This is a genomic window from Candidatus Amarobacter glycogenicus (assembly GCF_016704105.1).
GTDB classification, from domain to species: Bacteria; Chloroflexota; Dehalococcoidia; order Tepidiformales; family Tepidiformaceae; genus Amarobacter; species Amarobacter glycogenicus.
In genome coordinates this window covers 56,871-114,541 of sequence record NZ_JADJAT010000020.1, presented here as the reverse complement: position 1 = coordinate 114,541, position 57,671 = coordinate 56,871, and the positions used below count along the sequence as shown (strand labels likewise).

49 protein-coding genes (2 of these 49 cut by a window edge) are annotated in these 57,671 nt (G+C 65.2%); 39 read left to right on the top strand and 10 right to left on the bottom strand.

Going from position 1 to position 57,671, the window contains the following annotated elements; translation table 11 throughout:
- Positions 1 to 545, bottom strand: the start of a protein-coding gene (locus tag IPG14_RS14890) for an NAD(P)/FAD-dependent oxidoreductase (protein ID WP_343392337.1). It extends 958 nt beyond the left edge of the window; only the first 545 of its 1,503 coding nucleotides appear in the window; its start codon is at positions 543 to 545; its stop codon lies beyond the left edge, outside the window.
- Positions 546 to 897: 352 nt separating this feature from the next.
- Between IPG14_RS14890 and purM the strand changes: the two genes are divergently transcribed.
- Positions 898 to 1,944, top strand: coding sequence for a phosphoribosylformylglycinamidine cyclo-ligase (gene purM / locus IPG14_RS14885; RefSeq protein ID WP_343392336.1), 1,047 nt, complete (start codon positions 898 to 900; stop codon positions 1,942 to 1,944).
- 50 nt (positions 1,945 to 1,994) lie between these two features.
- Here purM and IPG14_RS14880 read toward each other — a convergent pair whose 3' ends face one another.
- Positions 1,995 to 2,816 (bottom strand): phosphatase PAP2 family protein, encoded by an 822-nt coding sequence (locus IPG14_RS14880; RefSeq protein ID WP_343392335.1) that lies wholly within the window; start codon positions 2,814 to 2,816, stop codon positions 1,995 to 1,997.
- Between the two features lie 214 nt (positions 2,817 to 3,030).
- On the opposite strand from IPG14_RS14880, the gene IPG14_RS14875 reads away from it, so the two are divergent.
- Complete coding sequence (locus tag IPG14_RS14875) at positions 3,031 to 3,498, top strand: SufE family protein (RefSeq protein ID WP_343387258.1); 468 nt, start codon at positions 3,031 to 3,033, stop codon at positions 3,496 to 3,498.
- A 261-nt stretch (positions 3,499 to 3,759) separates the two neighbouring features.
- Here IPG14_RS14875 and arr read toward each other — a convergent pair whose 3' ends face one another.
- The gene (gene arr / locus IPG14_RS14870; RefSeq protein WP_343392587.1) at positions 3,760 to 4,206 is read right to left on the bottom strand and encodes an NAD(+)--rifampin ADP-ribosyltransferase; all 447 of its coding nucleotides are present in this window, start codon (positions 4,204 to 4,206) and stop codon (positions 3,760 to 3,762) included.
- A gap of 258 nt (positions 4,207 to 4,464) precedes the next feature.
- Between arr and IPG14_RS14865 the strand changes: the two genes are divergently transcribed.
- The 18 genes from IPG14_RS14865 (at position 4,465) to IPG14_RS14780 (ending at position 22,265) form a co-directional block, all read left to right on the top strand.
- A complete protein-coding gene (locus IPG14_RS14865) occupies positions 4,465 to 6,102 on the top strand; it encodes a CTP synthase (protein ID WP_343387259.1) in 1,638 nt (545 codons plus the stop codon).
- A 110-nt stretch (positions 6,103 to 6,212) separates the two neighbouring features.
- Complete coding sequence (locus IPG14_RS14860) at positions 6,213 to 6,686, top strand: hypothetical protein (protein ID WP_343386319.1); 474 nt, start codon at positions 6,213 to 6,215, stop codon at positions 6,684 to 6,686.
- A 14-nt stretch (positions 6,687 to 6,700) separates the two neighbouring features.
- Positions 6,701 to 7,357 carry a cytidylate kinase-like family protein gene (locus tag IPG14_RS14855; protein WP_343386318.1) on the top strand — a complete coding sequence of 219 codons (657 nt, stop codon included), beginning with the start codon at positions 6,701 to 6,703 and terminating at the stop codon, positions 7,355 to 7,357.
- A gap of 37 nt (positions 7,358 to 7,394) precedes the next feature.
- On the top strand, positions 7,395 to 7,862 hold the full coding sequence (locus tag IPG14_RS14850; protein WP_343386317.1) for a DUF2269 family protein: 468 nt from the start codon (positions 7,395 to 7,397) through the stop codon (positions 7,860 to 7,862).
- Positions 7,863 to 8,181: 319 nt separating this feature from the next.
- Positions 8,182 to 9,201 (top strand): hypothetical protein, encoded by a 1,020-nt coding sequence (locus IPG14_RS14845; RefSeq protein WP_343386316.1) that lies wholly within the window; start codon positions 8,182 to 8,184, stop codon positions 9,199 to 9,201.
- Positions 9,179 to 9,532, top strand: a complete 354-nt coding sequence (locus IPG14_RS14840) for a hypothetical protein (protein ID WP_343386315.1) — start codon at positions 9,179 to 9,181, stop codon at positions 9,530 to 9,532. Before IPG14_RS14845 ends, IPG14_RS14840 begins: the two co-directional genes overlap by 23 nt.
- Before the next feature lie 648 nt (positions 9,533 to 10,180).
- Complete coding sequence (locus IPG14_RS14835; RefSeq protein ID WP_343386314.1) at positions 10,181 to 10,543, top strand: NADH-quinone oxidoreductase subunit A; 363 nt, start codon at positions 10,181 to 10,183, stop codon at positions 10,541 to 10,543.
- Positions 10,540 to 11,100 (top strand): NADH-quinone oxidoreductase subunit B family protein, encoded by a 561-nt coding sequence (locus IPG14_RS14830; protein WP_343386313.1) that lies wholly within the window; start codon positions 10,540 to 10,542, stop codon positions 11,098 to 11,100. Before IPG14_RS14835 ends, IPG14_RS14830 begins: the two co-directional genes overlap by 4 nt.
- Positions 11,097 to 11,612, top strand: a complete 516-nt coding sequence (locus IPG14_RS14825; protein WP_343386312.1) for an NADH-quinone oxidoreductase subunit C — start codon at positions 11,097 to 11,099, stop codon at positions 11,610 to 11,612. The genes IPG14_RS14830 and IPG14_RS14825 overlap by 4 nt, the downstream gene beginning before the upstream one ends.
- Positions 11,612 to 12,757 carry an NADH-quinone oxidoreductase subunit D gene (locus IPG14_RS14820; protein WP_343386311.1) on the top strand — a complete coding sequence of 382 codons (1,146 nt, stop codon included), beginning with the start codon at positions 11,612 to 11,614 and terminating at the stop codon, positions 12,755 to 12,757. The genes IPG14_RS14825 and IPG14_RS14820 overlap by 1 nt, the downstream gene beginning before the upstream one ends.
- Complete coding sequence (gene nuoH, locus IPG14_RS14815) at positions 12,757 to 13,911, top strand: NADH-quinone oxidoreductase subunit NuoH (RefSeq protein ID WP_343392334.1); 1,155 nt, start codon at positions 12,757 to 12,759, stop codon at positions 13,909 to 13,911. Before IPG14_RS14820 ends, nuoH begins: the two co-directional genes overlap by 1 nt.
- Positions 13,908 to 15,518 (top strand): NADH-quinone oxidoreductase subunit I, encoded by a 1,611-nt coding sequence (locus IPG14_RS14810; RefSeq protein ID WP_343392333.1) that lies wholly within the window; start codon positions 13,908 to 13,910, stop codon positions 15,516 to 15,518. Before nuoH ends, IPG14_RS14810 begins: the two co-directional genes overlap by 4 nt.
- Positions 15,518 to 16,021 (top strand): NADH-quinone oxidoreductase subunit J, encoded by a 504-nt coding sequence (locus IPG14_RS14805; RefSeq protein ID WP_343386308.1) that lies wholly within the window; start codon positions 15,518 to 15,520, stop codon positions 16,019 to 16,021. Before IPG14_RS14810 ends, IPG14_RS14805 begins: the two co-directional genes overlap by 1 nt.
- Before the next feature lie 2 nt (positions 16,022 to 16,023).
- Positions 16,024 to 16,332, top strand: coding sequence for an NADH-quinone oxidoreductase subunit NuoK (gene nuoK, locus IPG14_RS14800; RefSeq protein ID WP_343386307.1), 309 nt, complete (start codon positions 16,024 to 16,026; stop codon positions 16,330 to 16,332).
- An 18-nt stretch (positions 16,333 to 16,350) separates the two neighbouring features.
- Positions 16,351 to 18,252, top strand: a complete 1,902-nt coding sequence (gene nuoL, locus IPG14_RS14795) for an NADH-quinone oxidoreductase subunit L (protein ID WP_343392332.1) — start codon at positions 16,351 to 16,353, stop codon at positions 18,250 to 18,252.
- A 3-nt stretch (positions 18,253 to 18,255) separates the two neighbouring features.
- Positions 18,256 to 19,761, top strand: a complete 1,506-nt coding sequence (locus IPG14_RS14790) for an NADH-quinone oxidoreductase subunit M (protein ID WP_343387267.1) — start codon at positions 18,256 to 18,258, stop codon at positions 19,759 to 19,761.
- The gene (locus IPG14_RS14785) at positions 19,761 to 21,251 is read left to right on the top strand and encodes an NADH-quinone oxidoreductase subunit N (RefSeq protein WP_343386304.1); all 1,491 of its coding nucleotides are present in this window, start codon (positions 19,761 to 19,763) and stop codon (positions 21,249 to 21,251) included. The genes IPG14_RS14790 and IPG14_RS14785 overlap by 1 nt, the downstream gene beginning before the upstream one ends.
- Before the next feature lie 84 nt (positions 21,252 to 21,335).
- Positions 21,336 to 22,265 carry a glycine/sarcosine/betaine reductase selenoprotein B family protein gene (locus IPG14_RS14780; protein ID WP_343392331.1) on the top strand — a complete coding sequence of 310 codons (930 nt, stop codon included), beginning with the start codon at positions 21,336 to 21,338 and terminating at the stop codon, positions 22,263 to 22,265.
- A gap of 7 nt (positions 22,266 to 22,272) precedes the next feature.
- On the opposite strand, the gene IPG14_RS14775 is transcribed toward IPG14_RS14780, so the two are convergent.
- Entirely contained in the window at positions 22,273 to 23,109 is an 837-nt protein-coding gene (locus tag IPG14_RS14775) for an MBL fold metallo-hydrolase (protein ID WP_343387269.1), read from the bottom strand.
- A 51-nt stretch (positions 23,110 to 23,160) separates the two neighbouring features.
- Complete coding sequence (gene purF, locus IPG14_RS14770; RefSeq protein ID WP_343392586.1) at positions 23,161 to 24,624, bottom strand: amidophosphoribosyltransferase; 1,464 nt, start codon at positions 24,622 to 24,624, stop codon at positions 23,161 to 23,163.
- A gap of 1,783 nt (positions 24,625 to 26,407) precedes the next feature.
- Between purF and IPG14_RS14765 the strand changes: the two genes are divergently transcribed.
- From IPG14_RS14765 to IPG14_RS14740, 6 genes are all read left to right on the top strand, one after another.
- Positions 26,408 to 26,779: a (2Fe-2S) ferredoxin domain-containing protein gene (locus IPG14_RS14765; protein ID WP_343386300.1), complete on the top strand. Its 372-nt coding sequence runs from the start codon at positions 26,408 to 26,410 to the stop codon at positions 26,777 to 26,779.
- Positions 26,780 to 26,927: 148 nt separating this feature from the next.
- Entirely contained in the window at positions 26,928 to 28,853 is a 1,926-nt protein-coding gene (locus tag IPG14_RS14760) for an ATP-binding protein (RefSeq protein ID WP_343392330.1), read from the top strand.
- Positions 28,854 to 28,901: 48 nt separating this feature from the next.
- Positions 28,902 to 29,687, top strand: a complete 786-nt coding sequence (locus IPG14_RS14755; RefSeq protein ID WP_343392329.1) for an ABC transporter permease — start codon at positions 28,902 to 28,904, stop codon at positions 29,685 to 29,687.
- The gene (locus IPG14_RS14750) at positions 29,677 to 30,609 is read left to right on the top strand and encodes an ABC transporter ATP-binding protein (protein WP_343387272.1); all 933 of its coding nucleotides are present in this window, start codon (positions 29,677 to 29,679) and stop codon (positions 30,607 to 30,609) included. Before IPG14_RS14755 ends, IPG14_RS14750 begins: the two co-directional genes overlap by 11 nt.
- Before the next feature lie 37 nt (positions 30,610 to 30,646).
- Positions 30,647 to 31,273, top strand: coding sequence for a serine O-acetyltransferase (locus tag IPG14_RS14745; RefSeq protein ID WP_343392328.1), 627 nt, complete (start codon positions 30,647 to 30,649; stop codon positions 31,271 to 31,273).
- Positions 31,274 to 31,306: 33 nt separating this feature from the next.
- Entirely contained in the window at positions 31,307 to 32,791 is a 1,485-nt protein-coding gene (locus IPG14_RS14740; protein WP_343392327.1) for a hypothetical protein, read from the top strand.
- Here the strand turns inward: IPG14_RS14740 and IPG14_RS14735 are convergent.
- Positions 32,772 to 34,202: a glycosyltransferase family 39 protein gene (locus tag IPG14_RS14735; protein ID WP_343392326.1), complete on the bottom strand. Its 1,431-nt coding sequence runs from the start codon at positions 34,200 to 34,202 to the stop codon at positions 32,772 to 32,774. The two genes, IPG14_RS14740 and IPG14_RS14735, sit on opposite strands and share 20 nt — an antisense overlap.
- Positions 34,203 to 34,348: 146 nt before the next feature.
- Here IPG14_RS14735 and IPG14_RS14730 point away from each other — a divergent pair, with 146 nt between their 5' ends.
- The 7 genes from IPG14_RS14730 to IPG14_RS14700 all read left to right on the top strand — a co-directional run bounded on the left by IPG14_RS14730 (position 34,349) and on the right by IPG14_RS14700 (position 41,210).
- Entirely contained in the window at positions 34,349 to 35,245 is an 897-nt protein-coding gene (locus tag IPG14_RS14730) for a glycosyltransferase family 2 protein (RefSeq protein ID WP_343392325.1), read from the top strand.
- 67 nt (positions 35,246 to 35,312) lie between these two features.
- On the top strand, positions 35,313 to 35,600 hold the full coding sequence (locus IPG14_RS14725) for a DUF503 domain-containing protein (RefSeq protein WP_343387276.1): 288 nt from the start codon (positions 35,313 to 35,315) through the stop codon (positions 35,598 to 35,600).
- A 192-nt stretch (positions 35,601 to 35,792) separates the two neighbouring features.
- On the top strand, positions 35,793 to 36,323 hold the full coding sequence (locus tag IPG14_RS14720; protein ID WP_343386287.1) for a hypothetical protein: 531 nt from the start codon (positions 35,793 to 35,795) through the stop codon (positions 36,321 to 36,323).
- Positions 36,324 to 36,453: 130 nt separating this feature from the next.
- On the top strand, positions 36,454 to 38,028 hold the full coding sequence (locus tag IPG14_RS14715) for a long-chain-fatty-acid--CoA ligase (RefSeq protein WP_343387278.1): 1,575 nt from the start codon (positions 36,454 to 36,456) through the stop codon (positions 38,026 to 38,028).
- A 97-nt stretch (positions 38,029 to 38,125) separates the two neighbouring features.
- Positions 38,126 to 38,407 carry an AbrB/MazE/SpoVT family DNA-binding domain-containing protein gene (locus IPG14_RS14710; protein WP_343392324.1) on the top strand — a complete coding sequence of 94 codons (282 nt, stop codon included), beginning with the start codon at positions 38,126 to 38,128 and terminating at the stop codon, positions 38,405 to 38,407.
- Entirely contained in the window at positions 38,404 to 38,841 is a 438-nt protein-coding gene (locus IPG14_RS14705) for a PIN domain-containing protein (RefSeq protein WP_343386463.1), read from the top strand. Before IPG14_RS14710 ends, IPG14_RS14705 begins: the two co-directional genes overlap by 4 nt.
- A 119-nt stretch (positions 38,842 to 38,960) precedes the next feature.
- Positions 38,961 to 41,210 carry a (Fe-S)-binding protein gene (locus IPG14_RS14700; RefSeq protein WP_343392323.1) on the top strand — a complete coding sequence of 750 codons (2,250 nt, stop codon included), beginning with the start codon at positions 38,961 to 38,963 and terminating at the stop codon, positions 41,208 to 41,210.
- A 167-nt stretch (positions 41,211 to 41,377) separates the two neighbouring features.
- Here the strand turns inward: IPG14_RS14700 and IPG14_RS14695 are convergent, their stop codons facing one another.
- Positions 41,378 to 41,866, bottom strand: a complete 489-nt coding sequence (locus IPG14_RS14695) for a DinB family protein (RefSeq protein WP_343392322.1) — start codon at positions 41,864 to 41,866, stop codon at positions 41,378 to 41,380.
- A gap of 59 nt (positions 41,867 to 41,925) precedes the next feature.
- On the opposite strand from IPG14_RS14695, the gene IPG14_RS14690 reads away from it, so the two are divergent.
- Positions 41,926 to 42,792, top strand: a complete 867-nt coding sequence (locus IPG14_RS14690; protein ID WP_343392321.1) for an alpha/beta hydrolase — start codon at positions 41,926 to 41,928, stop codon at positions 42,790 to 42,792.
- A gap of 22 nt (positions 42,793 to 42,814) precedes the next feature.
- On the opposite strand, the gene IPG14_RS14685 is transcribed toward IPG14_RS14690, so the two are convergent.
- From IPG14_RS14685 to IPG14_RS14675, 3 genes are all read right to left on the bottom strand, one after another.
- Positions 42,815 to 44,812, bottom strand: a complete 1,998-nt coding sequence (locus tag IPG14_RS14685) for a diguanylate cyclase (RefSeq protein ID WP_343386280.1) — start codon at positions 44,810 to 44,812, stop codon at positions 42,815 to 42,817.
- A 109-nt stretch (positions 44,813 to 44,921) separates the two neighbouring features.
- A complete protein-coding gene (locus IPG14_RS14680; RefSeq protein WP_343386279.1) occupies positions 44,922 to 46,889 on the bottom strand; it encodes an ABC transporter ATP-binding protein in 1,968 nt (655 codons plus the stop codon).
- Positions 46,889 to 48,823: an ABC transporter ATP-binding protein gene (locus tag IPG14_RS14675; RefSeq protein WP_343392320.1), complete on the bottom strand. Its 1,935-nt coding sequence runs from the start codon at positions 48,821 to 48,823 to the stop codon at positions 46,889 to 46,891. The genes IPG14_RS14680 and IPG14_RS14675 overlap by 1 nt, the downstream gene beginning before the upstream one ends.
- A gap of 237 nt (positions 48,824 to 49,060) precedes the next feature.
- Here IPG14_RS14675 and IPG14_RS14670 point away from each other — a divergent pair, with 237 nt between their 5' ends.
- The 5 genes from IPG14_RS14670 to IPG14_RS14650 all read left to right on the top strand — a co-directional run.
- On the top strand, positions 49,061 to 50,176 hold the full coding sequence (locus IPG14_RS14670) for a DnaJ domain-containing protein (RefSeq protein WP_343392319.1): 1,116 nt from the start codon (positions 49,061 to 49,063) through the stop codon (positions 50,174 to 50,176).
- 178 nt (positions 50,177 to 50,354) lie between these two features.
- Entirely contained in the window at positions 50,355 to 50,681 is a 327-nt protein-coding gene (gene groES / locus IPG14_RS14665) for a co-chaperone GroES (protein ID WP_343386276.1), read from the top strand.
- A 90-nt stretch (positions 50,682 to 50,771) separates the two neighbouring features.
- A complete protein-coding gene (gene groL / locus IPG14_RS14660; protein WP_343386275.1) occupies positions 50,772 to 52,394 on the top strand; it encodes a chaperonin GroEL in 1,623 nt (540 codons plus the stop codon).
- Between the two features lie 293 nt (positions 52,395 to 52,687).
- Positions 52,688 to 55,213, top strand: a complete 2,526-nt coding sequence (locus IPG14_RS14655) for a LuxR C-terminal-related transcriptional regulator (RefSeq protein WP_343392318.1) — start codon at positions 52,688 to 52,690, stop codon at positions 55,211 to 55,213.
- Positions 55,214 to 55,347: 134 nt separating this feature from the next.
- Positions 55,348 to 57,671 carry the 5' end (the start) of an RHS repeat-associated core domain-containing protein gene (locus IPG14_RS14650; protein WP_343392317.1) on the top strand. It continues 3,829 nt past the right edge of the window, so only the first 2,324 of its 6,153 coding nucleotides appear in the window; the start codon lies at positions 55,348 to 55,350; its stop codon lies off the right edge, out of view.

Here is a 57,671-nt window from a genome sequence, read left to right as displayed (position 1 = left end):
GGCCACGACTGGGGGTGCACGATGAGGCCCTCGTACTGGTCCATGCCCGGCCATTCCGGCGTGTATCCCTCGGAGTGGCGGTAGTAGCCCTGGCACATCCAGAGGAAGTTCGCCGTGAACGTCCGCTTCTCGCCCGTGTCCGTCCGCTGCGCTTCGATCGTCCACTGCTTGTCCGCCGTGGACCACTTCGCCGAGAGGATCTTGTGCTGGTAGCGGATGTGCTTGCCAAGGTCGTTCTCATCGATGACCTCGCCCATGTACTTCAGGATTTCCTCTGCCGTCGCGATCGGTGCGCTCGTCCAGGGCTTGAACCGGTACCCGAACGTGTACAGGTCGCTGTCCGAGCGGATGCCCGGGTACTTGTGCGTCCACCATGTCCCGCCGAAATTGTCCAGCGCTTCCAGTACGACGAAGGTGGTGCCCGGCCGCTGGTGCGTCAGGTGATATGCAGCCCCCACGCCGGAAATACCGGCCCCAACGATGAGGACATCGAAATGTTCGGTTTGCGCTGCCGTCGGTTTGGCGAGTGCCTGGGATGTGGTCATGCAATTTCCCCCTGTGGTGTGGCGGCCCATAGCATCGGCACCCGGGCCACAATGTGCATCCAGATTCACGATACGCCGCCCCGACGTCGCCGGCCCGTTATTCTCCCGGCGAACCGGCACGGCAATGGCCAGAAGGTCCACTTTCGCCTGCCCGAAAGGACACCGTGCCGGACGCGAGAACCGCGCCTGCGCACCGACGGGACGGCGATCCCTTCCGCGGCCCAGCCCGGGCGGCAGAGAATGCCGCTTCCTGGGGTAGGCACGTGTAAACGTGAGCGCGGGCGGAGAGCCGTGTCCTTCGGAAACGCCCGCTCCCTTCGCCCTTCATCCTTCTCCCTCGTACACTCACAGCGTGACCCAACCCCGCCAGTACGCCGCCGCCGGAGTCGACCTCGCGACCCGTAGTAAGTTCGCGAAGACGCTACCGGGTATCCTCGCCCAGGCCCGCCGTCCCGAAGTCCTCAGCGACGCCGGTCCCTTCTCCGGGCTGTTCCGCCTCGGTGAGAAGTACCGCGACCCGGTGCTCTCGGCCAGTGCCGACGGTATCGGCACCAAGGTGAAGCTCCAGCTCGCCGCAAACCGCCTCGATCTTTGCGGGTTCGATATCATCGGCCACAGCGTCAACGACATCATGGCCTGTGGCGCCGAGCCGCTCTTCTTCCTCGACTACATCGCAGGGAACGGGCTCACGAACGAACAGAAGCACAGCCTCGTCGAAGGCGTTGCCCGCGCCTGCGCCGAAGCGAACTGCGCGCTCCTCGGCGGTGAAACCGCCGACATGCCCGATGTGTACCCGCCTGGCGAATTCGACCTTGCAGGCTTCATCGTCGGGGTCGTCGAGCGCGACCGGATTATCGATGGTTCGAAAGTCGCCGTGGGCGATGTCCTTCTCGGTATCCCCAGCTCCGGGCTCCACACGAACGGCTTCTCGCTCGCCCGCCCCGCGCTCAACATCTGCAACGGCGAGGCGGTCGAAGAGACCCGCGAACGCATCGCAGAACGTCCCGCTCTCCTCGCCGGGCGGAGCATCGAAGAAGCCCTCCTCGAAACGCACCGTCCCTACTACAAGCTGGTCGGCCCCGTCCTCGGCAAGGTCCACGGCATGGCTCACATCACCGGCGGCGGCTACACGGAGAACGTCCCGCGCATCCTCCCCGAAGGTGTCACCGCCGCATTCGACACGGCTGCCTGGCCCGTACTCCCGGTCTTCCAGCTCATTCAGCAGCGCGGCGAAATCTCCAGCGAGGAGATGTACGAGGTCTTCAACATGGGTATCGGACTCGTCCTCATGGTTTCGCCCGAAGACGCCGAGGAAGTCCGAGCCGCCATTCCCGAAGCGCTCACCATCGGCGCTATCCGCGAATGGTCCGGCCGCCCCGTCGAACTCAAAGGCATCTGAACCGCGGGCCACGCCGCGCTGATTCGGTTCTCCACCGACTGATCCCGGCGCTAAGCAGCTGCTCGCACCTCGTCCGGTGTCCCAAACATGCGCGGCTCGCGCAGCGCGTCCCCCCGGCGTTCGATCTTTCGCGCCAGCCGCCAGCTCACGAGGATGACCAGCCCGCCGAGGGCCATGTCGATGAACAGGTGGTTCGCGCTTGCGACAATCGCCCAGGTCATCACGACCGTCAGCCCGAGGGCGAGCGTTCGCAAAGTCAGGTTGCGCGTGTTCGCCCAGATGGCCGCCGACGCCATTGCGATCCAGCCGAAGTGGAAGCTTGGAATGGCGGCGTACTCGTTCAGAATGAGAGAGGGCTGCGCATAGCTCACCGATGTATCGCCCCCGAACACGGTGTCAACGAAACCCAGGTCGTATCCATTCGCCGCCAGCAGCCGCGGCGGCGCGGCAGGTACCGCCCAGTAAAACACCAGGCCGAAAAGCATCGAGATGAACATCACGTTCCGCATGAACCGGAATGCCTGCCGGTCCCGTGTCCAGAGCCATCCCCCCACAACCGCGAGCACGGGGAAGTGCAGGTAGGCGTAAACGAAGTTCGCGAACTCCTTCACCGCGTGCGACCTGATCGACCATTCCTGGATGGCCGGCTCCCAGAAAACCCCGAGCCCCCGTTCGCTCGCCACCAGTACCCGGGTGACCTGGACCGAGAAGTCCAGGCGGTCCGGTGCGGCGCCGCGCAACAAGAAGTACAGGCCGAAGACGCTGAGGACGACACCGAAGTCCCGCGAAAATGCCCACGCCCAGGCCACGCCGCCGCGCGGCAGGCCTCCACCGGGGGAAAACAGCGCGGGCTGGGATCGCCGCACGGACATCGTGGTCCTCCCTCACCTGTAATCGGCGCGTATCACCGAATCCTCATCCTGCCGGGGAAGAATCCGCCAGGATTCCGTCATTCGGTTGATCCGCCCATCCCACCTTCGCCCCGAAAGGAAGAGGCTTCCCTGACCGCCGTGCCCAGGATCGAGGGTCGGTCGCCGCTACCGAACCCGATCGACAAGCCCGTCCGAGGGTCTCCACAATGGAACGATGACCGCCATGCCGCCTGACCTCGAACGCCTCCTCGAAGACTTCAAGCTCGCCGAACGATCCGAGCGTATCGACATGCTGATCGAGTACGCCGATCGCTTCGAAGAGGTCCCCGGTCACATCGCCTCCCGCCCGTTCCCCGAGGACCACCACGTCCAGAAGTGCGAATCCGAAGCCTACGTCTGGGCCGAGGACCAGCCCGATGGCACCCTCAAGTACTACTTCGCCGTCGAGAATCCCCAGGGGATCTCCGCCAAGGCATGGTCCGTCATCATGGACGAGACGCTCTCCGGCCAGCCCCTCGAGGTCGTCGCCGCCACGCCTTCCGATATCGTGTTCACGGTCTTTGGCAAGGAGGTTTCCATGGGCAAGGGGATGGGCCTCATGGGCATCACCGATTTGACGACCGCCTTCGCGCGGCAACGCCTCCGGGCACGCGGGGTGCCCATCCCCACCGAAGAGCGCTAGGACGCCGACGCACAGGCGAACCTTCCTCGCTTCGCTCCGCGATTTTCCCCCTGTGGGCTGCAGCGATAGCGACTCTCCAACGGCGCCTTCGGCAACGCAGCCTCCTGTGCCTTCCGTAGCAAAGAGTCCGACTGCCTCGCCTTCGCTCGCACCGAACCCTTCGCCACCGCGCCACCCTGTGAGGCGAGGCAGTCATACTTCGCGCGGATGACGCCGCCGGAAACCGAGGGCGGAGAATTCAGCTGGCCGCGCTGGCCACGGTCAGTCCTCGATCGTTGCGAGCCCCTGGCGCTGCATCTCTGCCAGGCTGTCCAGCATGCCCCGGAGCACCTCCGGCGGATGACCTTCCCATGCCTCCACCTCAGCAACGATCCTGAGCGCGTCCCGGGTTCGGTACGACCTGGTCGGGTTACCCCGGAAGCGCTTGTTCGTCAGATTCGGATCGTCCTCGAACGGACCGGTCGGCTCGACGACGTAGATTCGGCCCTCTCCGCTTCCCCGCGCGAGTTCCGCGCCCCAGACCGCGGCGTCCAGCGTGGCAGAGAAGTAGATGTTGTTCGAGATACGTTCATCCTCGAAGTTCGAGCCGTAGCCGGGCAGCAGCAGGTCGCCAACCTTCAGGGCGGCCTTCGTCCCGTGGTAAAACGGCCCTTCGACGTGGTCGTAGTGTTCGTAAGTCACCGGAATGTGGTTGTCGTCGTGGTCCACGGGGAACTCCTGCTTCACGCTGCGGAGACTCTAACCGGCCGTTCCCGCCGGGTTGAGGATGCAGCCGGTCGCATCCTTCCTTTTACCGTACTGGTGTTTCCTGAGACCGAGCGATCACCTCGGCGTCGAATTGCTCTTCCCTTTCGCCTTTTCCCGTTCCACTCGCCGGGCAGCCGCCCTTCGTAACACAAATGTTCGTTGACCCACTCACCCCTCTGCTCGTAGCATCAATCAAGCAACGACGGAACGCGGGAGGCCATGCCAAAGTTCATCTTCGTAACCGGTGGCGTGGTCAGCTCGGTTGGCAAGGGAATCACCACCGCCAGCCTCGGAAGAATCCTCAAATCGCGCGGCATCTCCGTCTCCATTCAGAAACTCGATCCCTACCTCAACGTCGACCCGGGCACGATGTCGCCCTACCAGCACGGCGAGGTCTTCGTTACGGTTGATGGCGCTGAGACCGACCTCGACCTTGGCCACTACGAGCGCTTCATCGACCAGGACCTGACCCAGGCCTCATCGATTACCTCCGGCCAGGTCTACCGCAACGTCCTCGAACGCGAACGCAAAGGCGACTACCTCGGCGGTACCATCCAGCAGGTCCCCCACCTCACTAACGAGATCAAGTCACGCATCTACAACGTCGCCGAAGTCACGCAGTGCGAGGTTCTCATCTGCGAGGTCGGCGGTACCGTCGGCGACATCGAAGGCGAGACCTTCATCGAGGCCATCCGCCAGATCCGCCACGAGCAGCCGCGCGATACCGTCCTCAGTGTCCATGTCTGCTTCCTGCCGATGATCGGCGCGACCGGCGAACTGAAGACCAAGCCCACTCAGCATTCCGTCCGCGAACTCCGCTCAAAGGGCATCCAGCCCGACGTGATCCTCCTCCGGAGCGACCACACCGTCTCGCGTGATATCTCTGAGAAGGTCGCCCTCTTCTGCGATGTCGACCCGCGCGCCGTCATCCCGATGGAGACCGTTGCATCCATCTACGAAGTCCCTCTCCTCCTCGAAGAACGCGGCCTTGGCGACTACGTCATCGAGCGCCTGGGCCTCCACGGTGGGCGCGACCTCGCCGAATGGCGCGAGATGGTGCAGAAGTTGAAGCACCCCGCGGGCGCTGTCGAGATCGCCGTCGTCGGCAAGTACGTCGAACTCCACGATGCCTACATGTCGGTGAAGGAATCGCTTGCCCATGCCGGCATCGCCAACTCCGTCGATGTCGACATCCGCTGGATCCACGCCGAAACCCTCGAAGCCCGTCCAGCCGCTGATGTCCTCACCGGCGTCCAGGGAGTCATCGTCCCGGGCGGCTTCGGCGAGCGCGGCTGGGAAGGCAAGGTGGCGGCCGCCAGGTGGGCGCGCGAGAACCGTGTCCCCTACCTCGGCCTCTGCCTTGGCATGCAGGTGATGGTCACTGAGTTCGCCCGCAACGTTTGCGGCATGAAGGGCGCCAACACCACCGAGATCGACCCCGAGTCGCCCTACCCGGTAATCAGCCTCCTCGATGAACAGCAGGGCATCACCAACAAGGGCGGCACCATGCGCCTCGGCGCATATCCCTGCAAGCTCATCCCCGGCTCGCTCGCCGCTCGTGCCTATGCGACCGACGTCATCAGCGAACGCCACCGCCATCGCTGGGAGTTCAACAACGCCTACCGCGAGGTGCTGGCAGCCGCCGGGTTGAACGCCAGTGGCACCTCCCCCGATGGCTCACTCGTCGAGATATCCGAAGTCGCCGGGCACCCGTTCATGCTTGGCACCCAGTTCCACCCCGAACTCCAGAGCCGCCCGAACCGGCCGCACCCGTTGTTCCGCGATTTCGTAGCCGCCGCCTGTTTGCAGGGCGAAAGCGCCGCCCCGCGTGATGAACCGGCCGTTGCGACCGCATAAACGGCCCTCTCGGGCCTTCTTCCGCTAGCCCCTCCGCCGAACACTCCGTTGCACACCGCACGCCGCGTGGTACCGTTGCCGCGCCATCTCCAGGTGTCCGGAGGCTCGCAATGCGATACGCCGTTTCGTCCTCCTCACTCCCCTCCGTCCGCACCATCTCCCGCAGGGCCGAACTCACGCCCGCGGGCATCGCCGAGGCGGCCACCCGCCTGCGGTCGTGGGCGCTCTGTTCGGGCGAGCAGATGGCGGGCCCAGCCTTTCTGCGCATTGCCGGAGACCTCCACTGCGAAGTCCACCTCCCGGTCGCCGGGCGTGCCCGCCCTCGCGGCGAAACCGGCATTTCGGCCGAGCTTTCGGAGGGTGGCCAGGCCCTCGCCCTTGGCGACGTCCCGTTCGCCTCTGTCCGGGAAGTCATCCGCGAACTTGGCGGCGAGATTGCCCTCGATTACGGGATGGCCGGCGCCGTTGAGTTCCATCCCGATTCGCCCGAGTTCCGCCGGGGCACCTTGCTCTGGCCGGTGCACCGGATGCCGCGTAAGCTCTCCCACTCCGAGGGCCCGCAGCTCGCGGAAGCTGGTGGCTAGCCGGGAGGTCGTTCATGGAAACACGCGTCATTGCCATTTCTCGCCAGGTAGGCACCCTCGGAGAGGACGTTGCGCGCCTCGTCTCCGAAGAACTCAACTTCCGGTTGCTTGATTACCGCGTCGTCCAGGCGGCCGCCGAAGAGGCGGGCGTCTCCACCGAGACCATCGCCGAGTCGGAGCACAAGCCTTCGTTTTTCACTCGCATCCTCGAATCGCTCGCCCGCAACCCTGCGGGCCCCGCCAGCGGCCAGTGGATGGAGCCGATCGACATGTCCGGGACGCCCCTCCTCACCTCCTCGGACTACCGCGAACTCGTCCGCCAGGTCGTTGAGGACTTCGCCCGACAGGGCGAGGTCGTCTTCCTCGGCCACGGCGCCCAGTTCATCCTGCGCGACCAGCCGAACGTCGTCCGCGTGCTGGTCACCGGCACGAAGAAGGCGCGCGCCCGGCGCGTCATGGCCGGTATGGCCTGCAACGAAGAGAAGGCCACCGAAGTCATCACGCGTACCGATGGCGAACGCTCCCGCTACTTCAAGGACTACTTCGGCGCCGATTGGCTTTCGCCTTCGGTGTACGACCTCTGCCTCAACACCGACCACCTGAACCCAACCCAGGCTACCCGCATCATCCTCGCCGCCGTCCACGCCCGCGAGGGGACCGCGGCCACCTAGCTTCTCCCTTCTCGCTTCTCCCTCCACACTCTCCACCATGGACTGGTGGCGAATCGTTCACGTGCTCGCGATGATCTGGCTGGGCGCCGGGTTGGGCGCGACATACCCCCTCATCCTCAAGGCCTGGGCCTCGAAGGACCTGAAGTACCAGATGTACTGCCTCACCGAGGCGGCCAACAACGAGACTCGCGTCCTCCTTCCCGGCGCGATGGGGACCGGGATAACCGGCTTCTTCTGGGCCACTTCCCAGGACCTCAACTTCGTGACCACGGGCTGGCTGGCGGCGCTCTCCGCCGTCTACATCGTCGTCTACTTCGTTTGCCTGCCGCTCATGGGTTTTGGCCTCCGGCGCGCCCGCCTGGCCTCCCTCATCGCCGCCAAGAAGGGCGAAGAGACCGAAGAACTCCGCACCATCCTCGACGACCGCGTCCCGCTTGTTTTCGGCACAGTCCTCGTCCTCAGTGTCCCGGTCATCAGCTGGCTCGCCATCTTCCAGCCGTTCTGAGGGGTGCGGCAGCAGGAGGAGTGCTGACGCAGGGTGACCGTGGCTGGCCGACGGTGCGAAGATTTTTTCGTTACTTCAAGTAACCACAAGTAACCTTCGCAGATTCGGATGATCAGGTTAGTTCCGGGCTTCTTGCAGCCCCGTAAGTAACCCGTATGCGGGTGCCCCACCACGCGGACCGCGGTCGGAGCGAGCGAAGCAATGAGGAAGGCCATCACCCGGCGAGCGTGGCGGATCGGCGCGGCTAGGTGGAATGGGATGGTGGCGCCCGGGAGGGCGAGTGGATGAGTCCGCCGGTGGTTGCACTAGAATGTGCCGATTGGCGTACTTCGCAGATGTGTTCACGCCCGCGACCTGGTCGGCCTTCATGGCGGACGGCGGCCGATTGACTGCGTTCAGCCGCGGCTCGATGAGTCGGGGCGCCGGGAAGGTTCGGAGCGGCGACCGGTTTGTTTGCTACTTGAAGGGGAAGTTCTCGTTCGTTGGCGCTCTTGAAGCGCGGTCGGAGGCCTATGTTTCGGACGACCCCATCTGGGGCACGGGTGACTTCCCGGTACGCGTGCGAGTTGAGCCCCTAGCACTGTTCATGCCGGAGGTAGCTCTTCCCATAGCCGCCCTCGACGGCAAGCTGTCGTTCTTCGCGTCAGGAACGCCGCAGTCGATGGTTCCCGCGTACTTCCAGGGCTCGCCGCGCGCGTTGACCGAGCCTGATGGGCAGGCAGTCTGGCGTGCCATTCTCGCCCACGAAGACGGTGTGAGGTCAATGCAGCGACCAGCAGCGATTCAAGAAGCGACCGACGCCATCGAGGTTGCCGTCGTGGGGCCCCGCCACGCGGAGACCCAAGCGCTGCTCGCCGAGATGGGACTTGCCACCGGTTGTTCCGTTTGGTTGCCACGCCCAGATCGACAGGCGGTGGGTCGTGTGAATGCGGATCTCCCCGCGAAGCTCCTCGCCGAGTTGCCCTTCCTGTTTCCCGGGAAGGCTCAGCAAGTCGTTCAGAACATCGACGCGATCTGGCTGCAGGGCTCTACGGTCGTAGCAGCCTTCGAGGTGGAGAACACCACTTCGATCTACTCGGGGCTGCTACGCATGTCGGACCTCGTCTCACTCATGCCCAACATCAGCTTTCCAATGTTTATTGTGGCGCCAGAGGCTCGGCGGACTGCTGTTCGCGATGAGGTCACGCGCCCAACGTTCGCAGCACTCGAGCCACCCCTGCAACGAAAGTGTGGATACATCGCTTCAGAGGAACTCCAACGGAAGCGCGCGACGTTAGGTGACGACATGCTTCGACACACTCGGCCCGGATTCATCAATGACCTCGCCGAGCACTTCTGAGACCTCACGCCAGACTCGCGCCTCCAACCGAACGGCGATCGAAGATGCCCACCCCGTCGTCCTCGTTATCCGCGACCCAGACGCGAGCGACCAGATCGACCTTTTCGGGCTTCCGGTTCACGTTCGAGTGTTCTATCTGGACCTCGGGTCGTCGTTCGACGTTCGCTACCCCAGGAACGGAGATCAGCCGGAAGTCTCGGGGTGGGCGGAGGGGCATCTGCGCGAAGCAGCGGGATTGCCGCCCGGTCATCGGGCGCGCGAGATCATCGAGAGCACGGTTCGCGCCGTTGCTGAGAGGTTCGGGTTGGACGCGAATGGCGGCGTTCCGTGAGGGCCTCCCGCGTTGGCCCTCAACCCCCGGCCCCTTCTCCCAAGCTTGGGAGAAGGAGAGTCGCGGTGCACGTACGTAGGAGGTCGTTTGTGGACTTCGAACTCCCGCCAACTTCGGCCGAACGAGCCCGCGCCCTGCTAAGGTCTCGGTCGACATGTCAGTTCTGCGGCCGTTCGGTCGGACGCAATCGGATCCGCGTCTTTGTCGTTCGACCCCATGCCACCAGAACCGAGTTCAACGAACCCTGGATGGTTGTGTGCGTTCGCTGCCACGCCCGAGTCTCGGAATCTGGGCCCCCAAACTAAACCGCAACGTCGAACGCGACACCAAGTCATTGTCCGCACTTACGGCTGTTGGGTGGCAAACCCTCGTCCTCTGGGAGTGCGAATGCCGTTCGCCAGATTCGATCCGCGCCCAGCTCGAGGCATTTCTCATCTCCGGGGGCTGAGGCCGCCCCCTTCACCCGCCCTTGCCCCACCCTTTCCCCAGAGTTATCGTTTGTGTCGTTCGTCACAACTGCAGGGGAAGCCCCTCCGGGCTCCCTCTCACCATCCGGGGAGTGCGCCCGTACATGACTGGCAGAGCCCGCTCGCTACTTCGCGAACCGTGGCTCTGCTTTTTCTTGGCTGGCGATAGAAGGTCCGCCCAATGAGCTTCTACGACCTCTGGTCCGCCGTCATGATCTCGGCCATCGCCGGGTTCGTCCTCGTCTTTTCCGCCCTCATCGGCAGCCGCCTCCTCGCACCCTTCGCGCGGGAACGCGGCAAGGGCATCTCCTACGAGTGCGGCATGCTCCCCATCGGCCGCAACTGGGCACAGGTCCACGTCCGCTATTACCTGATTGCCATCCTCTTCCTCATCTTCGATGTCGAGACCGTCTTCATCTTCCCCTGGGCAATCACCTTCCTCAGCCTGCCCATGTTCGTTTTCTACGAAATGCTCGTCTTCATCGCCGTCCTCGCCCTTGGCCTGGCCTACGCCTGGAAGCGCGGCGTGCTGGAGTGGAAATGACCGAGACCACGATCAAGCCCTATGTCCCGGACTTTGGCGCCGAAGCCGAACGCCTCAAGCCGGTCGAGCTCCCGGATACGCACGCCGCCTACCGCATCGTGCTCCCGGGCGTGCTCCAGATAGGCGCCGATACCGTCATCGCGATGAGCCGCAAGAGCTCGCTCTGGCCGATGACCTTCGGCCTGGCCTGCTGCGCCATCGAAATGATCGGCACCTTCATGTCGAACCACGACCTGGACCGCTTCGGCATCGTGCCCTGGCCATCTCCCCGCCAGAGCGACGTCATGATCGTCTCCGGTACCGTGACCAAGAAAATGGCCCCGGCCATCAAGCTCCTCTACGAGCAGATGCCGAACCCCAAGTACGTCATCTCCATGGGCGCGTGTGCCACCAACGGCGGCCCCTACACCGAATACGACCGGGTCCTCCAGGGCGTCGACAAGATCATCCCGGTGGACGTCTATGTCCCCGGCTGTCCGCCGCGCCCGGAGTCTCTTCTCGATGGGCTTCTCCGTCTCCAGGAGAAGATCATGGAAGAAAAGCGGATGGTCGGATGAGCAACGAAACCGCCACCGCCTATCCGGGAGTCGCCGCCCTCGTGCACAAGCACCTGGGGAAGGTCCCGTTCACGGCCAGCAAGCACTCCACCGATGTGGTCCTCCACGTCGCCCCGGATCACTTCCTCGAACTCGTCCGCGGACTGAAGGAGCGCCGGGAACTGGCCTTCGATTTCCTCCGTAACGTCACCGCCATCGACATGACGGAAGAAGGCCTCCGCGCCGTCTACCACTTCTACTCGTTCAAACACCACCATTCGCTCCAGGTCGATGTGAACACGCCTCCCGGCAACCCCCACATCCCCTCGCTCACCGCGCTCTATTCGGCTGCTAACTGGCACGAGCGCGAAGCCGCTGAGATGGTCGGCCTCGTCTTCGATGGCCACCCCAACCCCAAGAACCTGCTGCTCGATGAGGATGTGCGCATCCACCCGCTGCTGAAGGCGCATCCGCTCCAAAAGGGCGAGTTCTTCCAGGGCATCGAAGATACTTCCGCGGGGTTCAAGTTCTAATGACGGTTTGGCCTGAAGAACGCACCGCGACCATCGACTCCTTCAACACCGTTGATATGACGATCAACGTAGGTCCGCAACACCCCGCGACCCACGGCGTGTTCCGCATGGTCCTCACCGTCGATGGCGAGGTCGTCGTCGATTGCGAACCGTATATCGGCTACCTCCACCGCGGCCTCGAGAAGCTCACGGAGAACCACGACTACCGCCAGTCGATGGGCTGGTGGGACCGCACCGACTACCTGGCCGGCATCTGCTGCGAGCAGGCCTACTGCATGGCCGTCGAAAAGCTCGGAAACATCGAAGTCCCCGAGCGGGCCGAGTACATCCGCGTGATGATGGCCGAACTCTCGCGCATCCTCTCGCACTTCATGTTCTTCGGGGCGTTCGGCGCCGATGTCGGCTCGTTCGGCACCTCATTCATCTACGCCTGGCGCGAACGCGAACGCATTTACGACTTCTTCGAGGAAGTCTCGGGCGACCGCATGTTCCCCACCTACCTCCGCCCCGGCGGCGTCCAGATGGACCTCCCGGATGGCTGGGAGAAGCGGGTCAACGAGATCCTCGGACACATCGAACAGGGCCTCGAAGACTTCGACGGACTCCTCACCGGCAACGAGATCTTCGTCGAGCGCTGCCGCGGCCTCTCGCCGGTTTCGAAAGAACAGGCCATCGATTGGGGGCTCAGCGGCCCGATGATCCGCGCCACTGGCCTTGCCCACGACATTCGCCGAGCCGAGCCTTACTCCGTCTACGACCGCCTCCAGTTCAACATCCCCACGGGGAAGAACGGCGACGTCTTCGACCGGTACATGGTCCGCATGGCCGAGGCCTACCAGAGCACGAAGATCGTCCGCCAGTGCATGGAGCAGATGCCGAATAGCGGCCTCGTCCTCAACCCGGACCTCCCCAAGACGCTGCGCATCGACGAGGGCGAATGCTACGTCCGTACCGAAGGCACCAAGGGTGAGTACGGCGTCTATGGTCTCGCCAGGGGCGGCAACAAGCCCTACCGAATGAAGCTTCGGTCGCCATCCTTCTGCAACCTCTCGGCACTGAAGCAGATGGTCGTCGGCCACTACGTCGCCGATGCCGTCATCATTCTCGGTTCGCTCGATATCGTCCTGGGCGAGGTGGACAAATGATGCTCTTCGCCGACCCGCTGTTCGGCTTGCCCTCGTGGACCGACGCCATCATCCGGGTGGTCCTCGTCGTGCTCGCGATGACGATCGTGGTCATGTACCTCACCTACGGCGAGCGCAAGGTCGTTGCGCGCTTCCAGCAGCGCCTCGGCCCGACAGAGACCGGCCCCGGCGGCCTCATCCAGGCCTTCGCCGACGCCTTCAAGCTCGTCCTCAAGGAAGACATCCGGCCAACCAACGCGGACCGCTGGGTGTTCGAACTCGCCCCCTACGCGACGTTCGTCCCCGTGTTCATGGTCCTCCTCGCGCTGCCCTTCGCCCACGACTGGGGCGTGCGCGACCTCGGCCTCGGCCTCTTCTACGTGTTCGCCATCCTCGGCCTGAACATCGTCGGCATCATGATGGCCGGCCTCGGCTCCGGGAATAAGTACGCACTGCTCGGGGGCATCCGTGCCGCCGCCCAGATGATCAGCTACGAGATCCCGCTCGTCATCAGCCTCCTCTGCGTCGCCATGATTACGAGCGCGGACACGGGCAACGAGATCGGCACGCTCAACCTGAACGTCATCGCCGCACTCCAGGAAGACCGGCCCTACGTCCTCCTCCAGCCGCTGGCTTTCCTCATCTTCTTCACGGCCATGCTCTCGGAGCTGCACCGCGCGCCGTTCGACATCCCCGTCGCCGAGTCCGAGATCGTCGGCGGCTATTTCGTCGAGTACTCCGGCATCCGCTGGTCCATGTTCCAGCTTTCCGAATACGCCTCGATGTGGGGCTTCAGCGTCTTCGGGTCAGTCGTCTTCCTTGGCGGCTGGGCCTTCCCCTTCGGCGCCGATGCCCACTGGTCCGTCCAGCTCGCGACCACGATGGTGAAGAGCCTCTCGTTCATCGTCCTCATCTTCTGGGTGCGCACCACGGTGCCCCGCCTCCGCATCGACCAGCTCATGAGCTTCTGCTGGAAGGTCCTCCTCCCGATGTCGATCGTCCAGATGCTCATGAACGGCGTCATCCTCGCCTATGACTGGCCCCAGGAGCTGCTCACGCTCACGAGTGGCGCCGGCGCCGCCCTCCTCGTCGCGATCATCATCAAGCGAGCCGTCCGGCGCCCCAGCAAGGACCTCGTCGGCACCTACAAAACGCTCGGAGCGCCAGCGCAATGAAAGGCATCCTGAAAGGCCTCGGCGTCACCTTCTCCACGTTCACCCGTAAGCCGGTGACGGTGGAGTACCCGGAAGTGAAACACCCGCTGCCGGCCCGCCAGCGCAGCTTCCCCGTCCTCACCTGGGACTTCGACCACGACGAGCCGTTCTGCACCGGCTGCAACGTCTGCGTCCGCAACTGCCCCGTCGATTGCATGTCCGCGGTGATGGTCGACAACCCGAACTACGCCGCCGGCACCAGCAACCGCCGCAAGATCGTCGAAAAGTTCTGGATCGATTACGCGCGCTGCATGCGCTGCAACATCTGCGTTGAGGTCTGCCCGTTCGAGGCCATCGTGATGGACAACACCTGGTCCGGCCACGAACACGCCGTCTATGACCGGCGCGACCTCCATATGGACATCGATGAGCTGACAAGCGCTGCCCGCTCGGGCCGTCTGCGTGAGCTCTTCCGCCCGCAGGACCGGATCGAACTCATCGAACGCCAGGTGAAGGGCGAGGACGCCCCGGAGCCGACCTTCGTGGGTGGGCACCCGGAAGACCGCCAGCGCCAGATCGACCGCATCTCCCAGGGTCTCCCCGCCGCCATCCAGGAACGCGAGCCGGAGAAGCCAAAGGCTGGCGCCGCTCGTCCCGGAGCTGCCGCCGGCGCCGGTGCCGAAGAGGTCGAAATCCTCTCGGAATCCAAGATCCGTGCCAAGCGCATGCGTGCCGAACGCGAAGCGAAGGAATACGCCGACCGGGGCGAAGCCGTTCCCCAGGAAATCCAGGAACGCGTCACCCTCTACACGAACATGAAGCCCGGCCAGGCTGCCACAGGCGCCGGCGGGTTCGCGGCAGGCGGCGGCACCGGAGAGGTCCTCACTGGTCTGCTCCCGGACGGTTCGATGCGCTTCCCGCCGGGCGTAGGCGATGGCCCCAAGGGCGACCCGAACAGCGCCGAGAAGGTGAAGGCCCGCCGCATGCGCGCCGAGCGCCAGTTCAAGGAGCTCACCGCGGCCGGTGAGCCGATCCCGGAAGAGATGGCGAAGACGCTTTACGACCTCGGCAGCGACCTCGCGCCCGGTGGTCCCATCTGGGTGGCCCTTGCGGGCGCTGCGGGTGGTGGTGGCGGTGGCGGCGCGCCGCTCACGGGCCTCATGCCGGATGGTTCGATGCGCTTCCCGCCCGGCGTGGGCGATGGTCCCAAGGGCGACCCGAACAGCGCCGAAAAGGTGAAAGCCCGCCGCATGCGCGCCGAACGCAAGTTCAACGAACTCACGGCCGCCGGCGAAGCTATCCCCGAGGATGTGGCCGCTACCCTGTACGAATTGGGCAGCGACCTCGCGCCCGGCGGCTCCATCTGGGCCTCGCTTGCCGGTTCCGCTGGTGGCGCCGCCGCCCCGGTTGCCGGCGGTATCGCCGCCGATGCAGATGGCTGGGTGCCCCCGCCCGGGTACGGGACAGGCCCCAAGGGCGACCCGAACTCCTACGAGAAGGTCCGCGCTCGCCGCATGCGCGCCGAAAAGAAGGCTGCCGAAGCCGCCGCGAAAGGCGAGGCCATCCCGGACGATATCCTCGCGACCATCAAGGAATTGAATGGCAAGCTGCCCGAGGGAGTGTCCTAGTGGCGACTGAAGTCCTCTGGTGGATCTTCGCCGCGGCGATCGTCGTGCTTTCTGCTGGCGTGGTGTTCTCGCGTTCCATCATCCACTCGGCCATCTTCCTCATCGGGAGCCTCGCGGGAGTCGGTGCGATGTATATCTTCCTGCAGATGGAGTTCCTCGCCCTGGTGCAGTTCCTCATCTACGGAGGCGCCGTTACCGTCCTCATCCTGCTCGCGCTGATGCTCACGAGACCGGATGCCCCCGGCCACCGACAGAGCCTGAACGGCACCCAGCAGCCGTTCGCACTGCTCGTTGGCGCCGGTCTCATGGTCATCCTGTTCGCCGTCATCACCGGGACCACCTGGCCCGGGTCGGACATTGAGTCGCTCACCGAAGTCCCGCTCACGCTGGTCTCCCAGCGGCTCTTCGAAGACTTCGGTGCACCGTTCGTGATCGCTTCGGCGCTCTTGCTGGTAGCCCTCGTCGGGGCCATCATCCTGGCGCGGCAAGAGGAGGGCGAGTAGCCATGGTCCCCCTCGAAAACTACCTCGTCCTCAGTGCAATCATCTTCAGTCTCGGAGTTTACGGCGTGCTCGCTCGTCGCAACGCCGTCCTGGTTCTCATGTCGATCGAGCTCATGTTGAACGCGGTAAGCCTCAACTTCATCGCGTTTGCCGCATACCTCGATCCTGGAAAGATCACCGGCGCAATCTTCGCCGTGTTCGTCATCACTGTCGCCGCGGCGGAAGTCGGTTTGGCTCTTGCCATCGTCATCCGCCTGTTCCGCAATCGCGCCACGTCCAACGTGGACGAAGCGGCCATCATGAAGTGGTAGAAGGGGCCGGAACGAAGAATGGGTGCTGAACAGGCCTGGCTGCTCGCCGCTATCCCGGCGGGTGTCTTCTTTGTGCTCGCAATCTTCGGGCGCGCGCTCCCCCGCGGCGGCGACTACCTCGGCGTAGCCGCCATCGGCACGTCTTTCCTCCTCTCTTTCTTCGTACTCGGCGATCTCCTCAGCACCGAAGACAAGCTCGGCCCCATCACGGCGAGCATCGAGTGGTCCACCATCGGGAAGTTCGAACTCCGCCAGGGAATCTGGATCGATCCCATTACCGTGACGATGTTCGGCGTCATCACCACGGTCGCCCTGATGGTGAATGTCTTCTCCATCGGCTACATGAAGGGCGAGCCGCGCTACTACTGGTTCTTCGCCGTCCTCCAGCTCTTCGTCGCTTCCATGCTGATGCTGGTGATGGCCGACAACCTCCTCCTCGTCTACATCTCATGGGAACTTGTCGGCGTCTGTTCCTTCCTCCTCATCGGGTTCTACTGGGAGAAGCGCTCCGCCACCGAAGCCGCGAAAAAGGCATTCATCACGACTCGTGTCGGCGATGTTGGTCTCCTCATCGGCATCATCCTGCTCTGGAAGGCGACCGGCACGTTCGATATTCACGGCATCATCCACGCCGCCGAAGCGGGCCAAATCGGCCAAACGTACCTGTTCGTCTCGATCATGTTCGTCTTCCTCGGGTGCATGGGTAAGAGCGCCCAGGTCCCGTTCCACGTCTGGCTCCCGGACGCCATGGAAGGCCCGACTCCCGTCTCCGCACTCATCCACGCGGCCACCATGGTCGTCGCCGGCGTCTACCTCACCGCCCGCCTCCTGCCGATCTTCGAGGTGGCAGACGGGGCGCTCCTGGTTGTGACGATCGTCGGACTTACAACCGCGCTCCTCACCGGGTTCATCGCTCTCGCACAGACCGACATCAAGAAGGTCTTGGCCTACTCGACGGTCGGCCAGCTGGGGTTCATGTTCGTCGCTCTTGGCACCGGGCATCCGGCCATCGGCATGTTCCACCTGGCCACCCACGCCTTCTTCAAGGCGCTTCTCTTCCTCGGCAGCGGTTCCGTAATTCACGCCACCCACCACAACCAGGAGATGGAGAAGCTCGGCGGGCTCTGGAAGAAAATGCCGATAACGGGCACGACATTCTTCATCGGCTCACTCGCCCTCGCCGGCGTCCCGCCTCTCGCCGGGTTCTGGTCGAAGGACGAGATCTTTGTCGCCTTGAACGACAAGTGGGGCCTCTGGGCGGTCCTCATCCTCGCCCTGGCCGCGACGATGACGGCGTTCTATACCACCCGCCTGTTCATCCGCACCTTCATGGGCAAGCCGATGGACAAACACGTCCATGACCACACCCACGAATCCGGCTACGTAATGACCGGGCCGCTGATGTTCCTTGCCTTCCTGGCCGTTACGGCAGGTTTCGTAGTGTTCCACAGCGTTGGCAAGGGCCTCGGGCTCCCCGGGGGCATCACCGAGTTCATCTTCGCCGAACACCATGGCCCCCACGAATACGAGATCGATTGGGGCTTCGCGGCCGCCTCGGTGGTCATGGCCACGATCGGCATCTTCGCGGCAGGTTGGATGTACTGGGGCAACAGCATCGAACGCTCGACTGCCCTCGCAGAGCGGAACCCCGGCATCTACCAGATGTTCAAGCGCAAGTTCTACTTCGATGAGCTGTACCAGGCCGTGATCGACCGCGGTGTGCTCGGGTTCAGCTACGTCGTTTCCTGGTTCGACCGCTACGTCGTGAACGACACCGGCGTCGATGGTTCGGCACAGGTCACCGGTTTCTCCGGTGGTGTTCTCAAATATTTGCAGACCGGCCGCGTGCCCAATTACGCCATGGCTATCGCTCTTGGCGTGGTTGGTCTCACCGTGGCCGGCCTGGTGGTGAGGGGCTAACGCGTGAGTCTTGAAGAGGCCCAGGGATACGTCGTCCTCGCCACGCTGGCGGTGCCGCTGCTCGCGGCGTTCGCGCTCGTGCTCACGCCCGGCCGCGAGAAGATGCTCGTCCGTTACATCTCGGCCGTTACCGGCGCCATCGTCTGCGGCCTGAGCATTTACATCTTCGCCGCCTACCAGGTCGGCGGAGATCAGGTGCAGATGACACTCCGCTGGGCGTGGGTGGAGAACACCGCCTTCCTCGGCGAAAACGGCATTACCCTCTACCTCGCCGTCGATGGCATCTCCGCGACCATGGCACTGCTCACCGGCGTCGTTGCTTTCGCCGGCGCGCTGGCCGCGTGGAAGCTCGACTTCCGCAACAAGGACTTCTACATCCTCTACTGGACGCTCCTCGCAGGCGTCTTCGGGACGTTCTTCTCCTACGACCTCTTCTTCTTCTTCTTCTTCTACGAACTCGCCGTCATGCCGCTCTACCTCCTCATCGGTGTCTGGGGTTCCACGCGCAAGGAGTACGGCGCCGCCAAGCTGACGCTGATGCTGGTCGGCGGCTCGGTGCTCATCTGGATCGGCATCTTCGCCGTCTTCCACGAAGCCAACCTGGGGACCTTTGACATGGAGAAGCTCTGGGCGGCCGGTAGCGACGGCACGCTCAGCCCGACATTCCAGAAGACTTTCTTCCCATTCATGGTCATCGGGTGTGGCGTCCTCGCCGCCCTCTGGCCGTTCCATACCTGGTCGCCGGATGGTCACATGTCGGCGCCGACCGCCGTCTCCATGGTCCATGCCGGCGTCCTGATGAAGCTCGGCGCCTTCGGGATCATCCGCCTCGGTATCCAGCTCATGCCCGAGGGCGCGGAGTTCTGGATGCCCGGGCTCATGGTCCTCGGCGTCATCGGGGCCGTTTATGGCGCCACCGCCGCCCTGACTCAGCGCGACTTCAAGCTGATCTCCGGCTATAGCTCCGTCAGCCACATGGGCTATGTCCTCATGGGCCTCGCCACCATGAACGAGATCGGGATCACCGGCGCGGTCCTCCAGATGTTCTCCCACGGCGTCATGACGGCCCTCGTCTTCCTCATGATTGGCGCCCTCTACGACCAGGCCCACACGCGCGACCTCAAGGATTTCGGTGGCATCGCCAAGGTCATGCCGCTCTGGGTCATCTTCTACGCCATCGCCGGACTCGCGAACGTTGGGCTCCCGGGTTTCTCCGGATTCACCGCGGAATTCCACATCTTCGTCGGCACTTTCCAGACGTATCCCGTCTTCGGGGCCCTGGCCATTTTCGCGGCCGCCCTCGCCGCCGCCTACATGCTCCGCATGTTCGGCACCGTTTTCTTCGGGCCATTCAACCCGCGTTGGTCTGATCTGAAAGACCTCACGCCGTTGGAGCGCTTATCCGGCGGCATGCTCATCGCCTCCATTGTCGTCATGGGCGTCTGGTGGGCTCCCTTCACCGACCGTGTCGGCGCTACCGTGATGCTCCTCCCAGGGGTGGCCAGCTAATGCGCGACTACACCATTTTCATCCCGGAATACATCGCCGCCGGAGCCGCCATCGGCATCATCGGCGTCGAACTCTTCTGGCCCAACTTCCGGAAGGATGCACTCGCCTACCTCACAGCCCTTGCGGCGGTTGTCTGGTTCGTCGCCGGGCTCTTCTTCATCGGCAAGGACGCGCAGAGCTTCCAGGGACTCATTGCCAGCGACGACTTCACGACCTACTTCCGCCTGCTCGCCGCGGGTATCGTGTTCGTTGTCTCCATCATCTCAGCGAACTACATGAGCGAGCGGACAAAGACCGCTGCCGAGTTCTACGGGCTGATGCTGATCGGCGGTTGCGCCATGGTCTATATGGCCGCCGCCACAGAATTGATCACCGCCTATATCTCGCTCGAACTCCTGAGCTTCTCGCTCTACATCCTCGTCGGCTACCTCAAGCGCGATAACCTGAGCAGCGAAGCAAGCCTGAAGTACATCCTCCTGGGCGCCTTTTCCAGCGCGATGTTCCTCTACGGCATGAGTCTCGTGTACGGCGTCACCGGCACGACCACCTACGAAGGCATCGGCGCCGCCCTCGCCGATCGCAGCGCCGACACCGACACCGCCGTCATCACGGGCTTCATGCTGATCATCGCCGGGGTCGGATTCAAGGTCTCTGCGGCGCCATTCCACATGTGGGCGCCCGATGCCTACGAAGGCGCGCCCCTTCCGATCACCGCGTTCCTTTCCACGCTCTCGAAAGCAGCCGGCTTTGCGATGATCCTTCGGCTCTTCGGCACCGCCATCGTGGTCGATGCCGTCGAGTGGCGCTGGGCCATCATGGTCCTCGCTGCAGCGACGATGACCCTCGGCAACCTCGTTGCCATCCAGCAAAAGAACCTGAAGCGCCTTGTCGCCTACAGCTCGATTGGCCAGGTGGGCTACATGCTCATCAGCATTGCTGCCATCGGCTACGGAGACGGCGCCGGCGGAGTCAATGCCACCTCCGGGCTGCTCATCCACATCATCGGCTATGTCTGTTCGACCCTTCTCCTGTTCGTCGCGCTCACGGCGTTCTACAACCGCACGCGCAAGGACAACATCGAGGACTTGAAGGGCCTCGCGGAGACTCAGCCGTTCCTGGCCCTGGTGATCACCTGTGCGCTCTTCTCCTTCGCCGGCCTGCCGTTCTTCGCCGGGTTCGCCACCAAGCTCTTCATGTTCCAGGGCGCTACCACCGACGAAACCCTCTGGGTCGTTGGTCTCGCCGTCGTCAACAGCTTCATCAGCCTCTACTACTACCTCATGGTCATTCGCCAGATGTACCTCTTCGACCCGGTCGGCGACCAGAAGCGTTGGAAAGTGGACCCGGTCCTCGGCGGACTCGGCATCGCCCTTGTCCTCGGCGTGCTCTTCATCGGCATGTACCCCGGCCCGGCCTTCTCCTTCAGCGAGGATGCGGCCAACGCGCTCTTCGAATCGGCCCCGGCCAGCGGCGTCGCGCGCGTCCCCTGAGGCTGGCCATGACCGGCCCAGGGTCTGCAACTTCCCCGCGGCTCTCCTGCGTCCGCTACAATCGCGCCTACCGGAGGCGCATCCATGACGACGACCGAAGCCCCGACGGAGTTCATCGAGGCGATCCTCGATCTGCCCGTCCGTTACATCGACCGCTCGCGCAACTACTACCTGAAGCTGGGGTATGACAACCCCTACCGCTGGGCGCACAACACAGAAGTGCCATTCACACCGATGACGAGGCCGGTCCGCGAAGCCCGTATCGCGATTGTCACCACCGCCGCGCCCTACAACCCGGCCGCCGGCGACCAGGGGCCATGGGCGTCCTACAACGCGAATGCGAAGTTCACACGCGTCTACTCCACGCCGATCGATCCGGCGCCGGATCTCCGGATTTCGCATGTTGGATACGACCGCAAGCACACGTCTGCCGAGGACGTGAACGCCTATCTCCCGCTGCAGCGGGCGAAGGAAGCCGCCGCCGCAGGTCGCGTCGGCCACCTGAACGAGCGCCTCTACGCCGTACCGACCCTCCGCAGCCAGCGCCTCACCACGGAGCGCGACGCCCCCGAGATCCTCCAGCTCTGCCGCGAGGACCGTATCGACGGGGCAATCCTCGTCGCTACCTGACCGGTCTGCCACCAGACCGTGAGTCTGACCGCCCGGCACCTCGAAGCCAACGGAATACCAACAGTGATGCTCGGCTGTGCCCGGGACATCGTTGAATCCGCCGGTGTGCCACGCTTCGTCTTCAGCGACTTCCCGCTCGGCAACTCCGCCGGCAAACCGTTCGACCTCGTTTCGCAGCAGGGGATCCTTGCGCTCGCACTCGACCTCCTCGACTCGGCGCGTGCCCCCCGGACAACTGTCCAGACCCCTTACCGCTGGTCCGAAGACGCCGCCTGGAAGCGCGACTTTTACAAGCTCGACATGACCCCCGAACAACTCGCGAAGGCGCGCGAGGAGATGGACGGGCAGAAGGCCGTCCTTGCTGCGAAGCTCGCCGGGGACTGAGCGGAGCCTAACCCGCGCCCAGCCACCGCCATCGGCGCTTCCCCTCGACACGCACGAGCGTGCCGACGTGTGGCGCGGGGAAGTGCCCTCCCGCCACAAGAAGGCCTTCTGCTTCGACCCGCTCCGCCAATCCGAGCCGGGTCTCCCTCGCCATCGCCGGGTCCGAATCGTAAGGCGGCTGGAGGGTGGGGTCCTCGAACTCCGCCGGGTGGTGGGCGGCGTCTCCCACGATCACGCATCCGCTCCCGTCCGCGGTTACAAGGATCGATGCATGCCCCGGAGTGTGCCCTGGCGTCGCGATCATTTGCACCCCGGGGGCCGGCTCGAAGCCGTCCTCGACCGACCGGAGTTGCCCGCGTTCCTCGATGGAGCGGACACAGCGCGCGATGTCGCGGCTCTGCGTCGCCGACCAGAAAGCCCATTCACTCTTCGAGACGATGTACTCGGCGTTCGGGAACGTCGGGACGAGTTCGCCATTTCGGTCGGTGACGTTCCAGCCGATGTGGTCGGCGTGGAGATGGGTAAAGACGACGGCGTCGACCGTCGCCGGGTCAATCCCGGTCCGGGCCAGTCCCTGCGGTAGGAGGCCGACGGTCCCGCCGTAGCCCGCGCGTCCCAGGGAGCCGATCGTCGGGCCGATACCCGTATCAACGAGGATGGTCTTGCCGACGCTGCCGATCACGAATGTGAGCATCGGGAGCAAGAGCGTCTCACCGTCGTCGCAACCGCCGAGCCGCCTGAAGTCGGCCGGGTCGGCGCCCGGCAGCATCCCGGTCAGGGCACAGCTGAGTACACCGTCAGAGACCGCATCGACCGTGATCGAGCCGAACGTCAGACGTTGCAAGAGATACCCCTCGGTGGGAAGTGGAACTCGAGGCGAAGGGCGAGGGGCGAACTACGGCCCGCCCGCCCGGTTCAGGCTCTCCGCGGCAACGAGCACGGGCTCGCGCATCCTGGCCGCCTCAAGCTTGTCCATTTGCATCTGGACGTTGAGCGGGTAAACACCGGTGAAGCAGGCGTTGCAGAGGTCGTTCGGCGGCTGCCCCGTCGAGCGGTTGAGGCCGTCGATACTGAGGTAACCGAGTGAATCCGCGCCGATGTGCTGGCGAATCTCCTCGATGCTCTGGTTCGCCGCGATCAACTCGGCCTTCGTCGCCATATCCACGCCCAGGAAACAGGGTGAGATGATCGGCGGCGTGGTGATCCGCATATGGACTTCTTTCGCTCCCGCACGGCGGATCAGGTTGATGACCCGGGGCGTCGTCGTCCCGCGCACGATGCTGTCGTCGACAACGATGACGCGCTTGCCGCTGAGCACGTCGGACAGCGCGTTGAACTTCAGGCTTACGCCGGCCTCGCGGATGCGCTGGTCCGGCTGGATGAAGGTCCGGCCGACGTAACGGTTCTTCACGAGCCCTTCGCGGTAGGGGATGCCTGAACCCCGCGCATAGCCGATCGCGGCCGGGATGGCGGAATCCGGCACGCCGATCACGAGGTCCGCATCGACGTGGTGTTCGGTCGCCAGGCGGGCGCCCATTTCCTCGCGCGCCGGGTAAACAAGTTGCCCGCCAATCCGGCTATCGGGGCGGGCAAAGTAGGTGTATTCGAAGGTGCAAAGCGCCCGCTTCCGGGCCGGCGCCACCGGGAAGAACCCGGAGAAGCCGTGTGCATCGATCTGCACGACTTCACCCGGCTGGACCTCCCGCTCCATCGGCACGCCGAGGTGTTCGAGCGCGCAGGATTCGGAGGCGGCGACCCAGCCGTTCCCCATCGTACCGAGGCAGAGCGGGCGAACGCCCATTGGGTCGCGAACGGCGAAAAGCCGGTCGCGAAGCATGATGACAAGGCTGTAGGCGCCTTCGAGCCGGCGCATCACGTAATGGAAGCGCTCCTCCCACGTCCCTCCCGGCGCGATTGCCAGCAGGTGGGCGATGACTTCGGAATCAGCGGTCGATTCGAACTGGATGCCCTGGGCTTCCAGGTCCTCGCGCAGCGTCTCTGAGTTGGTCAGGTTCCCGTTGTGGGCCAGGGCGATCGGTTCGCCGGTGTGTTTATCGTTTACGACGATCGGCTGGGCGTTGCAGGCGAGCGAACCCCCAGCAGTGCTGTAACGGTTGTGGCCAACGGCGATGTGGCCGCGGAGGTAGGCGAGGTCTTCCTCGTCGAATACCTGGGAGACCAGGCCCATTCCGGTGCGTACGCTGAAGTCTTTGCCGTTGCTCGTCGCGATGCCAGCGCTCTCCTGGCCGCGATGTTGAAGGGCATACAGTCCGTAAAAGGTGAGGCGGGCGACATCCTCGCCCGGGGCATAAACCCCAAACACGCCACAGGCTTCTTTTGGCTCGTCGCTTTCAGGAATCACCAGGCGGGGTCGCCCTCCTGCTAAGAGGCGTTAACGGCTTGTTCAGTATAGGAGTCTATTCCCGCCCCGCGCCAACCCGAAGATGGGATCGAGCTGCCCGGGGCCCCCAGAGGCGAGTGCGGGAGCACTCGCCCGCGTCGCCATCACCACGGTTCACGGCGGCAGCCCGGCATCGCCCGGACACTCCGCCCATCACTGCGAACATCCCGTCGTGGTTCGAATACGAGCGAGCGCTTCCGCACTCGCCTCCCTCACCACGACTCACGGCAGCAGCCCGGCATCGCCCGGACACTCCGCCCATCGCTGCGAACATCCAGTCGTGGTTCGAACACGAGCGAGCGCTTCCGCACTCGCCTCCCACATCCAGTCGTGGTTCGAACACGAGCGAGCGCTTCCGCACTCGCCTCCCTCACCGCAACTCACGGCGGCAGCCCGGCATCGCCCCACCATTTCGTGTTCCCTCGAACATCCCGTCGCCGTTCGAACACGAGCGAGCGCTTCCGCACTCGCCTCTGACATACTTCTGTCGTGGCGAGCCACCACATCGGGTTATTTGTGACCTTGTCCGCCTACGGAAACCGGCTCCACGGCGACGAACGCGGGACAGTCGACCGTTCCCATAACGTCCCCGGCGAGCCACTACTCGCTCGAAACGACGCTCGGGCCGGATTCGAGGCCACGCGAATGTCGTTCCCGCCAGTTCGGTTCCACGCGCCAATCCGGGCGGCAGTGGAGGCAGCCATACAGGAGGCGTGCGCATTCCGTGGGTGGAAGCTCTCGGCTTGCCATTGTCGAACCACACACCTCCACGCTGTTGTTGGCACCGATGCCGACCGTCACGAAGTCATGATGCGGCTGAAGGATCGCTCCACACGGAGTCTTCGACAGACGGGTTTCATCGGCCCGAACCAACCGCTCTGGGCCCGCGGCGGGAGCGGCCGCTATCTTTGGACGGAAGCAGACGTTGCGGCGGCTTGCGGGTACACGATCGAAGGTCAGGGCGACGCCATACCCGGCACCACCGTATGGGATGCGATTCACGACCAGGACCCCTAATCAGAGGCGAGTGCGGGAGCACTCGCCCGCGTCGCCATCACCCCAACTCACGACAACAGCCCGGCATCGCCCGGGCACTTCGTGTTCGCTCGAACATTCCGTCGCCGTTCGAACACGAGCGAGCGCTTCCGCACTCGCCTCCCTCACCAAAACTCACGGCACCAGCCCGGCATCGCCCGGACACTTCGTGTTCGCTCGAACATCCGGTCGTGGTTCGAACACGAGCGAGCGCTTCCGCACTCGCCTCCCTCACCACGACTCACGACAGCAGCCCGGCATCGCCCGGACACTCCGCCCTTCGCTGCGAACATCCCGTCGTGGTTCGAATACGAGCGAGCGCTTCCGCACTCGCCTCCCTCACCACGACTCACGGCGGCAGCCCGGCCTCGCCCGGACACTCCGCCCATCGCTGCGAACATCCCGTCGTGGTTCGAACACGAGCGAGCGCTTCCGCACTCGCCTCCCTCACCGCAACTCACGGCGGCAGCCCGGCATCGCCCGGACACTCCGCCCATCGCTGCGAACATCCGGTCGTGGTTCGAACACGAGCGAGCGCTTCCGCACTCGCCTCCCTCACCACGACTCACGGCAGCAACCCGGCATCGCCCGGACCATTTCGTGTTCGCCCGAACATCCCGTCGTGGTTCGAACACGAGCGAGCGCTTCCGCACTCGCCTCTGATGGTCTCGTGTGGCCGGCGCCGGGACGTGCGAAACTGTCCGCCATGTCCAGGATCAAGAAAGCGCGCGAGAAGGCCGAAGAGCGCGGCATCGGCAACTACGATCGGCACGTCTTCCTCTGTATCGGCCCCGATTGCTGCACGCAGGAAGAGGGCGAAAAGGCCTGGGGCCAGCTGAAGAAGGCGGCCGCCAGGCTCAACGGCTCGCCCGAACAGGGCCGCCTCTACCGGACGAAAGTCGGCTGCCTGCGCATCTGCGAGTACGGCCCTGTCGCCGTCGTCTACCCCGAGGGCACCTGGTACGGCGGCCTCACGCCGGAGAACCTCGAGCGAGTGATCGAAGACGACCTGGCGAGCGGACGCGCAGTGGAGGACCTCGTTATCGGGCGTAACCCGCTCCCCCGCATACTTCCCTGAGTTCCGCCGAAGACTCCTTCACGGGCAGGCCATTTGTGTCGTTGTTCGCCCGTATGTAGGGCATTCCCCGAGAGGCTCGGACCTCGCTTCGCACGATAGTTACCACGGGATCACGATTATCGGACCTTCGCGACTTCTGCTCCGGAGGGTGGCGCTGGCGGCGTTGCTCATTGCCGCGGTGCTTCACACCGCGCTCTATCCGGCTGCCTACGCCTCGAGTTCGAGCACAGCCGCGATCCTTTTCTATTCGGTCCCAGGGGTCGTGGCGCTCACCCTTTCTTGCTGGCGGCTCCGCCGGTCGGCCGGCGTCGACCGCGTGGGCTGGTCGATCCTGGCTGCTGCCGTCCTCGGGACCGTCATGTTCGATGCCTCCTGGAACGTCGTTTCACGGCTCGATGAAGAGCCGCCGTATCCGAGCTGGTTCGATGCCCCCTACCTCGTGACCTACGCAATGCAGATTGCCGCGATCGGGCTTCTCACCTCGCCGCTCTGGCGGAGCAGGGACCGCCGCTGGTTGTTCGATGCCGGCGTCCTCCTGGTCGTAGCCGCGGGTCTCGGCTGGCACATCGTCCTGCCCAGGGCCGGTGATGGCGCGTTGACCAGGTGGGTCAGTTTCGCCTACATCGTCCTGGACCTCGCCTTTCTCGGCACCGCGCTAACCGGCATCTACCGCGGGCGCATCACTGCGAGGAACTCGCTCCTGCTGCTCGTCGCAATCACCCTCGCGGTCGCGGATGTCGCCTACTACTACTATCCGCTCGCCTATGACAGCACCTGGAACGTCGGGCACTGGCTGATCGCCCTCGCCGCGGTCCTGCCTCCGAGCCTGACCCTCCGCGTCCCGCCGTTGCGAGTGATTCGCTCGGGCGCCCTTCCCTACACCGCTGCCGCAGGCATGGCCGTCTTCACTGCGTTCGAATTGCAACACGAAAACGCCGTCGACCTCTTGCTCACCTGCGTCGCCGCCCTCGGCCTGGTGGTCGTCAAGCAGATCGTCGCGCTTCGCCAGGCGCTCGCAATCCAGCGCCAGGAAACCGCCTTCCGCGAAGCCGTCCTCGAGACCCAGAGCGACCTCGGGCTCGCGATGGTGATTCTGGAGGGCCGGAAAGTGATCTTCGCGAACAAAGCCGCCGAGCAGCTCACCGGCCGGCACGCCAGCGAGCTCTCCGGGATGCCGTCGGTCCAGGGTCTCGCCTTCGAGGCCGACCGCGAAGATTGGGATGCCTGGCTCGCCGTCCCCTCCGGGCCAGACGATGCCCGGTTGGTCCGTCCGGATGGCACCGTCCTCGAGATCGAGGTCGTCGCCCGGTGGATGCACTCCGCCGGGGATCCGCGCCTCCTGGTCGTCGCTCGCGACGTCACCGCTCGCCGCCAGGCCGAAGTCACGCTCGCCCACGCCCAGCGTCTCGAAGGCCTCGGTGCGCTCGCCGGCGGCGTCGCCCACGACTTCAACAACCTGCTTGCCGCGATCCTTGGCAATGTCGGTCTCCTCCAGATGGGAGAGCTCGACGACGAAGCCCGAGAAGTCGCGGCGAGCATCGAGACCGCTGCTCGCCACGGCGCCTCGCTTACCCGCAGTCTTCTGGATTTCTCCCGGCCTCAGCCCAGGCAGTTCACCGTCGAGGACCTCCGAGACTGCCTGACGGAAGGCGTCGGCCTCGCCCGGACAGCTTTCCCGGCCAACGTACGCCTCCGGTTCGAACCCGGCCCCGTGCCGATCCCGGTCCGCGGCGATAGCGGACAGCTGGTGCAGGCGTTCCTCAACCTCGTGCTGAACGCGCGCGACGCCGTCGGAGACACCGGGGACATCTCGATCACGACAAGGATTGTCCCGGGCTCCGCCGTCGTCGAAGTCACCGATTCGGGACACGGGATGGACCCCGAGACGCAGGGTCGCATCTTCGAACCGTTCTTTACGACAAAGACGCGCGGCGCCGGCACGGGACTGGGCCTCGCCATCAGCCACCGCACCATCCGGGACCACCGGGGCACCATCGAAGTGCGCTCGACTCCGGGAGTGGGGACCACCTTCACCGTCACCCTGCCACTCAGCACCTTCGCCACCTCCAGCTGACGCGGCCCCCGCTGTTTCGCCACTTTCGCGGGGCGCATACTGCAGCCTATGGTCCAGGCTCGCCCCACCCTGACGGCGACCCGCCGTTGGCGAAGCACCGCCGAACTCGTCGCCGCCCTCACGGGCCGCGACCTCCAGCTGCGCTACCAGGGCAGCGTCTTCGGCTGGGCATGGTCGCTCGTCCGACCCCTCGCCCTGGGACTCATCCTCTCCTTCGCCCTGGGCAAGGTCCTCGGCACCGGGATCACCGCCGAATTCCTCCTGGCCGGTCTCTTTCCCTGGTTCTGGTTCCAGAGTTCGGTCCAGGCCGGCGCCGGGACCTTCGTCGGCAATGGCGGTCTTCTCAAGAAGGTGCGGTTCCCTCGCGCAGTCCTTCCCCTGAGCGTGGTCCTCGGGAACACGCTCCAGTTCCTTTTCTCGCTCCCCGTTCTCGTCGGGTTGTTACTGGTCAACGGCCACGGACCATCGACCGCCTGGGTCGCCCTCCCCATTGTGTTCGCGCTCCAGCTGCTCCTCACTGTTGGGCTGGCCTTCTTCGTTGGCAGCGTCACCGTCTTCTTCCGAGATTTGGAGCACATCGTCGACGTCCTCCTGAACCTCGTCTTCTATGCGACGCCCATCATCTACGCCGCGGACCGCGTCCCCGATTCGTACCACTGGGTAACCATCGTGAACCCCCTCGCCCCGATCGCCGAGAGTTGGCGGGCGATCCTCCTGGATGGCGATTGGCCGAATTCGGACCTCGCGTATTCCGCCGGGCTCACCGTTGCGGCACTCGTGATCGGCTGGCTCACCTTCCGACGCCTCGAGGACTCTTTCGCCGATGGGATCTGAAACACCCGTCGTCGTGGCCGCCCGGGGGGTTTCCCGGCGCTTCAGGATGGTGGCGCCGGGCCAGGAGCTGAAGACGATGCTCCTCCACCCCCGTTCGGCCTTCGCCGGCCGCCGCCACCGCCAGGCTCACTGGGCCGTCCGCGATGTCTCCTTCGAGGTCCGGCGCGGCGAGTTCTTCTCCATCGTCGGCGCCAACGGCAGCGGCAAGAGCACGCTGCTCCGCATCCTGGCGGGCCTCAGCAAGCCTACTTCCGGCTCGGTCGAGGTCTGCGGCCGGCTGACCACCATTCTCGAGCTGGGCAGCGGCTTCCACCCCCAGGTTTCGGGGCGCGACAACGCGATCATGAACGGCCTCCTTGCCGGCATGACGCGCCGCGAGGTCGAGGCGCTCCTCCCGGCGATCGTCGACTTCGCCGGCCTCCACGAATTCATCGACCAGCCGATGCGGACCTACTCCTCCGGCATGTATGTCCGCCTCGGCTTTGCCATCGCGGCGTTCATGGACCCCGAGATCTTGCTCGTCGATGAAGTCCTCGCCGTCGGCGATGCCCGCTTCCAGGAGAAGTGCTACGACCACATCGCGGGCCTTCGAGAGAAGGGCGTGACGATCGTGATGGTCTCCCACGACCTGGCCGCCGTGGAGCGGTTCTCCGACCGCGCCGCACTGATGGAGCGGGGCCGGATCATCGCGATTGGCCAGCCGCGCAAGATTGTTGGGCTCCATGTGGAGCGGCTCGCCAGCAGCTCCCCCGAGATCCGGGCGGCCCTCGAAGAGCACATCCACGCCGACCAGGAGGGGATGGACCGCCTCCTCGCGGAAGACCCGGAGGCAGCCAGGGCGTTTGCCGCCGCCCTCGAAACGAACCCGGAGTTCCAGAAGCTCATGGAGGAGAAGTCCCGCGGCGCCCGCCAGGCGGACTGACCCGCCTTCGGCCGCTCCGCGCTACGATGCGCGTGGCATGTCGCTCAAGAAGGTCCGTGCGAGCTGGAAGCGCCACCGCGCCCTTGTTGGCCGGGACATCGACATCCACGCAGAGTGGCCGACGATGTTCGGCCTCATCCGCGCCGGCCGGCCGCGGTGGTTCGTCTTCCTCTACCTCTTCTTCACGGTCCATTCGTTTCCCGCGGTGGCGCTCTTCCGCGCCCAGTCCTTCTTCTTCGAAGCCGGGTGTCCGCCGCTCGCGACGTTTGTTTCCCGTCTGAACTCATTCCTCTTCGGCGTCACGATTGGGAACCAGGTGCGCTCGAACGGTTCCATCCTCTTCGCGCACGGCCACGTTGTCCTCGATGGTTGGACCGTCCTCGGCGACCACGTCGAGGTCAACCCGTTCGTCACACTCGGGATCGGCAACAGTTCCCAGAAGCGCTTCGAACTCTGGGGCCCAACCATCGGCGACTACGTGAACGTCGGGACCGGCGCGAAGATCATCGGCAAGGTCACCATCGGCGATCACGTCCGCATCGGTGCGAACGCTGTCGTCCTGGATGACGTCCCTTCGAACAGCACCGCCGTTGGAGCGCCCGCCCGTCACTTCCTCACGAGGCAGGGCCTCGGCGACCTCCCCTGGGAGCCGCCTTCGGCGTGACGGGGACCGGCGGGCGGTTAGAATCCGCGCGCAGTGAGTGAGGCGATGCCCCCGCCCGGGAACGAACTCCACGTGCCCCTCGTCCCGGTGCTTCGCTGGGGCCAGGTAGTGTCCGTCCTGCCCCTGCTCGCCGCGCTACTGGCGTCCGTCGTCGCCTATTGGCCGGCGTTGCAGTCTCCGCTCTACGCCGACGACTACCTCTACCTCAACGCGGCTCGGAACCTCTCGTTCTCAGACATCGCAATGGCCGCGTTCACACCCCTGAGCGAGGAGCCGCTGCTCGCGCCCGTGACCTCCAACTACTGGCGCCCGCTTCACAGTCTCAGCTTCGAGCTTCTCGAACCCCTGTTCGGCGGCAATCCGTCCGCCTACCACGTCCTCCTTTTGGGCATCCACCTGGCTTCAGTCGTGCTTGTCTGGCTGCTTGCCCGGCAGTTGAGCGGACGCTGGGAGACCGCCGGGATAGCGGCAGTGCTGTTCGCCGCCCACCCGGCCCCTTTCGAAGGAGTGGCCTGGATAGCGTCCTCGAACAACGCCGGGCTCCCGCTCATGCTCGCCGCCTGGCTCTTCTTCGCCCGGGCAACGGAGCGTGAACGGCTCCGCTGGCGCGGGCTCATCGTCTCCGCGCTCTTGCTGGCAGCCGCCCTGGGCTTCCGCGAGTCGACCCTCACAGTCGTTCCGGCCATCGCCGCCTGGCGCTGCCTCTGGTGGCGGCGCGATCGCCTGCGAGAGCGTTCCACCTACGCGCCCTTCCTCCCGTTCGTCATCGTCCTTGCTGTTTACGAGGTCGTCCGGACCCGCTTCCTCACCGAGCCGGCGATCACCGCCGGCGCCTGGGGTCTGGGAGATCACATCCTGGGCCAGTTCTGGTTCTACCTGAAGGTCGTCGCCTTCCCCGTGAGCGAAGGCGCTACCGGGAGCGTCCACTGGGCCCAGGTGACCGCCGGCGCGGCCATCCTCTCCTCGCTCCCGGTCCTGCTTGTGCTCCGTCGCTGGCGCATGGCTGCCATGGTTGCCGCGCCGTTCTTCGCTATCACCGTCTATGCCCCGCTGACCCTCGGCGTCTCGCAGCGCTACGTCTACTTCCCCGCCGCCTTCGCTGCGCTCGCCGGGGCCGTTGTCCTCCGCGAACTCCTGGATTATGCCCGCCTCTATATCCATCCACGGCTCTTATGGCCGGGTGTCGCGGTCGGCCTTGGGCTCCTTCTCCTGCTTGGCTCGGCAGCTATCCATCGCCGCACGGCTGAGTGGGTCGAGGCTGGCCCGGACACCCAGCAGCGGTGGGTGGACGAATTGCGTGCTCTCTACCCCGAGCTTCCCGAGGGAGGCACGCTCTATTGCGCGGACGTTCCCCTCGTCCTCGCCCTCTTCAACGATGTAAACCTCGTCCCGACGGTCTCCTTTTACTACCCCGGGGTGACCGCCCGGCGGATCGCCGCCGAGGATGTGCAGGAAGTCCGGGCATCGCTCGGCCCGGATGACCGGATCTTCGTGCCAGCTACTCCGGCTCGAAAGTAAACCAGCGGTCGTCCGGCTTCATCACCGAGCGTCCGTAGTCGATGTACTGGTCCTGGATCCAGTAGACCGGGTGGGTCTCGCCCTCGTACAGGTAGTTCACCATCGGCTGCAGGATATAGGCGTCGAGGACGTTCAGCGTTGGCGGAGTCTTCGATACGAAGAGGCCTCCTCCTTCGGGCAGCTCGGGGTAGGTGGCCAGCAACTGGTCTACCCACGCCTGATTCACCTCCGGGTGCGTCTCCACCCACCCCGCGACGCGGTGGTTCGCCGTCACGGCGGTGACGGCGGCGACCGCGGCGATGCCCAGCACGCAGATCTGCTCAATGGGCGCGGATGTTTTCAGCTTCGCCAGAGAGGCGACGCACACCGTTGCGGCGGCGCCGAGCAGGAGGGCGAGCAATGCCCCCGGGATGTAGAAGTAACGCTCACCGCGGCCGAGGCTGAACGCCGCGTATGGGACGAGCGAAACAAAGAAGCCGAGGCTCAACGCCAGCACCAGCCACTGCCTCCGAAGCGCTGCGATAACTGCCACCCCGATCAGGACCACGGTACCGATGAATTGCGCGGAGTCTTGCCAGGCCGGCTCCGGCGACCCCAGGGGCACGAGGCCTCGCTCCGCGTAGAACCACCAGTTCTTGAAAACATCCTGGTCCGCGTCGATCAGTGGGCGGCCGCCATCGGGGTCCAGGATCCCGGTCAGAAGCAGGTAGACCACGAGGAGGGCGATGTGCACCCCGGCGAGAATCTGCGTCTCACGCTCTCGCAGCCGTTCACGACGTTCGACCATGCCGTACCAGAGCAGCATCGCCACGACGATGCCGGCGACCGATTCACGATAGGCCAGCGCCACCACCGCCAGCCCGAGCGAGGCGGCCAACCACCGGTTGCGCGCCGCGGTGGACTCGGCATCGATGGCGCGCGTGAAGGCCAGCCAACCGGCGAGTGCCAGCGGCAGCGCGGCGCTGTTCAGCGATGCTATCCACGTGATCGACTCGAACCCCTCAGGATGGACGGCCATCACCAGCGCGGCGACCGCCGCGCCCAGCCGGCTCTTCGTCAGCCGCCACCCGAGCGCGTACACCAGCACCACCGACGCCAGGTGCACTGCGAGGTTGAACAGGTGGTACGGCAGCGGCTCATCCCCGAACACGACGTAAATCAGCCGGAAGGTGACGAACGAGAGGGGTCGCCAGTAGTTCGCGCTCAGCCTCAGTGCGCCGGGGTCTGCGCCGGGGTCGAAGCTCGACCGCAGGAAGTCGCTCCATGGCATGTCTCGCGAGGCGAGGAGCAACAGATAGTCGTCGCTATGGAATGGCGAGTTGAGCGCCGGGAAGTAGATGAAAACGGCAGCCAGCAGCGCACCGCACAGGGGCAGGACCGCGCCCATCCGCCTGGCTGAAGTGGCGCTCATCGTCGATCCTCCTCGCCGCTGGATGTTGACGCCCAGTGCCGTCCGCGCTGCAATCTCCGCGACGTGTCACTGCAGCCTCGCGCTCGATCCCGCCGTCGCCCCGATTCTACGCGTGGCGGGCCGCTTTCCGCCCGGCGCGTGCGCCGGTGAGCCTGCCGCACGTAGCGATCCTGACTGTCACAACCAACGCCGCCGGCCACCTGGGGCGCTACTTCGACGCCCTCGAAGGAGTGACCTACCCCGACTGGTCCCTCACCATCGTCGACAACGCCTCCAGCGACGGATCGCCCGAGATATCCCGGACGCGCCGCCCATCTGCCACCTTCGTCCAAAACGACGCAAACCTGGGCTTCACCGGGGCCTGCAACCGCGCACTGCTCGCCCTGCGCGACACTCCCTCCGTCGACTATGTCCTCTTCCTCAATGACGACACCGAGGTGACGCCCGCGTTCCTCGAACCGCTCGTCGAATTCGCCGGCGTCCGCACCCTCGTAGCGCCCAAGACGTACCTGGCGGGGCGTGAAGGCCTCCTCGATGATGCTGCGGGCGAATTCGATTGGTGGCGCGGTGCGTGGAAGCACAAGCTTCTCGGCCGCAAGGAATCGCCCGAAGATAACCGACCTCGCCAGATCGACAACGCCAACCTCTCCTGCCTGCTCGTTCCCCGCCAGGCCTTCCACGAAGTCGGCCTGCTCGATGACGCCTTCTTCGTCTACTACGACGACACGGACTTCTGTCGCCGCGCCGCCGAGAAGGGCTACCGCATCCTCTACGAGCCGCGGTCGGTCGTCTTTCACCAGAAGGGTGCGACCCTCGGCGGGCAATTCTCGCCCTTCGGCTGCTACTACCTCTCGCGCAACCGGCCGTACCTCATGCGGAAGCACCTCCCGTTCGGGCGGTTTGCGGTCTTCTGGGCGTACTACATGGGCACGCGCGCCGTCCGCATGGCACTCTGGTTCGCCCGCGGCCGCACCGACCTCGTCGCCGCGACGCTCGGCGGGGTCCGCGATTTCCTTCTCGGGCGCATGGGCGCCCGGAGGTGACCGGCGCCGACCGCTCTCACAGCGGCCCTTTCCAATCCGCCGTCCGAAATCCAGAATCCCCGTCCAGATGACCATTGCCCTCCTTCGAGTCCGCCTCCGTCTCCCGTCCCGCACGCTCAAGGAGAAGCGGACGATCGTGAAGTCCGTCGTCGAGCGCCTGCGCAACCGCTTCAACGCCAGCGTCGCCGAGGTCGACGACCTCGATTCGGCCGGGCTCGCCACGATCGCCGCAGTCGTCGTCTCCAACGAATCCCGCCACGCCGACGAGCAGGTGCAGGCGATCGCCGCCGCAATCGAGGAGTGGCGCCTCGATGCCGAAGTCCTCCAGGTCGAAACCGAACTCATCGACGCCTGAAGCTGTTCGGGCCCGTGCGGACACTCCTCGTGTACCGTTGGGCGGTTCCATTCCCGCCGCGTCGCCGTACCCCGACCGACGAGGGGCTCGCTTCGGCCGAATGGACCCGTGGGCTCGGGTTCGCGATCGTCTCTTACCGAACTCTCAGGCTCTCCCAACCCTCCCCCAATGGGCGCGCGCTCTACTGGTTGCATGGCCGGTTGGAAACTGAAGGCAGCACTCCTCTTCCTCTGGCCAGCGGTCGGTCTCGCCTGGCTGGCATGGATCGCCACCCGCGCCGCACTGGCGCGGAATGCCACAGGGACTTTCGCGCTGGTGTCGGTCGCCGGCTTCTCCGTCGGTGGTGGCGCCCCGGCGTACGTCGAGACATCTGCGCCGATCGTCCGCGCCGTCGTCCTCGCGCCGTTCACCGGCCCCGCCGTCGCCTGGGGCCTCGCCCATGGGGGCGAAATCCATTGCCAGGGCAGCATGATCGTCATCACCGGTATGTCCGGCGGACACGGTCCGCGTTCGGCGGTGACCGTGGGCCAGGTCATCCTCACCTCCCGGGTGGCCCTGGATGACCCGCTTCTCGCGCATGAGACCGTGCACGGCGACCAGTGGGCGTTCCTGGGAGTCCTTACGCCTCCGCTCTACTACCTCTCCGACGTGATTGCTGGCGGCTCCGAACGCAACATCTTCGAAGTGGCCGCCGGCCTTGAAGACGGCGGTTACGAACTCTGACTCTCGCCCCCACGCGACGGGAGGGAGGCTCTGGCAAGTTCCGCCTCGTGGGAGGCTGCCCCCGGTTCGCCCCAGCGTTATGCATCCCGTAAAATTCGGCCGCACTGCCAAGCTACTTCCCGGAGTTGCAATGAATACCATCGAATTCCTGCAGATCACCTCTGCCGTCGTGCCTGACCGCGAGGCGCTGGTTGAGGTCGGCGGGACCAACAGCAAGCGGATCACCTTCGAAGAGATGTACCCGCTCGTCGTCAAGCTCGCCAACGCCCTCCAGGGCCTTGGTGTCGAAAAGGGCAACAAGGTGGCGACGATGGCGCAAAATAGCGCCGATTTCGTCATCACCTACTACGCCTGCGCCATGCTCGGCGTTACCTTCGTGCCCCTGAACTACCGCTCGAAAGACGAAGAGCTGACTCACATGCTCAACGTCTCCGAGTGCCAGGCCGTCTTCGTTTCCGAACGGTACACAGACCTCGTCAGCCGCATCCGGCCCACCCTCACGACGGTCAAGCACGTCGTCAATTACGGCGCCGCCACGCCTGGTGCGCTCGCCTTCGATGATATCGTCGCCGCCGCCGGCGAGGACGAGATCTGGACCGAGGTCGACGACAAAGACGCGACGATCATCATCTTCACCTCCGGTACGACCGCGCTGCCGAAGGGCGTCCAGCTCACGTACCTCGATATGACGGCCTACGTTACCAATCAACAGCCCGCCGACCCGGACGTGCACGAGAAGCTCCTTGTTTCCGCGCCGTTCTTCCACGTCGCCGGCGCCACGGCGATGATGCTGGCTGTCTGGTGTGGCCGGACACTCGTCATCCTGCCCCAGTTCACCCCGGAGCTCTGGCTCCAGGCCGTCCAGCAGGAAGGCACGAGCCACGCTTTTGTCGTCCCAACGATGCTCAAGCGCATCATGGAAGTGCCGGACTTCGAGAAGTACGACCTCTCGACCATGCGCCAGATCACCTACGGCGCCGCACCCATGCCGTACGAAGTCGTCCGCAAGGCCTGCGATGTGTTCTCTCCCAGGGGCATCGGCCTCATCAACGCCTATGGCCAGACCGAGTCGACGGCCACGCTCACTTTCCTCGGGCCCGAAGACCACGACCTCAGCGTCGATACCGAGATCAAGGAACAGCGCCTCCGCTCCGTCGGCAAGCCCATGCCCGATGTCGAACTCGGCATCATGGATGAGCGGAACCGCCTCCTTCCCCCGGGCACCGAAGGCGAGATCTGCGTCCGCTCCGACCGCGTCATGAAGGGCTACTACAAGCAGGAAGACGCCACCAGCACCGCCATCATCGACAACTGGCTCCACACCGGCGACGTCGGCAAAGTCGACGAAGGCGGCTACCTCTTCATCACCGGCCGCAAGAAGGACATCATCATCCGCGGCGGCGAGAACATCTCTCCCGGCGAGATCGAAAACGTCCTCGAGGCCCACCCTTCGGTGGAAGAGGCGGCTGTCATCGGCGTCCCCGATGTCGAATGGGGCGAAGTGGTGAAGGCGATCATCGTCCCTCGCACCGGACAGAAGGTGACGGCCGAAGAGATCAATGTCTACGCCAAGGCGCACCTGGCTTCGTTCAAGGCGCCGCAGTACATCGCCATCGTGGGCGAACTCCCGCGTAACGCCATGGGGAAGGTCCTCAAGACCGACCTCCGCAAGGAATACGGCACTCCCACGAACGACGGGGCGTAGGCTCCGTTCCGGGCGAACCTCAAACCAGAGAAGGCCGCGTGAGCGGCCTTCCTTGCTGTCCAGCGTTCATGGCGCCGGAAATGGTATGCTTTCTACCATGAAAACCACCATCGACAGGGCCGGGAGAGTGGTGATTCCGAAGCGCATCCGTGAGCAGGCCGGGCTGACGCCAGGCGCTGAGATCGAAGTGCGGTACTGCGATGGCCACGTCGAGGTGGAGGCGGCGGAAACCGAAATCCGGATTGAAGATCGTGACGGTTTTCCGGTCGCTGTCGCCGTTGGGACCGTCCCGGTTCTTACGGATGCGATGTTGCAGCGGGTGATCGACGAGGTTCGGGCGGAACGCGGCTCCACTTCGTCGGCGGAGGACCAGGGCTGACCACCTTCGCCGCGGACACCAATGTCCTCGTTGCGGCCATGATGGAATGGCAGCAACACCACCGGGTGGCGCGAGCTGAAGTCACGCGTCGAATAACCTCAGGCGACCAACTCGTCATTCCCGCGCACTGCCTGGTGGAAAGCTACGCGACCCTCACTCGCTTCCCAGCACCTCACCGGATGTCGCCGGCCACGGCGATCGGACTGCTGAGGAGAATGTACGTGGGCCGGGCTACCATCTTCGCGCCCGCGGCCGCGGACTACCTCCCGCTCCTGGATCGGTCGGCAAGAGCGAGCGTGGCTGGTGGCGCCATCTACGACGCCGCCATCGGGGCTGCAGCCGTGGCCGCCGGCGCTGAACTCCTGCTGACGTTCAACGTCCGTCACTTCGAACGGCTGGGGCTAGGCATCGAAGTCCGCGAGCCGCGCGTCTGACCAATCCACCGCCGTTAGCCCCCAACCGCGGCCTCCGGTAGGATGCGTTCACCTGGGCTTACCGCGCCTTAACACCGCGCCCGGTCGGCCCCTATACCTCACGCCGGGATTCGAAACCTATGACCTCGATACCGCAGAACACCCCGAAACCGCCCAAGGGGACCCGCTTCCGCGCCAGCTGGGGCGGGCTCGTCATCCCCGTCGCCATCGTCGGTGCGATCTCCGCAGCCGAAACAGCCCGGACCACCGACGCCTCACGTGAGATCTTCTTCAACATCTCCACGCCGTGGCTCATGTACTTCGTCTTCACGCTCGCCGTCGCGATCATCATCGGCGCGTTCGTCCAGCGAGCCCGGATCTGGCGCCTCGGCCGGCCCCACAGCGTCAACCGCAGCCTCGGAGCTCGCCTTACCCAGGCTCTCACAATGGGCGCCGGCACGAGCCGCGTGAAGAACGACCGCTTCGCCGGCATCATGCATGCCTGCATCTACAGCAGCTTCGTGATGCTCACCATCGTCACCGGCCTCCTCGCCGTCGATGACTACGTACCGCTCATCTTCGGTTCGAGCGATGAACACCTCTTCCTCCAGGGCCCCATCTACCTGGGCTATTCCCTCGTCGGTGACGTCTTCGGTGTCGTCGGGCTCGTCGGAGTGGGGATGGCCGTCTATCGCCGCTACATCGCGCCACCCACGAAGCTCACCTGGGACAGGCGCGCAGCCGAGGACGGGATCATCGTTGGCCTCCTCGGGTTCGTCCTGTTCACCGGCATCCTCGTCGAGGGCCTCCGCATCGGTGGCGGCGAGATCCCCGCAGGCAACGAAGACTGGTCGAAATGGTCGCCCGCCGGCTATGTCATCGCCAAGATCCTTGGCGGCCCGATCAGCGAATCGACGCTGCTCGATCGGCACGTCTGGTGGTGGTGGTTCCACGTAGTCGCCGCCTTCAGCCTGCTGACCCTGATGGCGGTCACCAAGTTCCGCCACATCGTCTTCGCCCCCGTGAACGCGTTCTTCAAGCGGCCTTCCACCCCGCTCTACCTCGCTCCCATGGGCGATATCGAAGCCCTCATCGAGTCCGGCGCCGGCCTTGGCGCGGGCAAGCTCCAGGACTTCACCTGGAAGCAGCTCTTCGATGCCGATACCTGCGTCCGCTGTGGTCGCTGCACCGATGCCTGCCCGGCATTTGCCGCGGGCCAGCCGCTCTCACCGATGGCCCTGATCCAGGACATCAAGACCTACATGAACCATGCGGGGCCGCTCCTCATCTCCGGCAAGAACCCCGAAGAAGTGCTCGAAAAGCCCCTCGTCGGTGGTTACATCAAGGATGAGTCGCTCTGGGCCTGCCGCACCTGCGGCGCCTGTGTCCAGGAATGCCCGGTCCTCATCGAGCACGTCCCAAGCATCGTCGACATGCGGCGCTACCTCGTCATGGAACAGGCCCGCGTCCCGGCGACCGCCCAGGCTGCCCTCCAGAACATCGAGCAGCGCGGCCATCCCTGGCGCGGCACCCAGCTCACTCGTACCAGCTGGATCGAGCAGCTCCAGCAGCAGGGCCTCGATGTCCCGATGTTCGATGGCTCCCAGGATTACCTCTACTGGGTCGGTTGCTCCGGCGCGCTCGTCGAACGCAACGTCCCGATCACCCAGTCCGTCGTCAAGCTCCTGATGGAGTCTGGCACGAGCTTCGGCGTCCTCGGCCAGGCCGAGTCCTGCAATGGCGACCCTGCGCGGCGCCTGGGCAACGAATTCCTCTTTGCGACCATGGCGCAGGCCAACGCCGAGATGATGAACGAGGTCGGCGTGAAGCGCGTCATCACGTCCTGCCCGCATTGCTTCAACACTTTCAAGAATGAATACCCGGACTTCGGCGCGAACTACGAAGTCTCCCACCACGCCGACTTCCTCCAGTTCCTCCTGGCCAAGGGCGACCTGAAGCCGAAGACGATGAACAACGCCACCATTACCTTCCACGACAGCTGCTACATCGGCCGCGGCAACGGTATCTACGATTCGCCCCGCCAGGTGCTCGAGGCGATCCCCGGCGCGACTCTCGTCGAGATGCCGCGCAGCCGCGAAAAGGGCATGTGCTGCGGTGCCGGCGGCGGCAACATGTGGCAGGAAGAAGAAGGCACCCGCGTCAATCACCTCCGCGCCGCCGAAGCCGCAAACACCGGCGCGAGCATCGTCGCGACTGCCTGCCCGTTCTGCATCCAGATGTTCGATGACGGCATTCCCGCCGTTCAGCCGGATGAGGAGAAGCGGACGATTAAGGCCTACGACATCGCCGAGTTGCTCGAAGTCAGCGTGAAGCCTGCCACCATGGCGATGGTCGACGGAGCCGTCGAGGTCCCGCCCGGCGTCAGCTAACCTTCGTCCCGCGCGAACGTGAGGAGGGCCCGCATCGCTGCGGGCCCTCTGCGTATTTTGGAGAACGACCACTCCCATGCCGTGGGGAACGCGCCCGTTGGCACGGGCTGGTCTACGAGGTGCTGGCTGCGGAGCGAACGGTCAATGTGGACGCTCTACAAGTGATCTCAGCCCTCCCGTGCTCGCCGCGCCCGCACATCCTCCAGCGTCTCGCCGAGGGCTTGTTCCAGTTGGGCGACATGCTCTCGGTCGTGCCGAACCCACACGCCGATGAGTTGTTCGAGGCTGAATTCGCGTCCTTCGCGTATTCCCCGCCGGTGGAGGTCCTCGGGCCGCACCATCCTCAGGATGCCGAGGCTTGCCTGGCGCTGCAGCGCGAAGTCCCCCAGCAGCCACTCCTTCCGGTCTCGCAGCCTGCTTCGTCCCGGCTCCCAGGCCGTCCCGTCCAGGAAATGCAGCACCGGAGATTGCTCCGCGAGCATGCGGGTGACCGCTGCCCGCATACAGAGAAATTCGTCATCGCGGAAGTGCGCCAAGATCGTCCGGGCGTTCCATTGCCCGCCGGGCGCGGCATCGAGCGCGAAGTCGTCCGCCTCTGCTACGAGGTGTGCCAGTGTGGCCGGCGTTGCCGCTAACTGCGCGATCAGCTCATCCATAGTCAAACTGTACCAGCCGCCGGTCTCGCGTCTCGCGCCTTTCCTACTACTATTTAGCCATGCGCGAACCAATTCCCTCCCGCCACCGTCTGAATGGTGTTGAACTCCAGGTCTACGAGTGGCCCGCCGATGGGCCGACCATCTTCCTCGCCCACGCCACCGGATTCCACGCCAGGTGCTGGGACCAGGTGGTTGCCCGCTTGCCCGAATTCCGCTGTATCGCGGTCGACATGCGCGGCCACGGCCTCAGCAGCCAGCCGGAACCACCCTACCTCTGGCGCTATTTCGGCGAGGATGTCGCCGCCCTCTCCCGCAAACTCGGGCTTCGCGGTGCGGTGGCTGCCGGACACTCGAAGGGCGGCTACGCAATTACGCTCGCGGCCGCGCTCGAACCGGGCATCTTTTCGAAGCTTCTCCTTGTCGACCCCGTCATCCTCTCCCGTGCCGCGTACCGGTCGTATGCCGAACGCGAAGGCGATGTTGAACACTTCGCCGCGCGCCGCCGGAACGAGTGGCCATCACCCGAAGCCATGTTCGAGAGCTTCAAGGGCCGGCCCCCGTTCAGTCTCTGGGACCCGGCCGTGCTTCACGACTACTGCCAGTACGGCCTCGTCCCCAGTCCCGACGGCGATGGCTGTGTGCTCGCCTGCCCGCCGCGGATCGAGGCCGCGACTTACGGGGGCAGTGCCGGCGGCGACATCTACGACGAGATCGGCACCATCGACATCCCGGTGCGCATCCTCCGCGCGCGGGAACGCACCGCCCAATCGCCCGCCGACATGAGCAGTTCGCCCACCAACCCGGAACTGGTGAAGCACTTCTCAAACGCGGAAGATGTCTATCTGCCCCAGTTCTCGCACTTCATCCCCATGGAAGCCCCTGGCTTCGTCGCTGACCATCTCCGGGAGTTGGCAGCCGGGCGGTGATTCGCGAGATCCGCGTGTCCGCTCACGCCGCCGCGGGCGCTGTTACCAGCCGGTCGCGGCCCGTGTTCTTCGCTTCGTAGAGCGCCTTGTCCGCGATGTCGTACGCCCGCGCGACTGCGTCCTTCGTGTTGTCGCTCGCCCTTCGGCACGGCGCCAGCCCGGCGCTGATGGTGACACTCACCACCCGGCCCTCGGAGAGTCCGCAGGGTCTCGCCGCCACCAGTTCCACCGCGCGCTGGCATGCGCGTTCGGCGTCTGCGACCGAGACGTTGAAAAGCGCGCCAAATTCCTCGCCACCGAGTCGTCCGATGACACCATCCTCGCCGATGGCGGCGCCCAGGGACTCTGCGACCGTCTTCAGGACCGTGTCGCCGGCCGGGTGGCCATACTGGTCGTTCACGCGCTTGAAGCGGTCCACGTCGAAGACTGCGATCGCGCTCGGATGCCGACTGGCCGCCATCTCGAACCACGCTCGCCGCGACAGGACGCCGGTGAGTGCGTCGTGTTGCGCCAGGTACTCTGCGCGCAGCCGTGAAGCTTCCGCTTCGCGAGCGGACGCCTCGGCCCGTTCCATCGCCGCCGTGAGGTCGATGTTCATGCGCTGGAGCTCTCTCGTCGCACGCAGCCGCTCAGATTCATCGGTGGTGACACCGATGACGCCTGTGGCCGAACCGTCGTGGTCGCGCAGCGGCGCGAACCGGGTCTGGAAGTCCCGGCCGTCCCACTGCATATCCGCCGTGAAGCTGTCTCCGGCCAGCCCGCGTTCGAGGTTCGCCCGAAGTTCTTCGGCGAAGTAGCCCGGCACCAGGTCGTAGATCCGGCTGCCCACCAGCGAGGCCGTCTCCTGCGCGATCGTGCCCTTGTCGGCGCCTTCCAGCAGCACGATCGTCCCATCCGGTTCGAAGACCGTGATGAAGACCGGGGCATTCGTGAAAACTGCCCTCAGACGCTGGTCCGTCTCGCGCAGTTCGCGGTTCAGTTTGAAGGCCCGCATGGTTGGTCCGGCCTGGGCCACCAGCGAACCGAGGAAGCCCATCTCCGTCTCGTCGAAGGCATGCTGTTCCGACCCGCAAAACGTGATCGTCGCGTACAACGCGTCCTTCGTGAACACCGGGAAGGACGCCATCGAAAGGATGTGCGCCTGTTCGTAGAAGTGGCGCAGCTCGTCGTTCACCAGCAACTGCTCATTCGGGTCGCCAACGTCCGGGACGGTGTAGGGCTGCCGAGTCCATGCCATGTGGCGCGCCCCCAGCAAATCGCGTTCGCCGGAGTTCTCTGATTCTTGTCCGCGCTTGCCGCGCTCCGCTGTCTCGGTGTTCGAGTGCCTCCCGACGTTTATGGCCCGGTCGATGACGCGTTCGATGCCGGGGTCGAAAACGAGGATGACGACCCACGCGAAGCCGCTTGCCCGGGACAGTGCTGTCGCCAGCGCGGAGAGCGGGTTATCCGCGTGTTCCGCCTGCGTGAACGCTTCGGCGATCTCGCCCAGGACGCGCATCTGGCCCTGCAATCGTTCGCGGCGCTCGCTGTCGAGCACGTTGCCGATCAGGTAAGCCATCAGGGGGCGCACACTGCCCAGCAACTCCACCTGGTCCTCACTGAGGCCGTCGGGCCATGGGCCGCGGACGATCAACATCTCTGAGTTGCTCTCGTCGCCGGGAAGGATCGCGGCGATATGCGTCGCGGGCACCTGGGCCGAGAGGGGGACCACATCGCCAACCAGCCGGTCGGTGACAGTCAGCAACCGGTTGGGTTCGCCCGGATTGGCGGCCGCTTCCCGCCACGCGTACCAGTACCCGCGCTGCTTGATCTCATACTGGGCCGGGTCTCCGTCGTCCCCGAGACGGACGAAGGCCGGGTCGCCGCTCCGGACCACGTAGGCGTCATCTGCATCGAAGAGTCGCCGGATCTCGGCACAGGCTGCGACCACCGTCTCGACCGTTGCCGTGCCTGGCGGTGTCGAAGCAAGGCGCGAAAGCGCCCCGAGCGTCCCGGACATTCCCTTTCCTGCTTTCCCCACTCCGTTCTCCTAGGTTTACGGCAAGAAGGCGCCCGAGTCGTAGCCCATCGAAAAAGGGAGAGGGCTCGCACCAGGCGAGCCCTCTCGGAACACTTCGGGTTTCGGCGGCTCAGCCGCCTGCTGCGGGCTGGGGAGCCATGTTCGGCTGCAGTTCACCCCGGCGGCGGGCAGCGACGGCTTCGTCCTCCCCGACGACGGCGGTGCCCTGCTGCGACTGCTCCTGTTCGTAGGTCATCTTGTAGAGGTTGGCGTATATGCCGCCCTTCGCCAGCAACTCGTCGTGGCTGCCGATCTCTGCGATCTGACCCTTATCGAGGACGACGATCCGGTTGGCCTCGCGGATCGTCGACAGCCGGTGGGCAATGACAAACGAAGTTCGGTTCTTCAGGAGCTCCCGCAGAGCACGCTGGATGACGACTTCCGTCTGCGTATCGACGTACGCCGTCGCCTCATCGAGCACCAGGATCCGCGGAGATGCCAGGATCGCCCGCGCGAAGCTGATGAGCTGGCGCTGCCCCACCGAAAGGTTCTGTCCGCGCTGCTGGAGGACGGTATCGTAGCCATGCTCCAACCGCGATATGAATTCGTCCGCCCCGACGGCCTTCGCGGCGGCTTCCACCTGGTCCGCCGTCGCTTCCGGCCGCCCATAGGCGATGTTGTCGCGGACCGAGCCGCTGAAGAGATACGGGTTCTGGAGGACCACGCCCATGTGTCGCGTCAGTGAGCGGCGCTTCACATCGCGGATGTCGTGTCCGTCGATCTTGATCGACCCGGCCGTCACTTCGTACCCGCGGCTGATGAGCGAGGTGATGGTGGTCTTCCCGGCGCCGGTCGGCCCCACGAAGGCGATAGTCTCGCCCGGCTCCACGTGGAGCGTGATTCCCCGGAGGATCGGGACGCTCTCGGTGTAGTGGAAGTGGACGTCGTCGAAATCCACGCGGCCCTCGACGGTCTCAAGCTCGAGCGCGTTCGGCTTGTCCTGGATGCGCGCCTCGGTGTCGAGCACTTCGAAGATGCGTTCGCCGCCCGCCATCGCCCGCTGCAGCATCGTGTACTGCAGCACAAGGTCCCGGATCGGGTCGAAGAACCGGCCGACGTACAACATGAAGGCGACGAGCACCGCGAACAGGCTCGCGACATCGACCGTGCCCTCGGCATTCAATGCGCGCAGGCCGCCGACGATGAGGACAGCGCAGGTGGCGATGGCCACCGCGAGCTCGATCACCGGCATGATTGCGGCGCTCAACATGCCCGCCCAGATGTTCGCCTTGCGATTCTCCTGGTTGAGTGCGTCGAAGCGCCGCGCGTTCTCGCCTTCGCGCGACATCGATTGAACCGCGCGCACGCCCGAAACGTTCTCCGCCAGCGTGCCATACAGCGCGCTGATCTTGATCCGCACGTTCACGAACGCCTGCTTCGCGTGGCGCGCCCACCAGAGCATCACCAGCACGAGCGGCGGGACGATGGCGAAAGTGACCAGAGCGAGTTGCCAATCGAGGAACATCAGTACGGTGACGACGACGGCAAGGCCCACGAAATCGGCGAGGAAGGTGAGTGATCCGCTGGTCAGGAGCTCTTGCATCACCGTGACGTCGCTCGTCAGGCGGCTGATCATGCGGCCGACTTCCATCTCGTCGTAGAAACTCAACGAGAGGCCCTGCATGTGGTCATACATCTCGCTGCGTAGTTGCAGCAGCAGCCGGTTGCCCATCCACGCCGTGGTGAGCAACTGGATGTAGGCGGAAATCCAGGTGATGCCGGCCGTCCCGACCATGATGCCGAGGAGCCACCACACACGCGTCTCGTTGCCCTCGACTCCTGCTTTCACGGTCATGCCGATGAGGAGCGGCTGCAGGTAGCTCGTCACGGCCGAGATGATCATGCAAGAAAGTGCGAGGAACGCCTGCTTCTTGTAAGGCTTCAGGTACGGGAGGATTCGCTTCACAACCTGTGAGTCATAGGCCTTCCCGAGGTATTCGTCGTCCCAGCCATCGCTGCCGCGGCCGTGCCGCGGTCCCATGGACTGACCCCCAATGCCGGTGCTCCAGCCGCCGGCGCCTGCTCCACCACCGAACATCAGGAACCACCTCCAGAGCCGCCGGAGCCTTCCCCGGCGAGCAGCCTCGCACGGACGCGTTCGACGACTTGCGGCGGGATCCCCGCCGTATCGCCGGTGCGAACCCGTTCTCGGATTGCATCGATCATCGCCGCCGAAGGCGGCCCTCCCTGGAACCCTCCGCCGTTGCCGAAGCTTCCAGGCCCGGCTGCCACCGAATTCGGGGTGGGGCGCCCGAGCGCTTCTTCCTGGTCGCGAAGCTCCAGGTCGAAGATCTGGCGGTACAGGCCTTCCTGCTCGAGCAACTCGGCGTGCTTGCCGCGCTGCACCACGCGCCCGCCCTTGAGCACCAGGATCTCATCGGCCCGCATCACCGTGCGCAGGCGCTGGGCGATCACGAACGTTGTCCTGCCGGTCATCAGTTCGTTCAGCGCCTGCTGGATCAGGAACTCGGTCTGCGAGTCCACGCTCGCCGTCGAGTCATCGAAGATGAGCAGCTTCGGGTCCAGCAGGAGCGTCCGTGCGATGGCGATGCGCTGCTTCTGCCCGCCGGAAAGCGTCACGCCGCGTTCGCCCACCCACTCCTCGTAGCCGTACGGCAGGCTCACGATGAAATCGTGGATGCGGGCCGCTTTCGCTGCCTTTTCGATGTCCTCCTGGGTTGCCTCCGGGCGCCCGTAGGCGATGTTCTCGCGGATCGTCCCAACGAAGAGGAACACATCCTGCTGCACAATCCCGATGTTCCGGCGGAGCGAATCGATCGTCACGTCTCGCACGTCGGTGCCATCGATCGTGATCCGGCCACCCGTTACGTCGTAGAAACGCGGGATCAGGTTGACGACCGTCGACTTGCCGCTGCCGGTTGGCCCCAGCAGGGCGATGACCTTTCCCGGAGTGGCATCGATATCGACTTCGGTCAGGACCGCGCTCAGGTTGTCGTACCCGAAGCTCACCTTCTCGAACTGGACATGGCCCGTGACATTCGTCAGGACCTTCGCGTCCGGCTTCTCCTGCACGGCCGACTGCGCGTCCAGGAGCTCGAAGACGCGCTCCGACGAGCTGATGCACCGCGCTGCCATGTTGATGATCATGCCGATGGAGCGGAGCGGCAGCTGGAGCAAGTTCAGCCAGAGCGTGAAGACCGTCAGGTTGCCGACGCTCAGGTCGCCCTTGGAGATAAGGTAGGCGCCCACGCCCACGGTAACGGCGACCTGGGCCGCCGAGAGGCCCTGGAGCATCGGCTGGTTGCCTGCCTGAACGCGCGATGAGTAGTAGCTCAGGTCCGCCTGCTTCTTTGCGGCCTCCGAGAACTTCTTGCTCTCAAAGGGCTCCTGGGCGAACGCCTTCACGACCCGGATGCCTGTCAGGCCTTCTTCCGCTACCTGCGTCATCTCTGCCTGGTTCTGCTGGATCTCCATCCAGATCGGCCGCAGGCGCGAGCTCGTCACCCAGGAACGCCACGCCAGGAAGGGCATGCTCGCTACCGAGACCAGGGCGAGCTGCCAGTTGATGATGAACATGCCCACCACCGAGATGACGAGCATGATCCCGATGAACGCGAGCCGAAGCGCCCCCATGTTCACGAACATCCGGATGCTCTCCACGTCCTGGGTGGAGCGCGACATAATCTGGCCTGTCTGCGCCTTGTCGTGATAGGCGTAGCTCAGGCGTTGAAGGTTGTCGTAGATCTTGTTCCGGATGTCATAGGCGACCGACTGCCCGACCGTCTCGCCGAGGTACTGCTGCCCGAACTGCGCGAGTCCGCGCCCGATGGCGAACAGCACGATCGCCACCGCACCGTAAATGATGAGCCGCTCGCTGCCATCGAGGCCCGTCAGTTTCCCCGAGGCATCGCGCTGCGGGTCCAGGCCAAAGTCGATCGCGTAGCGGATGAGCAGCGGGCTCACCATCACGAACACGCTCGCCGAAAGCATCGCCGTCCATGCAAGCGCCAACTGCTTCTTGTATGGCTTCAGAAAAGGAATCAGGCGCAAGAGCCAACGCACGGGCCACCCCCCTATCGATGGAGCCTATCATACCCTCACGCGAACGTGAAGTTTCTATGATGCGAAACATCTTCCGCGCGAACACACGCCTTCGCCCGTGCTCTGCCTGGGCTCTCACGCGTCCCGCCGGGGCGACTCGACTCCCCTGCCGGATCGACGCCTCCGCCTGATACCATCGCAGCAGCCATGGGGGCCCCCGAAACCGACTACTACGCCATTCTCCAGGTCGCCCACACCGCGAGCGAAGCCGACATTCGCTCTGCCTACCGGCGCCTCGCCCGCGAACACCACCCCGATGCCAACCCCTCGCCGGAAGCGGAACAGTCCATGCGCCGTATAAATCAGGCGTGGGAAACCCTCCGCGACCCGGAAAAACGCTCCATCTACGATAGCCAGCGCCCGAGACGCGCCCGCCCGCCCGCCCGCCCGATGCGCGCGCAGCCGCCCCCGCGGCCACGACCGCGGCAACGCCCCCAGGAACAGGGGTTCCCTCCCGAAGACAGTGCGCGAGAAGCCCCACGTGCATCGGTGGAATACACCGGCGACCTTTCCATCAACTGGTATCGCGAAGTCGGCGTCCGGGAAGACGCCCCCCGCCAGGAGATCGTTAAAGCGCTTTCGAAGATGGCTGCCGGCCTCAGCGGCGCCGATATCAGTGCGACCGAGTTCGCTCGGCGCCGCAACACCATGCGCGAGGCCTGGGCGGTCCTCGGCGACCAGTACATGCGCGCCGCCTACGACCGCGCCCGCAAGAAGCCGCCGAACGCGCCTGCTCCGCCGGAGCCAGGCGCGGCTTCCCCTCCTGGCCCCGCGCCGACTCCGCCGCCCGGTTACCGCCTTGGACCGGTCACCGTGAATGGCCACACTGTCGACAAGGCGGCATCGCTCGCCGGCGCGGACCTTCGTGGTGCGGACCTCCGAGGACTCGACCTGGCAGGAATCGACCTGCGCGACGCCCGCCTCCAGGGCGCGGACCTCGAAGCGGCCTCGCTTCGCCGGGCACGCCTCCAGGGCGCCGACCTTTCCGGTTCGAACCTTCGCTTTGCGGACCTCTCCCATGCCGATGCCACCGCTGCCTCTCTCCGCCAGGCCGACCTCGCCAGCGCGGCTCTCCACGCGACCGTCTTCTTTCGGGCGGTCCTGTCAGGGGCCAGCCTTGCCGGCTCCGTCGGCCCCGGGATCAACCTGGACTATGCAGACCTGGCGCGGACCGACTTCACCGGCGCGAAGATCACGCCCCAGCTCATCGAGCGGGGAAACCTGGCCGGTACGATCATGCCGGACGGAACCACCACCAGTTGACCGGCCCGGACATGTTCACTCCGGGCTCAAGCGGACATCTTCACGCGGCATTTGGCCCCGACGTTTTCTCTCGCCCGCGCCAAGCGCGGCCACAGGACTAGCACTCTCACCGATAGAGTGCTAACATCCCCGATTGCTACCCATTGCACTTGACTTCCCAGGAGGAATCACACCTTTTATGGCAGCTAAGACCGCTTCCAAGACCGCCGCCAAGACGCGGCTCGTCCCCCTCGCCGACCGCCTGGTCATCACTCCCCTGAAGCAGGAAGAAGTGACGACCAGCGGATTGGTCATCCCCGACACCGCCAAGGAAAAGCCCCAGCAGGGCGAAGTCGTCGCCGTCGGCCCCGGCCGCCTCGATGACGCCGGCAAGCGCGTCGACATGGGCCTCGCCGTCGGCGACCGTGTCCTCTACGCCAAGTACACCGGCACCGACATCAAGCTCGACAACGTCGACTACATCGTCCTCAACGAGAAGGACGTCCTCTGCAAGCTCGAGGTCTAGTGCCGAATCCCCCGGAGGCGCCCCGCACCGGCCACCCCTGACGGGACGCCTTCGCCTTCGGTACCTCGCACTTCAGAAAGAGAGAATCCCATGGTTGCAAAGCAACTGCTGTTCGATGAGTCGGCGCGCAAGCGGCTCAAGGAGGGCGTCGACGCCCTCGCCGATGCCGTCAAAGTGACCCTCGGCCCTCGCGGCCGCAACGTCGTCATCGATAAGAAATTCGGCGCCCCCAGCATCACCAAGGACGGCGTCACCGTCGCCCGTGAAATCGAACTGGAAGACCCGTTCGAGAACATGGGCGCCCAGCTCGCCAAGCAGGTCGCGACGAAGACCAACGACGTCGCCGGCGATGGCACCACCACCGCCACCGTCCTCGCCCAGGCCATCGTCCGTGCTGGTCTCAAGATTGTGACCTCCGGCGCCAACCCGATGGCTGTGAAGCGCGGCATCGAAGCCGGCCTCGTCGAAGCCGTCAAGGATCTCCGCGCACAGGCTCGCCCTGTCCTCACCAAGGACCAGATCGCCCACGTTGCCGCCATCTCCGCGAACGACAAGCAGATCGGCGAGCTCATCGCGGACGTGATGGAGAAGGTCGGCAAGGACGGAGTCATCACCGTCGAAGAGTCCCGCGGCATCAAGTTCGAAACCGAATTCGTCGATGGCCTCCAGCTCGATCGTGGCTACGTCTCTCCCTACTTCGTCACGAACACCGACCGCATGGAAGCGATCATCGAGAACCCCTACATCCTCATCACCGATAAGAAGATCTCCGCGGTCCAGGACATCCTGCCGCTGCTCGAGAAGATTCTCCAGGTGACGAAGGACATCGTCCTTATCTGTGACGACGTCGATGGTGAAGCGCTTGCCACCCTCGTGGTGAACAAGATGCGAGGCACCATCAACATCCTCGCCGTGAAGGCGCCGGGCTTCGGTGACCGCCGCAAGGCCCAACTCGAAGACATCGCCATCCTCACCGGCGGCACCCTCATCACCGAGGACATCGGCCTCAAGCTGGAAAACGCTACCGTCGCCGACCTCGGTCGCGCCCGCCGTATCGTCTCCAACAAGGACGACACTACGGTCATCGAAGGCTTCGCCAGCGACGAGGCCATCCAGGCCCGGATCAAGCAAATCAAGGCCCAGGTCGATGACGCCACCAGCGACTTCGACCGCGAGAAGCTCCAGGAGCGACTCGCGAAGCTCGCCGGAGGCGTCGCCGTCATCAAAGTCGGCGCCGCGACCGAAGTCGAGCTGAAGGAAAAGAAGGCCCGAGTCGAAGACGCCCTCAGCGCTACCCGCGCTGCCGTCGACGAAGGCATCGTTGTTGGCGGCGGTGTCGCCCTGGTCCGCGCCCAGAAGGCCCTCGAAGCCCTCGCCGCGAAGACCAAGAACGACGACGAGAAGTCGGGCATCTTGCTCCTCGCCGAGGCGCTCGAAGCCCCAACCTGGACGATTGCCGATAACGGCGGCCTCGAAGGCTCCGTCATCGTCGATAAGGTCAAGAAGCTCAAGAGCGCCAGCGAAGGCTGGAACGCCGAAAACGACACCTGGGGCGATATGTTCGAACTCGGCATCGTCGACCCGGTGAAGGTGACGCGCTCGGCCCTCGAGAACGCGGTGAGCATCAGCTCGCTCGTCCTCACGACCGAGACGCTCGTCGCGGAAATCCCGCAACCGCCGATGATGGCGCCACCCCCGCCCGAAGACTACTAGGCCTTCGGCTCCGGTACGTTCCCCCTGTGCCCCCGGTTCGCAAGAGCCGGGGGCATTTCCGTGGTGAGGGGATCGGGGCTCCTCCCCCGCTTACTCGGTCGCCAACGCCCCTTCTCCCCTGCCCTCCCGCCGCCTGCGCGTTTGCCGGGCTGAACTTCGGCGAAGTCGATTGCAATCACTGCGGCGTCTTTTCCCGCTGAACTCGGATACCGGCAACTCAGCAAGCGGGAGAAGGGGTGAACTACGCTCCGAAACGCTATAGCATTCCCGCACTTCCAGACCAAAGGTGTGTGGTGACCAGCAACAGCGCGATGAGGGTGCGCCGGATCAGGGAGCGCCTCGGTCTCTCGCAAGAGGCCCTGGCCGCACGGCTCGGTGTCTCGTTCACGACGGTGAGCCGTTGGGAGGCCGGCAAGGCCGAACCTCGCCGCCGGGCGGGCGAACGCCTGCGCGAGCTCGACGAATTGCCTCTGCGGGTTGAAGCGCCGGCACGGCCAGCCCAGAACGGTTTCTTCGGCCGGGACAACGAACTGGCGGCCATCCGCTCCCTGCTCGGCGTAACGAACCTGATCACGGTCACCGGGCCGGGCGGCTGCGGCAAGACGCGCCTGGTCCGAGAGGTGGTCCGCTCGTTCGGCCAACCGGTCTGGTTCGCCGAACTGGCGGCCGCCAGAGAGGAAGCAGCGCTCGTCGCCACGGTGGTGGCGGCGGTCTCGGCGCCGGCGACCGCCGTCATCACAACCGCGGATCTCTCGCGTCACCTGCGCGATGCGCGTGGATTGCTGGTCCTGGACAACTGCGAACAAGTCGTCGGCGCCGTCGCGGACCTGGCGGACGCGCTTATTGGCGCCTGCCCGGGCCTGCGCATTCTCGCGACCAGCCGGGAACCGCTGCGGCTCGAGGCCGAGACCGTCATTCGCCTCGGTCTCCTCGCACTGCCCGCAGGCGAGACCGTCCAGGCCATCGGTGCATCACCGTCGGTGCAACTCTTCGTCGATCGGGCTGTACGGCGCCAGCCGGAGTTCGCCCTCGACGCCGAAACCGCCCCGATTGTTGCCGCAATCTGCCGCGAACTCGATGGCCTTCCCCTGGCCATCGAGCTGGCCGCAGGTCGTTGCGCGAGTCTTTCGCTCACCGACCTGCGCGATCGCCTGCACCTGCGGCTCGACCTCCTCGCCTCATCCGACCGGTCGGCGCCGGCCCGCCACCAGACGCTGAACGCAACCATCGGTTGGAGCCACGCGCTGCTTTCGGCGGACGAACGGGAGGTCTTCGAGACACTCGGGGTGTTCGCCGGCGCGTTCCGGCTCGACGCCGCCGAAGCCGTCTGCGCCGGGACTGGCGTCGCTCGAGTGGTTGCCGACCTTGTTGATCGGTCGCTTCTCCAACTCCAGGAGACCACTTCAGCCGGCCGCTACATCATGCTCGATGCGGTCCGCATCTTCGCCCGCGAATGCCTCGTTGCGCGAGGTGTATTCGCCGCGGTGTCGCGCCGTCACGCAGAGTTCTACCTGGCCCTCGGTGATGGCGGCGGCGACGGGACCGGGGCGTTCGAAGCGCGTCTCCGCGACGACGTATCCGACTTCCGCCAGGCGATGCGCTTCCTCCTCGACGCACAGGACGCGGCCGCCATAAGGCTCGCCGCCAGGTCGATTCGGTTCTTCTTCTACTACGGCAATATCGCCGAAGGGCAGCTCTGGCTCGATGAAACGGTCGAGCGCTGCGCCGGTCTCGACCCCGCCGCCGTCCGGCAGGCGTTGTACGCGGCCGGTGTGGGATGCGTGGCTCGCGCGGACCTCCCCGCCGCCCGGGACCGGTTCAGGCAGGCCCTGGAGATTGAAGGCGTATCTCCTCAGGAGTCCGCGGCGTTGCGCTCTGCGCTCGCGCTGGTCGCGCTCTACCTCGGGGATGGTGCGACGGCCGTCAGTGAGTTCCGTTCCGCCCTGGCCGTGCCCGGCGGCCTCTCCGAGGTGGAACGGGCGCAGTCGGTTGCCAACCTGGGCTGGTCCCTCCTCCACACGGGCGACCTTGCGGGGGCCGAAGTAGCGCTGCAAACGGCGCGCGATACCTACCAACGTCTCGGCCATGCCCAGGGATTGACCCTCACCGGTGTCTACCTGGGCGATCTCGCGCTCGTTCGGGGTGAGCCGGCGCGCGCGTTCGAGTGCTACGCGGAAGCCATGGCCGGGGCCCGCGAGCGTGGAGAAGCCTACTGGGAACAGCTGGCTACCATCCGGATGGCTCTCGTCCACTGGCTCTCCGGGGATCCCCTGGAGGGGTTGCGTCTCATGGTGAAGGTCCACCAGTCACACCGGGCAACCATCACCGGCCTCCCGGAGCTGGCGTTCTCCCTCTTCCTTGTGATCATCCTCGCCGGGGAGCTCCCTGGAGAGGCGATGCGCTTGCGGCTTGCCCTCGAAGCCGAGCAGCGGCGGCTCAGTTTCCCCGTCCCTACCATCTGGGCGCCGTTCTACGAACGTGCCTCGGCGAGAATCGAAGCGGCGCTCCCGGCCGCCCGGCACCGGAAGGGCTCCGAGACAGGACCACCCGCCCCGTTGTCGGTGCTGCTGCTTGCTGCCGTCGAGGCGAGTGACCGCTACCTTAGCTCCCGGCCGGGCCCGCCAGCCGAGACGAAGGCACGGCTTTCGCCGAGAGAAGCAGCGGTCCTGGAGATGCTCGTCCAGGGGGCCACGAACAAGGAGATCGCGCGGGCGCTTGTCATCAGCCCTCGAACCGTTGAGCGTCACCTGGCGAATGTGTACGGGCGGATCGGCGCCCGCGGCCGTGCCGACGCGATCGCCTGGGCACTGCGCACCTGATGCCATCGACTCGCCGGAGCGGTTACATATGGGTGATCTCCGTCACCCCCGCGTGGCCGCGCACGGATGGCCGTTGGCTCGCGAGCAGTTAGCGTTTCGCATCCTGGAGGAGCGCGCGGCGCAAAGTGATGGGTTTGGATGCGAAGCTGGCTGTGCGGCGGGCGATGCAAGGGCGAACGTGGAGTGCGTTCGCCCTGAACCTCGTCCCGCCGCTCGTGGTCATCGGAGGTCTCCTCCTCTTCCTTGTCGCGGCGCGCTCGCCCGAGCGGCCCCACGCTGCCGTCTTTCCAGTTCGCGCGTTGCTGCCGGGCCTTGCCGCCGACAGCGTGTCCTCAACGACGCCCACGGCGCCCGCGACGGCCACTCAGCCAGGGCCGACGGTCGTGGAGACGGCTGACGGCACATTCCCGGCGGCGACACCCGCCTCCACGACGCCCTCGGCCACAGTCACGACGGCGACATCGACGGCCACGGGCACAACCACTCCGACGTCGACCTCCACATCGACGGCCACCGCGACCGGGACCGCTACGTCGACTTCAACCGCGACGTCCACCGCGACCGCAACGTCTACCAGCACGGCGACTGCCACCCCAACAGCGTCGCCAACCCCGGATGGTGCACCGCCGCTTCCCGACACGTCGGCGAGCGACCTCGCCTCATCCATCTCGTTCCTCCACGCCGGGCCGAACCCCGCACAGACCGGGGTAACGCCCGGGAGCATCGACTCCGCACTGGCAGCGCTCGTGAGTGGCTACGTCTACGACAGGGACACGGAAGCGCCCCTGGCCGGCGTCCTCATCACCGTGCTCGGACACCCGGAATGGGGCGGCACCCTCACGCGTGCCGACGGGACGTACGACTTCGCACTCAACGGCCAGCGCTACGCCACACTGCGATACAGCCTCGACGGCTACGTGAATTCCCAGCGCCAGATCTTCGTCCCGGCGTTGGAGTACGTCACGGCCCCGGATCTCGCGATGGTGCCGGTCGACGGTGCGGCGAACGTGGTCAACCTCGCCAATCCCGGGATGAAGGTTGCTCGCGGTTCGAGCGAGACTGACGGCGCCGGGACGCGGCGCGCCACGGTACTCTTCCCCGAAGGCACGACCGCGACCCTCCAGCCGCCCGTCGGGCCTCCCTCTCCGCTCACTTCTCTGACGCTGCGTATCTCCGAGTTTACGGTCGGCCCGAACGGGCTCGAAGCCATGCCCGCCGAACTTCCCCCGGCGTCCAAGTACACCTACGCGTTCGATGTCAGTGCCGATGAAGACGGCCAAATCATGTTCAACCAGCCCGTGCCGTTCTACGTCGAAGGCTTCGTGGGGTTCCCCGTCGGCGTCGATGCTCCGTTGGGCTACTACGATGAAGCCTTGGGACTCTGGCTTCCGTTGAACAGTGGGCGCGTCGTCAAGGTGGTCGCGGTCAACGCCGGCGTCGCAGAGCTGGATGTCGACGGCGATGATGTCGCCGATGCAGGCCCGGCACTCGCCGCCCTGGGCATTACGCCCGATGAACTGGCCACGGTTGGTGCGCTGTACGCCGCCGGGCAGGTCCTGTGGCGAGTCCAGCTGCCCCACTTCAGCGTCCTCGACATCAACTGGGCCAGGGCCGACACCGACCTGGCACTGCTCGAATTGCAGACCGTCCAACCGGTTCGAAAACCGCTCGCTCCCGAGGTTTGCACGGAGTGCCCGGGTTCGGCGATCGAACTCGAGAACTCCGGCCTGAACGAAACGATCGGCCTCACCGGAGTGCCCTCGGCCCTGCACTACTCGAGCATTCGCACCCAGCGGAAGGGCGAACTCGTCGCGACGCTAACCGGTGCGACGGTCCCCGCGGAGCTGCTCCGCATTGAGGTCACCGTGAATGTGGCAGGTCAGGTCACCCGGCAGACCTTCCTGCCCGGCGCCAATCTCTCCTGGCTCTACACGTGGGATGGGAACGACGGCTTCGGCCGCAGGGTCTGGGGGGCCCAGGAGGCCACCGTCCGCATCGAGAACGTCTTCCAGGAGTCCTACGGGCAACCCTCGGAGTTCGGCGGGCCGCGCGTAGTCTTCAGCACCTTCCTCGGGCCTGCGACGCGGAACGAGGGCCACATCACCAAGGAGTTCAAGCTGTCCCTCGCGGCCGCGTGGGGCAGCGGTGCGGCGGCTCTCGGCGGCTGGTCGCTCAGCGACCACCACGTTTACGACCCGGGTGACAGGACACTCTACCTGGGCAACGGAGAACGGATCGTCGACGCTGACCAGCTGGGGGGTGTGCTCAACACGGCGCTTGGGGCCGGCCCTATCTCCCACACCAGCGCACCGCCCAACACGCCGGCCCGGCTCATCACAATGAACGGCCAGGGGGCAGTGATTGCCACCGCTCACGGTGGCGGCTATTGGGCCGGCATCGGGATACGCCTTTTCCACGTCAGCCGGGATGGCCTGGTCAACCTCGCCGCAGTGTTCCC

Excerpts from the sequence above, each read along its gene's own strand:
- IPG14_RS14880 (WP_343392335.1), bottom strand. The coding sequence starts at position 2,816 with ATGTCCGTGCGGCGATCCCAGCCCGCGCTGTTTTCCCCCGGTGGAGGC.
- IPG14_RS14875 (WP_343387258.1), top strand. The coding sequence starts at position 3,031 with ATGACCGCCATGCCGCCTGACCTCGAACGCCTCCTCGAAGACTTCAAG.
- IPG14_RS14865 (WP_343387259.1), top strand. The coding sequence starts at position 4,465 with ATGCCAAAGTTCATCTTCGTAACCGGTGGCGTGGTCAGCTCGGTTGGC.
- IPG14_RS14860 (WP_343386319.1), top strand. The coding sequence starts at position 6,213 with ATGCGATACGCCGTTTCGTCCTCCTCACTCCCCTCCGTCCGCACCATC.
- IPG14_RS14855 (WP_343386318.1), top strand. The coding sequence starts at position 6,701 with ATGGAAACACGCGTCATTGCCATTTCTCGCCAGGTAGGCACCCTCGGA.
- IPG14_RS14850 (WP_343386317.1), top strand. The coding sequence starts at position 7,395 with ATGGACTGGTGGCGAATCGTTCACGTGCTCGCGATGATCTGGCTGGGC.
- IPG14_RS14840 (WP_343386315.1), top strand. The coding sequence starts at position 9,179 with ATGACCTCGCCGAGCACTTCTGAGACCTCACGCCAGACTCGCGCCTCC.
- IPG14_RS14835 (WP_343386314.1), top strand. The coding sequence starts at position 10,181 with ATGAGCTTCTACGACCTCTGGTCCGCCGTCATGATCTCGGCCATCGCC.
- IPG14_RS14830 (WP_343386313.1), top strand. The coding sequence starts at position 10,540 with ATGACCGAGACCACGATCAAGCCCTATGTCCCGGACTTTGGCGCCGAA.
- IPG14_RS14825 (WP_343386312.1), top strand. The coding sequence starts at position 11,097 with ATGAGCAACGAAACCGCCACCGCCTATCCGGGAGTCGCCGCCCTCGTG.
- IPG14_RS14820 (WP_343386311.1), top strand. The coding sequence starts at position 11,612 with ATGACGGTTTGGCCTGAAGAACGCACCGCGACCATCGACTCCTTCAAC.
- nuoH (WP_343392334.1), top strand. The coding sequence starts at position 12,757 with ATGCTCTTCGCCGACCCGCTGTTCGGCTTGCCCTCGTGGACCGACGCC.
- IPG14_RS14810 (WP_343392333.1), top strand. The coding sequence starts at position 13,908 with ATGAAAGGCATCCTGAAAGGCCTCGGCGTCACCTTCTCCACGTTCACC.
- nuoK (WP_343386307.1), top strand. The coding sequence starts at position 16,024 with ATGGTCCCCCTCGAAAACTACCTCGTCCTCAGTGCAATCATCTTCAGT.
- nuoL (WP_343392332.1), top strand. The coding sequence starts at position 16,351 with ATGGGTGCTGAACAGGCCTGGCTGCTCGCCGCTATCCCGGCGGGTGTC.
- IPG14_RS14785 (WP_343386304.1), top strand. The coding sequence starts at position 19,761 with ATGCGCGACTACACCATTTTCATCCCGGAATACATCGCCGCCGGAGCC.
- IPG14_RS14765 (WP_343386300.1), top strand. The coding sequence starts at position 26,408 with ATGTCCAGGATCAAGAAAGCGCGCGAGAAGGCCGAAGAGCGCGGCATC.
- IPG14_RS14755 (WP_343392329.1), top strand. The coding sequence starts at position 28,902 with ATGGTCCAGGCTCGCCCCACCCTGACGGCGACCCGCCGTTGGCGAAGC.
- IPG14_RS14750 (WP_343387272.1), top strand. The coding sequence starts at position 29,677 with ATGGGATCTGAAACACCCGTCGTCGTGGCCGCCCGGGGGGTTTCCCGG.
- IPG14_RS14745 (WP_343392328.1), top strand. The coding sequence starts at position 30,647 with ATGTCGCTCAAGAAGGTCCGTGCGAGCTGGAAGCGCCACCGCGCCCTT.
- IPG14_RS14735 (WP_343392326.1), bottom strand. The coding sequence starts at position 34,202 with ATGAGCGCCACTTCAGCCAGGCGGATGGGCGCGGTCCTGCCCCTGTGC.
- IPG14_RS14725 (WP_343387276.1), top strand. The coding sequence starts at position 35,313 with ATGACCATTGCCCTCCTTCGAGTCCGCCTCCGTCTCCCGTCCCGCACG.
- IPG14_RS14720 (WP_343386287.1), top strand. The coding sequence starts at position 35,793 with ATGGCCGGTTGGAAACTGAAGGCAGCACTCCTCTTCCTCTGGCCAGCG.
- IPG14_RS14715 (WP_343387278.1), top strand. The coding sequence starts at position 36,454 with ATGAATACCATCGAATTCCTGCAGATCACCTCTGCCGTCGTGCCTGAC.
- IPG14_RS14710 (WP_343392324.1), top strand. The coding sequence starts at position 38,126 with ATGAAAACCACCATCGACAGGGCCGGGAGAGTGGTGATTCCGAAGCGC.
- IPG14_RS14700 (WP_343392323.1), top strand. The coding sequence starts at position 38,961 with ATGACCTCGATACCGCAGAACACCCCGAAACCGCCCAAGGGGACCCGC.
- IPG14_RS14695 (WP_343392322.1), bottom strand. The coding sequence starts at position 41,866 with ATGGATGAGCTGATCGCGCAGTTAGCGGCAACGCCGGCCACACTGGCA.
- IPG14_RS14690 (WP_343392321.1), top strand. The coding sequence starts at position 41,926 with ATGCGCGAACCAATTCCCTCCCGCCACCGTCTGAATGGTGTTGAACTC.
- IPG14_RS14680 (WP_343386279.1), bottom strand. The coding sequence starts at position 46,889 with ATGTTCGGTGGTGGAGCAGGCGCCGGCGGCTGGAGCACCGGCATTGGG.
- IPG14_RS14670 (WP_343392319.1), top strand. The coding sequence starts at position 49,061 with ATGGGGGCCCCCGAAACCGACTACTACGCCATTCTCCAGGTCGCCCAC.
- groES (WP_343386276.1), top strand. The coding sequence starts at position 50,355 with ATGGCAGCTAAGACCGCTTCCAAGACCGCCGCCAAGACGCGGCTCGTC.
- groL (WP_343386275.1), top strand. The coding sequence starts at position 50,772 with ATGGTTGCAAAGCAACTGCTGTTCGATGAGTCGGCGCGCAAGCGGCTC.